50 protein-coding genes (2 of these 50 running past the window's edge) are annotated in these 57,671 nt (G+C 57.5%); 26 read left to right on the forward strand and 24 right to left on the reverse strand.

Translation table 11 applies throughout. The features are described from left to right. Both egtB and egtD read left to right on the forward strand, forming a co-directional pair. Nucleotides 1–594, forward strand: the end of a protein-coding gene (gene egtB / locus RBB47_RS08375; protein WP_305985316.1) for an ergothioneine biosynthesis protein EgtB. Its footprint begins 672 nt before the window's first position; 594 of the gene's 1,266 nt are visible here — the last part of the coding sequence; its start codon lies beyond the left edge, outside the window; it ends in the stop codon at nucleotides 592–594. After that, a complete protein-coding gene (egtD, locus tag RBB47_RS08380) occupies nucleotides 591–1,544 on the forward strand; it encodes an L-histidine N(alpha)-methyltransferase (RefSeq protein WP_305985317.1) in 954 nt (317 codons plus the stop codon). The genes egtB and egtD overlap by 4 nt, the downstream gene beginning before the upstream one ends. Here egtD and RBB47_RS08385 read toward each other — a convergent pair. Beyond that, nucleotides 1,541–2,419, reverse strand: coding sequence for a LysR family transcriptional regulator (locus RBB47_RS08385; protein WP_305985318.1), 879 nt, complete (start codon nucleotides 2,417–2,419; stop codon nucleotides 1,541–1,543). The two genes, egtD and RBB47_RS08385, sit on opposite strands and share 4 nt — an antisense overlap. Before the next feature lie 115 nt (nucleotides 2,420–2,534). On the opposite strand from RBB47_RS08385, the gene RBB47_RS08390 reads away from it, so the two are divergent. Then, nucleotides 2,535–4,022: an NADP-dependent isocitrate dehydrogenase gene (locus RBB47_RS08390; protein ID WP_305985319.1), complete on the forward strand. Its 1,488-nt coding sequence runs from the start codon at nucleotides 2,535–2,537 to the stop codon at nucleotides 4,020–4,022. Nucleotides 4,023–4,083: 61 nt separating this feature from the next. On the opposite strand, the gene RBB47_RS08395 is transcribed toward RBB47_RS08390, so the two are convergent. Together RBB47_RS08395 and RBB47_RS08400 are read right to left on the reverse strand one after the other, a co-directional pair. Continuing rightward, nucleotides 4,084–4,710 carry a LysE family translocator gene (locus RBB47_RS08395; protein ID WP_305985320.1) on the reverse strand — a complete coding sequence of 209 codons (627 nt, stop codon included), beginning with the start codon at nucleotides 4,708–4,710 and terminating at the stop codon, nucleotides 4,084–4,086. An 86-nt stretch (nucleotides 4,711–4,796) separates the two neighbouring features. Beyond that, nucleotides 4,797–7,196 (reverse strand): FAD-dependent oxidoreductase, encoded by a 2,400-nt coding sequence (locus RBB47_RS08400; RefSeq protein WP_305985321.1) that lies wholly within the window; start codon nucleotides 7,194–7,196, stop codon nucleotides 4,797–4,799. A gap of 92 nt (nucleotides 7,197–7,288) precedes the next feature. On the opposite strand from RBB47_RS08400, the gene RBB47_RS08405 reads away from it, so the two are divergent. From RBB47_RS08405 to RBB47_RS08430, 6 genes are all read left to right on the forward strand, one after another. Next, a complete protein-coding gene (locus tag RBB47_RS08405; protein WP_305985322.1) occupies nucleotides 7,289–8,158 on the forward strand; it encodes a MurR/RpiR family transcriptional regulator in 870 nt (289 codons plus the stop codon). Nucleotides 8,159–8,211: 53 nt separating this feature from the next. Beyond that, a complete protein-coding gene (locus RBB47_RS08410; RefSeq protein ID WP_371932758.1) occupies nucleotides 8,212–9,177 on the forward strand; it encodes a TAXI family TRAP transporter solute-binding subunit in 966 nt (321 codons plus the stop codon). An 82-nt stretch (nucleotides 9,178–9,259) separates the two neighbouring features. Then, nucleotides 9,260–11,875, forward strand: coding sequence for a TRAP transporter permease (locus tag RBB47_RS08415; RefSeq protein ID WP_305985323.1), 2,616 nt, complete (start codon nucleotides 9,260–9,262; stop codon nucleotides 11,873–11,875). A gap of 14 nt (nucleotides 11,876–11,889) precedes the next feature. Continuing rightward, nucleotides 11,890–12,318, forward strand: a complete 429-nt coding sequence (locus RBB47_RS08420) for a universal stress protein (protein ID WP_305985324.1) — start codon at nucleotides 11,890–11,892, stop codon at nucleotides 12,316–12,318. A gap of 424 nt (nucleotides 12,319–12,742) precedes the next feature. Continuing rightward, on the forward strand, nucleotides 12,743–15,115 hold the full coding sequence (locus RBB47_RS08425; RefSeq protein WP_305985325.1) for a bifunctional diguanylate cyclase/phosphodiesterase: 2,373 nt from the start codon (nucleotides 12,743–12,745) through the stop codon (nucleotides 15,113–15,115). Between the two features lie 57 nt (nucleotides 15,116–15,172). Further along, nucleotides 15,173–15,955, forward strand: a complete 783-nt coding sequence (locus tag RBB47_RS08430) for an ABC transporter substrate-binding protein (RefSeq protein ID WP_305985326.1) — start codon at nucleotides 15,173–15,175, stop codon at nucleotides 15,953–15,955. Between the two features lie 22 nt (nucleotides 15,956–15,977). Here RBB47_RS08430 and RBB47_RS08435 read toward each other — a convergent pair whose 3' ends face one another. Then, nucleotides 15,978–16,889, reverse strand: coding sequence for a LysR family transcriptional regulator (locus tag RBB47_RS08435; protein WP_305985327.1), 912 nt, complete (start codon nucleotides 16,887–16,889; stop codon nucleotides 15,978–15,980). Between the two features lie 96 nt (nucleotides 16,890–16,985). On the opposite strand from RBB47_RS08435, the gene RBB47_RS08440 reads away from it, so the two are divergent. Further along, nucleotides 16,986–18,245: a Xaa-Pro peptidase family protein gene (locus tag RBB47_RS08440; RefSeq protein WP_305985328.1), complete on the forward strand. Its 1,260-nt coding sequence runs from the start codon at nucleotides 16,986–16,988 to the stop codon at nucleotides 18,243–18,245. Here RBB47_RS08440 and RBB47_RS08445 read toward each other — a convergent pair. Together RBB47_RS08445 and RBB47_RS08450 are read right to left on the reverse strand one after the other, a co-directional pair. Continuing rightward, nucleotides 18,242–18,835, reverse strand: a complete 594-nt coding sequence (locus tag RBB47_RS08445; protein ID WP_305985400.1) for a hypothetical protein — start codon at nucleotides 18,833–18,835, stop codon at nucleotides 18,242–18,244. The two genes, RBB47_RS08440 and RBB47_RS08445, sit on opposite strands and share 4 nt — an antisense overlap. A gap of 78 nt (nucleotides 18,836–18,913) precedes the next feature. Then, entirely contained in the window at nucleotides 18,914–20,314 is a 1,401-nt protein-coding gene (locus RBB47_RS08450) for a selenium-binding protein SBP56-related protein (RefSeq protein ID WP_305985329.1), read from the reverse strand. A gap of 419 nt (nucleotides 20,315–20,733) precedes the next feature. On the opposite strand from RBB47_RS08450, the gene yghU reads away from it, so the two are divergent. Then, on the forward strand, nucleotides 20,734–21,606 hold the full coding sequence (gene yghU / locus RBB47_RS08455; protein ID WP_305985330.1) for a glutathione-dependent disulfide-bond oxidoreductase: 873 nt from the start codon (nucleotides 20,734–20,736) through the stop codon (nucleotides 21,604–21,606). A gap of 105 nt (nucleotides 21,607–21,711) precedes the next feature. Here the strand turns inward: yghU and RBB47_RS08460 are convergent, their stop codons facing one another. Beyond that, nucleotides 21,712–22,350, reverse strand: coding sequence for an isochorismatase family protein (locus tag RBB47_RS08460; RefSeq protein ID WP_305985331.1), 639 nt, complete (start codon nucleotides 22,348–22,350; stop codon nucleotides 21,712–21,714). Between the two features lie 523 nt (nucleotides 22,351–22,873). Here RBB47_RS08460 and RBB47_RS08465 point away from each other — a divergent pair. The 4 genes from RBB47_RS08465 (at nucleotide 22,874) to RBB47_RS08480 (ending at nucleotide 28,840) form a co-directional block, all read left to right on the forward strand. Further along, the gene (locus tag RBB47_RS08465) at nucleotides 22,874–24,457 is read left to right on the forward strand and encodes a Re/Si-specific NAD(P)(+) transhydrogenase subunit alpha (RefSeq protein WP_305985332.1); all 1,584 of its coding nucleotides are present in this window, start codon (nucleotides 22,874–22,876) and stop codon (nucleotides 24,455–24,457) included. Nucleotides 24,458–24,469: 12 nt separating this feature from the next. Then, the gene (locus RBB47_RS08470) at nucleotides 24,470–25,903 is read left to right on the forward strand and encodes an NAD(P)(+) transhydrogenase (Re/Si-specific) subunit beta (protein ID WP_305985333.1); all 1,434 of its coding nucleotides are present in this window, start codon (nucleotides 24,470–24,472) and stop codon (nucleotides 25,901–25,903) included. A 235-nt stretch (nucleotides 25,904–26,138) separates the two neighbouring features. Further along, on the forward strand, nucleotides 26,139–27,881 hold the full coding sequence (locus tag RBB47_RS08475) for a calcium-binding protein (protein ID WP_305985334.1): 1,743 nt from the start codon (nucleotides 26,139–26,141) through the stop codon (nucleotides 27,879–27,881). Nucleotides 27,882–28,240: 359 nt separating this feature from the next. Continuing rightward, entirely contained in the window at nucleotides 28,241–28,840 is a 600-nt protein-coding gene (locus RBB47_RS08480; RefSeq protein WP_305985335.1) for an RNA polymerase sigma factor, read from the forward strand. Between the two features lie 75 nt (nucleotides 28,841–28,915). On the opposite strand, the gene RBB47_RS08485 is transcribed toward RBB47_RS08480, so the two are convergent. From RBB47_RS08485 to RBB47_RS08505, 5 genes are all read right to left on the reverse strand, one after another. Further along, the gene (locus tag RBB47_RS08485) at nucleotides 28,916–29,914 is read right to left on the reverse strand and encodes an ABC transporter ATP-binding protein (protein WP_305985336.1); all 999 of its coding nucleotides are present in this window, start codon (nucleotides 29,912–29,914) and stop codon (nucleotides 28,916–28,918) included. Beyond that, on the reverse strand, nucleotides 29,911–30,945 hold the full coding sequence (locus tag RBB47_RS08490) for a Gfo/Idh/MocA family protein (RefSeq protein WP_305985337.1): 1,035 nt from the start codon (nucleotides 30,943–30,945) through the stop codon (nucleotides 29,911–29,913). The genes RBB47_RS08485 and RBB47_RS08490 overlap by 4 nt, the downstream gene beginning before the upstream one ends. Then, entirely contained in the window at nucleotides 30,942–31,781 is an 840-nt protein-coding gene (locus tag RBB47_RS08495; RefSeq protein ID WP_305985338.1) for a carbohydrate ABC transporter permease, read from the reverse strand. The genes RBB47_RS08490 and RBB47_RS08495 overlap by 4 nt, the downstream gene beginning before the upstream one ends. A 12-nt stretch (nucleotides 31,782–31,793) precedes the next feature. Further along, nucleotides 31,794–32,708 carry a carbohydrate ABC transporter permease gene (locus tag RBB47_RS08500; protein WP_305985339.1) on the reverse strand — a complete coding sequence of 305 codons (915 nt, stop codon included), beginning with the start codon at nucleotides 32,706–32,708 and terminating at the stop codon, nucleotides 31,794–31,796. A 68-nt stretch (nucleotides 32,709–32,776) separates the two neighbouring features. Continuing rightward, on the reverse strand, nucleotides 32,777–34,030 hold the full coding sequence (locus RBB47_RS08505; protein ID WP_305985340.1) for an ABC transporter substrate-binding protein: 1,254 nt from the start codon (nucleotides 34,028–34,030) through the stop codon (nucleotides 32,777–32,779). A gap of 438 nt (nucleotides 34,031–34,468) precedes the next feature. On the opposite strand from RBB47_RS08505, the gene RBB47_RS08510 reads away from it, so the two are divergent. Beyond that, nucleotides 34,469–35,122, forward strand: coding sequence for an NADPH-dependent FMN reductase (locus tag RBB47_RS08510; RefSeq protein WP_305985341.1), 654 nt, complete (start codon nucleotides 34,469–34,471; stop codon nucleotides 35,120–35,122). A gap of 29 nt (nucleotides 35,123–35,151) precedes the next feature. Here RBB47_RS08510 and RBB47_RS08515 read toward each other — a convergent pair whose 3' ends face one another. From RBB47_RS08515 to RBB47_RS08540, 6 genes are all read right to left on the reverse strand, one after another. Then, the gene (locus tag RBB47_RS08515; protein ID WP_305985342.1) at nucleotides 35,152–36,495 is read right to left on the reverse strand and encodes a nucleotide sugar dehydrogenase; all 1,344 of its coding nucleotides are present in this window, start codon (nucleotides 36,493–36,495) and stop codon (nucleotides 35,152–35,154) included. 91 nt (nucleotides 36,496–36,586) lie between these two features. Next, nucleotides 36,587–37,456 (reverse strand): glucose-1-phosphate thymidylyltransferase RfbA, encoded by an 870-nt coding sequence (gene rfbA, locus RBB47_RS08520; RefSeq protein ID WP_305985343.1) that lies wholly within the window; start codon nucleotides 37,454–37,456, stop codon nucleotides 36,587–36,589. Next, complete coding sequence (rfbD, locus tag RBB47_RS08525; RefSeq protein ID WP_305985344.1) at nucleotides 37,453–38,301, reverse strand: dTDP-4-dehydrorhamnose reductase; 849 nt, start codon at nucleotides 38,299–38,301, stop codon at nucleotides 37,453–37,455. The genes rfbA and rfbD overlap by 4 nt, the downstream gene beginning before the upstream one ends. After that, nucleotides 38,298–39,353 (reverse strand): dTDP-glucose 4,6-dehydratase, encoded by a 1,056-nt coding sequence (rfbB, locus tag RBB47_RS08530; RefSeq protein WP_305985345.1) that lies wholly within the window; start codon nucleotides 39,351–39,353, stop codon nucleotides 38,298–38,300. The genes rfbD and rfbB overlap by 4 nt, the downstream gene beginning before the upstream one ends. Next, nucleotides 39,353–39,913 (reverse strand): dTDP-4-dehydrorhamnose 3,5-epimerase, encoded by a 561-nt coding sequence (rfbC, locus tag RBB47_RS08535; RefSeq protein WP_305985346.1) that lies wholly within the window; start codon nucleotides 39,911–39,913, stop codon nucleotides 39,353–39,355. Before rfbC ends, rfbB begins: the two co-directional genes overlap by 1 nt. A gap of 347 nt (nucleotides 39,914–40,260) precedes the next feature. Then, nucleotides 40,261–41,031 (reverse strand): dienelactone hydrolase family protein, encoded by a 771-nt coding sequence (locus RBB47_RS08540; protein ID WP_305985347.1) that lies wholly within the window; start codon nucleotides 41,029–41,031, stop codon nucleotides 40,261–40,263. A 182-nt stretch (nucleotides 41,032–41,213) separates the two neighbouring features. Here RBB47_RS08540 and uxuA point away from each other — a divergent pair, with 182 nt between their 5' ends. From uxuA to RBB47_RS08590, 10 genes are all read left to right on the forward strand, one after another. Further along, nucleotides 41,214–42,419, forward strand: coding sequence for a mannonate dehydratase (gene uxuA, locus RBB47_RS08545; RefSeq protein WP_305985348.1), 1,206 nt, complete (start codon nucleotides 41,214–41,216; stop codon nucleotides 42,417–42,419). Beyond that, nucleotides 42,409–43,113, forward strand: coding sequence for a GntR family transcriptional regulator (locus RBB47_RS08550; RefSeq protein WP_305985349.1), 705 nt, complete (start codon nucleotides 42,409–42,411; stop codon nucleotides 43,111–43,113). Before uxuA ends, RBB47_RS08550 begins: the two co-directional genes overlap by 11 nt. Nucleotides 43,114–43,156: 43 nt before the next feature. Then, nucleotides 43,157–44,437 carry an ABC transporter substrate-binding protein gene (locus RBB47_RS08555; RefSeq protein ID WP_305985350.1) on the forward strand — a complete coding sequence of 427 codons (1,281 nt, stop codon included), beginning with the start codon at nucleotides 43,157–43,159 and terminating at the stop codon, nucleotides 44,435–44,437. Between the two features lie 67 nt (nucleotides 44,438–44,504). Next, on the forward strand, nucleotides 44,505–45,521 hold the full coding sequence (locus tag RBB47_RS08560; RefSeq protein WP_305985351.1) for a carbohydrate ABC transporter permease: 1,017 nt from the start codon (nucleotides 44,505–44,507) through the stop codon (nucleotides 45,519–45,521). Continuing rightward, nucleotides 45,514–46,587 carry a carbohydrate ABC transporter permease gene (locus tag RBB47_RS08565; protein ID WP_305985352.1) on the forward strand — a complete coding sequence of 358 codons (1,074 nt, stop codon included), beginning with the start codon at nucleotides 45,514–45,516 and terminating at the stop codon, nucleotides 46,585–46,587. Before RBB47_RS08560 ends, RBB47_RS08565 begins: the two co-directional genes overlap by 8 nt. Further along, nucleotides 46,588–47,595 (forward strand): NAD(P)-dependent oxidoreductase, encoded by a 1,008-nt coding sequence (locus tag RBB47_RS08570; RefSeq protein WP_305985353.1) that lies wholly within the window; start codon nucleotides 46,588–46,590, stop codon nucleotides 47,593–47,595. It abuts the gene before it with no gap. Between the two features lie 15 nt (nucleotides 47,596–47,610). Then, the gene (locus RBB47_RS08575; protein ID WP_305985354.1) at nucleotides 47,611–48,702 is read left to right on the forward strand and encodes an ABC transporter ATP-binding protein; all 1,092 of its coding nucleotides are present in this window, start codon (nucleotides 47,611–47,613) and stop codon (nucleotides 48,700–48,702) included. After that, a complete protein-coding gene (locus tag RBB47_RS08580) occupies nucleotides 48,699–49,727 on the forward strand; it encodes a Gfo/Idh/MocA family protein (protein ID WP_305985355.1) in 1,029 nt (342 codons plus the stop codon). Before RBB47_RS08575 ends, RBB47_RS08580 begins: the two co-directional genes overlap by 4 nt. Before the next feature lie 10 nt (nucleotides 49,728–49,737). Further along, a complete protein-coding gene (locus RBB47_RS08585) occupies nucleotides 49,738–50,757 on the forward strand; it encodes a Gfo/Idh/MocA family protein (protein WP_305985356.1) in 1,020 nt (339 codons plus the stop codon). Continuing rightward, the gene (locus tag RBB47_RS08590; protein WP_305985357.1) at nucleotides 50,754–51,821 is read left to right on the forward strand and encodes a Gfo/Idh/MocA family protein; all 1,068 of its coding nucleotides are present in this window, start codon (nucleotides 50,754–50,756) and stop codon (nucleotides 51,819–51,821) included. The genes RBB47_RS08585 and RBB47_RS08590 overlap by 4 nt, the downstream gene beginning before the upstream one ends. Nucleotides 51,822–51,919: 98 nt before the next feature. Here RBB47_RS08590 and RBB47_RS08595 read toward each other — a convergent pair whose 3' ends face one another. The 6 genes from RBB47_RS08595 to RBB47_RS08620 all read right to left on the reverse strand — a co-directional run. Next, nucleotides 51,920–52,156, reverse strand: coding sequence for a hypothetical protein (locus tag RBB47_RS08595; protein WP_305985358.1), 237 nt, complete (start codon nucleotides 52,154–52,156; stop codon nucleotides 51,920–51,922). A 56-nt stretch (nucleotides 52,157–52,212) separates the two neighbouring features. Then, complete coding sequence (locus RBB47_RS08600; protein WP_305985359.1) at nucleotides 52,213–53,169, reverse strand: hypothetical protein; 957 nt, start codon at nucleotides 53,167–53,169, stop codon at nucleotides 52,213–52,215. A gap of 526 nt (nucleotides 53,170–53,695) precedes the next feature. Beyond that, the gene (locus RBB47_RS08605) at nucleotides 53,696–54,376 is read right to left on the reverse strand and encodes an SGNH/GDSL hydrolase family protein (RefSeq protein ID WP_305985360.1); all 681 of its coding nucleotides are present in this window, start codon (nucleotides 54,374–54,376) and stop codon (nucleotides 53,696–53,698) included. 27 nt (nucleotides 54,377–54,403) lie between these two features. Then, nucleotides 54,404–55,360, reverse strand: a complete 957-nt coding sequence (locus RBB47_RS08610; RefSeq protein WP_305985361.1) for an ABC transporter permease — start codon at nucleotides 55,358–55,360, stop codon at nucleotides 54,404–54,406. Nucleotides 55,361–55,362: 2 nt separating this feature from the next. Then, the gene (locus tag RBB47_RS08615) at nucleotides 55,363–56,352 is read right to left on the reverse strand and encodes an ABC transporter permease (RefSeq protein WP_371932762.1); all 990 of its coding nucleotides are present in this window, start codon (nucleotides 56,350–56,352) and stop codon (nucleotides 55,363–55,365) included. A 7-nt stretch (nucleotides 56,353–56,359) separates the two neighbouring features. After that, nucleotides 56,360–57,671 carry the 3' portion of a sugar ABC transporter ATP-binding protein gene (locus RBB47_RS08620; protein ID WP_305985363.1) on the reverse strand. The gene runs 182 nt beyond the window's last position, so 1,312 of the gene's 1,494 nt are visible here — the last part of the coding sequence; its start codon lies off the right edge, out of view; the stop codon is at nucleotides 56,360–56,362.

Consider the following 57,671-nt stretch of genomic DNA (forward strand, 5'->3'; position numbering starts at 1 on the left):
GCAGGCCGACCCGTCACCAATGGTGAGTGGATCGCTTTCATGGAGGACGGGGGCTACGATACCCAGACGCTCTGGCTTATGGAAGGCTGGACAGTGCGTGAAACCAATGGCTGGGACACGCCGCTATACTGGTGGCGGCAGGACGACCAGTGGTGGACGTACACGCTCCAGGGCCCACGCCCTGTCGACCTTTCTGCCCCGGTCGTTCATGTCAGCTACTACGAGGCAGACGCCTTCGCTCGTTGGGCCGGCCACCGACTGCCGACGGAAGTGGAATGGGAAGCGGCAGCAGAGCTTACCGAAGTCAGCGGCAATTTCATGGAAGCCGGGTCCCTTCTTCCACTTGGCCGCGAACCAACCCTGTGGGGCGATGTCTGGCAGTGGACCAGCAGCGCCTTTTCGCCCTACCCGGGCTTTCGCCCGCCTGACGGGGCCATCGGCGAATACAACGGCAAGTTCATGGTGAACCAGATGGTGCTGCGCGGCGGGTCCTGCGCAACCCCGAAGCTTCAGATGCGTTCTTCTTATCGAACCTTCTTCTATCCACATCAGCGCTGGCAGATGCTGGGGCTCAGACTGGCGGCAGATCAATGACCAAACACGTTCCTCCTGATCCCAAGGACAAAGCCTTCCTGTCTGACATTCTCGCAGGTCTGAAGGCGCCGCAAAAAACAATCTCCAGCAAATGGCTCTATGACGATGTCGGGTCGCATCTGTTTGAGGCAATTACGGAACTAGACGCCTATTATCCGACCCGTATCGAGCTCGGCATCCTGCGGGCGAATGTGCGCAACTATACCCGGCTTCCCGGAGCGCGCGGCGCCCTGGTTGAACTCGGGAGCGGTTCAAGCCGCAAGACCAATCTGCTGCTGGATGCGTTTGCAGACCTTTCCGTCTATATGCCGATCGATATTTCCGGCAACCACCTGAAAGAGGCAGCCGAGCGTGTCCGCCGCGCTTACCCGTCGCTTGCCGTCATCCCGGTTGCCGCCGACTTCACCCAACCCCTCGGGCAGTTGCCGCTTTTGCCCGAGCTTCCGGTTCTCGTGTTCTTTCCAGGCTCGACGATCGGAAACTTTGAGCGGGATGAGGCCGCGGCGCTCTTGAGCAATATCCGTCTCGCCATGCCAGGCGCCACGATGATTGTTGGTGTCGACAGGCCAAAGGAAGAGGACGTGCTGCTGGAAGCTTATGACGATCCGGCGGGCGTGACCGCGGCCTTCAATCTCAATCTGCTGCAGCGGATCAATCGCCGCCTCGGCGCGGATTTCAGTCTGAATTCCTTTGCCCATAGGGCTGTTTGGAATGCAGGTGAAAGCCGTATCGAGATGCACCTGGAAAGTCTGGCGGACCAGTCAGTTCAGGTGGAGGGAGAGACGATCGTTTTCAGAAAAGGCGAAACAGTCCACACCGAGAACTCGCACAAATACGACGAGGATGCCTTTTCCGGGATCGCGGATCAGGGCGGCTGGCAAGTCATCGACCGGCACTTTGACGACCGGAACTGGTTTTCTGTCTATACGCTGCAAGCCGGAAACGGTTAGGACAACCCCGCAAGGTCCCTGTTCGCTTCCTCTTCGAACGCTGCTTCAAGGACGTCGGCCAGGCGCCGGGCGGCAAGTCCGGCGTCGGAAGCGGTGGCGAGCAGGACCTCGGTGTTGTCCAGAAACGGCATGCGCTGCCCATTGTCGGTAAAGAGGTCGGCCGGAGCCATGTGGCTTGGCAAGACCGCCACGCCCAGCCTGGCACGAACAGCCGCAAGCGTTCCGGCCAGCGAACTGCAGACGTAAGCAGCGCGCGGCTCGAAACCTTCGCTGCGAATCGCTTCAAAAGCCCGTTTTCTGTAGACGCAAGGCTCCGGACTGACCGCCAGCGGCAAGCCGGACTTCGGACTGAACAGGCTCTCGTCCGCCGCGACCCAAAGCAGCGGCTCGTCCCAAACACGCTGTCCGCCGATCGCCGCCGCGGGTTCGCGCTTGAGCAGCACCACATCCAGAGCGCCTGACCGGAACTTTTCAAGAAGGTTCAGCGTCAGGTCGCAGGTCACTTCCAGACTGGCTCCCGGATAGGCTTCTGCGTAATCCGCCAACGCTTTCGGCAAATAGCTGGTGGCAATGTCTTCCGGCGTTCCGAGCCGGACCAGCCCTGAAACCTCGTGACCGCGGAATGCGGAAAGTGCCTCGTTGTTGAGCTCCAGGATTCGCTGTGCGTAGTCCAGAAACCTGGTACCGGCAGGTGTCAGAACGACATTTCGCGCGGTTCGGCGTAACAGCCGTTCGCCAACCAGATCCTCCAGTTTTCGGATCTGCAACGAGACGGCAGATTGGCTTCTGAAGAGGCTCTCGGCAGCTTTTGTAAAACTGCCGGTGCGGCTCGTCAGAACGAAGGCCTTCAGCAACGCGGGGTCGATCGTGTCCATGAGTTCACCATTATGAGTTTTCTCAATCCAAATACTGAAAATTATTAATTTCCGCAATTCGATCAAGCCCCCTACATCAGGCGCGAACACCGATACGACCCTTCAGGAGAAAAACATGAACGTTCACAGTACCCAGGCCGCCTATTCGATTGCGCCAGCCAAGACCGCTCAGGTCGCCGTTGCCTATGGCGACGGGATCGGTCCGGAGATCATGAGTGCGGCCTTGCGCTGTCTGCATGCGGCAGGTGCGGAGATGGATCTGCAGGAGGTCGTGCTCGGTGAGAAGGTGTATGAAGCCGGACACACGTCCGGGATCATGCCGGAAAGCTGGAATGTGCTGCGATCGGCCGGTGTTCTGTTCAAGGGCCCGATCACGACACCTCAGGGCGGCGGTTACAAATCGCTGAACGTGACGATCCGGAAGTCGCTCGGGCTGTTCGCAAATATTCGCCCCTGTGCGGCGCTGACGCCCTTCATTGCCTCAAATCATCCGGGTATGGATGTGGTCATCTTCAGGGAAAACGAGGAAGACCTTTACGCAGGTATTGAGCACAGGCAAACGGACGAGGTCTTCCAGTGCCTGAAGCTTGTCTCCGTACCCGGAACGGAAAGGATCATCCGGCACGCCTTTGAATATGCCCGGTCAAACGGGCGCAAGAAGGTGTCCTGTTTTTCCAAGGACAACATCATGAAACTGACCGACGGTCTGTTTCACAGGATGTTCGACAAGATTTCGGCCGAGTATCCGGAAATTGCCGCCGATCACTGGATCATCGATATCGGTGCCGCAAAGCTTGCTTCCAATCCCGAGATGTTCGACGTGATCGTGACGACCAATCTCTACGGTGACATCATTTCGGATATTGCGGCAGAAATCAGCGGGTCCGTCGGGATCGCACCGTCCGCCAATATCGGCGAAAGCTTTGCCATGTTCGAGGCAATCCACGGATCGGCGCCTGCGATTGCCGGTCAGGGCATCGCCAACCCTTCCGGTCTGATCCTCGCCGGTGCCCAGATGCTCATTCACGTTGGTCAGCAAAGCGCTGCCAGCAGGCTTCAAAATGCCTGGTTGAGGACGATCGAAAGCGGCATCCACACGCCCGACATCTACTCGCCCGATCAAAGCAGGGCAAAAGTGGGAACGGAAGAGTTCGCCGATGCCATCATCGACAACATGGACCAGCTCCCGAAACTGCTGCGCCCGGTCTCCGTTCAAAGTCGTCAGACACCGCTGAAGGTCTCCACACCGGTACGCCCGGTCCCAGCCCATAGGCGGCTTGTCGGTGTAGACCTCTTTGTCCGGGACACAGTCATAGATCCGAATGATCTGGCAGTAAGGCTTATAGCCGCGACACAGCAGTGCACCGGGAAACTCACAATGATCACCAACCGGGGCGTCAAGGTTTGGCCGGCTGGTTTGCCGGAAACCTTCAAGACCGACCATTGGCGGTGCCGCTACGAGCACGATGAGGGTCAAATGACACAAAAGGACGTCGCGGACCTGATCATGGCCTTGAGCAACCGGGAGATCGAGGTGATCAAAACCGAAAACCTTTACACCTTCGACGGCATTCCGGGCTATTCGCTCGGCCAGGGTCAATAACCTTCCTGCGCGGCTTGCGCCGGGTTCATGAACCGCTCCGGAACCCTTAAACCGGAGCGGTCTACCTTTCTGCGATCGCCAAGCGCAGTGCGAGTGCGCCAAAGACCGTGCCAGCGACACGATTGAGCCAGACCTGTGCTCTGGGCGAGCGGCGCAAAAACGTGCCGAGCACCCCACCACCGAGCGCAACGCAACCAAAAACAAGAATGGTCGCGACTATGAAAAGGCCGCCGAAGAGCAGTATCTGAACCGGCACGGAGCCCCTTGCCGGATCGGCGAATTGCGGCAAGAAAGCCAGGAAAAAGATCGCAATCTTCGGGTTGGTCACGTTCATTACAATCCCGCGCCGGTAAAGCGCCTGGACAGAAAGTGCAGGTCCATCGTCGTCAGGCAAATCGGCACTGCCGGCGCGAAAGGCCTGATAGGCCAGGTAAAGCAGATAAGCTGCCCCGATCAGCTTGAGCAACGTGAACGCAAGCGCGGATGTCTCGAAGATCGCAGCAACGCCAAGCGCAACAGCCACCGTATGTACGATCAAACCAGTGCACAGACCTATCGTGACGACCAGACCGGCAAAGCGCCCGTAGAGCGCTGACTGGGTAAGGACGAAAACATTGTCCGGCCCCGGTGCAAGGCCGAGCGCAACTGCGGCAACAAAAAAGACACTCAGGACATCAAACGGAATCACGACGCACCCTCCAAAGTCTTCAAGGACGAATGAACGGTGCGCCGCAACAGGTCAAGCCCGCGGGATATGAGGGCCGGAGTATCGTCTCACGACGGGCGCATGCGTGCACCGTCCGGGTCAAACAGCGGACCGTTGGTGACAACCGCCCTGGAAAGATCACCAGCGATGTCGACATCGACAACGGCGCCCGTTGCCAAAGGCTTCTCGACATGTGCGAGCGCAATAGGCTTGCCAACGCGATAGCCGTAGGCGCATGTCGACGTCTGACCGACGACGTCGCCGTCAATAAGCAAGGGTTCGTGACCAAGCGGAACGGCGTCCGCATCCTCGAAGCTGAGAGACACAACTTTCGAGACGGCACCTGCACTCTTGCGTGCGGCAACCGCTTCTGCGCCAAGGAACCCGCCCGCCTTGCGGGTCATGGCGTCCAGGCCGACGTCAACGGGAGTCATGTCACTGTCCAGCTCATGCCCCATTGCGCAAAACCCTTTTTCGACGCGCATCGACGTCTGGGCAAAAAGACCGGCAGGTGTCGCCCCCGCCTCGGTCAGAGCCTTGTAGATGTCCGATGCATTTTCTGACCGGCAGGTGATTTCCCAGCCAGCCTCGCCGACATAAGACAACCTTGCAGCACGCACATGATGACCCGCTATATGGGCTTCACCATGTTTGAAGTAGCCGATCCCGTTGAGCTCCGGCGCGCCTACTTCGCCCGCAATGCGCTCGCTTTCCGGCCCCATCAGCCCCAAGACCGCATACTCTTCGGTGCTGTCGGTGAGCGTCACGTCGAAGCCATCTGCGTGCCTTCCAAGCCAGGCAAGGTCCTTCTTGATGGCATTGGTGCCGACAAAGAGACGATAATGGGTCTCAGTGATGCGCTGGACAGTGATGTCGCTCTCGTAAGTGCCGCGATCGTTCAGGATTGCGGTGTAGATTACCGACCCGGGCGTGCGGCCAACATAACCGGCACAGATTTTCAAAAGAAAGGCTTCGGCGTCAGGTCCCTCGACCTCGATCTTGCCGAAGGGCGATGCGTCGAAAATCGCTGCGGTTTCATTTGCTGCCCGCACCTCGGCCTGAACGTTCTCAAACCAGTCAGGCTTGCCAAATTTCAAAACCGGCTCTTCGGTCTTGCCGAAGTAGAGCGGACGCTCCCAACCGTAAAACTGGCCGAAATGAGCTCCGGCGGCGCGGTATTCTGTGTCGAGCGGCAACTTGCGCAGGTTCCGGCCCGTCTTGAATTGTTTGCCCGGAAAGGCAATGTCGTAATGCGTCCCCAGGACCTCAGGTGCACGCTCCATGAGGTGGTCAACCGAGTTGAAGACCGGCGCAAACCGCTTCGCGTCAGCCTCGCCGAGATCATAGGCCGGCGCGCCGTGAATGATCGTGTGAGCAAGGTTCATCCCTGCGCCGCCGCCGGCCGCCACCCCGACCGAATTCATGCCGCAGCCCAGGAAGAGCCCGCGCGTCTCGGCAGTCTCGCCGAGCATGAAGGTTCCGTCCGGCGTGAAGCTTTCCGGACCGTTCAGCAGCATTTTGACTTCCGCGGTCTCCAGTGCCGGCAGGCGATGAAGGGCGTTCATCATCATCGGCTCGAAGTGATCCCAGTCTTCCGGAAGCAGGCCGAACTCGAAAGTCTCCGTCAGAACGCCGGGTGCGATCGGTTTGCCCATCGGTTCGAAGCAGCCGACCAGCAAGCCGCCGCTGTCGTCGCGGATGTAAAGATGATTGTCATGGTCACTGAGGGTCGGCGTATTGCCCACGATGCCCTCGACGGGCTTGGTCAGAAGGTAGAAATGCTCGCAGGCGAGCAACGGCACTTCGGCAGCGGCCATAGCGCCCACTTCGCGCGACCAGAGACCCGTGCACAGCGCGATCGCATCACACATGACGGTGCCTTTGCTGGTCTCCACGCCTTTCACCCTGCCGTTTTCGGTCAGGATGCCGGTGACCCCGGCCTTTTCGATGAATTTAGCCCCAAGCGCCTTGGCGCGCTTGATCAGCGCGGCGCACACGTCGGACGGGCTGACCCGGCCGTCATCCGGCGACCAGACGGCTCCCAGGACATCCTCGTCGTTCATCAGCGGCCAGCGTTCCTTGGCCTCCCCGGCGCTAATGGACGTCGCAGGAATTCCGTAGGCTCTGGCAAGCGCCTCCTGCCGCTTGATGTGCGTCAGGCGGTCTTCGTTGGTCGCGATCGAAAGCGAGCCCTTCTGGATCCATCCGACCGCCTGCCCGGTTTCCTTTTCGAGTTGGCTGTAAAGCTCGACGGAGTACTGGATCATGCGCGTCAGATTACGGGAATGGCGAAGGGCACGAACCTGGGCAGCGGAGTGCCAGGTGGTGCCGGACGTCAATTGGTTGCGCTCCAGCAAGATTGCGTCGGTCACGCCCATCTTGGCGAGATGATAGAGGGTTGAACAGCCCATGATCCCCCCGCCGATTACGACGACGGGAGCATGCGTGGGAAGGGAATGAAAGGACATCGGGGGACTTCCACGTCAGCGACAAAAACTGCGGCACCGAAACATTTGTTTCAGGGTTTGACAAGATAAAAAACAAATGAAACAGTAAACAAATGGAAACTAATTCGCCGCCCCAGATCCGGACTGCTATTTCGGCCAGCTATGCTGAACTGAGCGAGACACTGCGTATAGCAGCAGACTATATCGCTAAAAATCAAGTGGAAATCGCGACGAGAAGCCTGAGATCGGTGGCATCTGCAAGCGGCGTATCCCCGGCAAGTTACACGAGGCTTGCCCGTGCAATCGGATATTCTGACTATGAAGCGCTTCGCGAACAGGCACGATCTGAGCTGAGCAAGCGCGAAGAAGACAGTTTTCAGGACAAGGCGCGGCGCCTTCGATCCGACGCCGACCTGCCCTTGCTGCCGCGGCAGGTCGCTGCCTGTATCGACAATATTCAAAGTCTGATCGACGACATCGACCCGGAACTTCTGGAACAGGTCGTCGACCGTCTGGCCAGTTCCCGCAAGATCGTTGTTATCGGCGCGTTGGCCTCTGCCGGGTTCACCGACTATTTCGCCTATCTGGCAAAGTGGTTCGATGATCGCTGGATGGTTGCCGGCCGAAACGGAACGGCGCTCGGCACCGCCCTTTCCGGGCTTGGGCCGCAGGATACGGTGCTGATCATCTCCAAACATCCCTACGCGCACCGGTCTGTGCGCGCGGCCATGGTTGCCGCGGCAAGCGGTGCAAAAGTCATCGTACTGACCGACAGCCATGCTTTTCCGGGATTGCAGTATGCTGACTTTCACTTCATACAACGCACTGAAAGTCCAAACTTTTTTTCGTCTTACGCAGCCACGCTGGTCCTCATAGAAACGATAACAGGCATGCTGGTTGCGCGAGCCGGGTCCGAAGCGGAAGCCCGGATCCAGGAGGTCGAGAAACATAATCGTTTGCTCGATGAGTTTGAAAATGTCTAGGGTGGAGATCCACGCTGGACAAAAGAAGTTTAACAAGAGGGAAGCCTAGTCAAATGATGATGAAAATGAACCTTGCAGGCGCCGTTTTGGCGTCAAGCATCGCATTCACCGGCGCAGCGTCCGCAGAAGAGTTCATAACCATCGGTACCGGTGGTGTGACGGGCGTTTATTATCCGACCGGTGGCGCTATCTGCCGTCTCGTCAACAAAGGCCGCAAGGACCACGGCATTCGCTGCTCGGTCGAATCCACTGGCGGTTCCGTCTACAACACCCGCACCATTCGCCAAGGCGAGCTGGACTTCGGCGTGGTTCAGTCGGACGTTCAGGCAGCAGGTCTTGCCGGAACAGGCGCGTTCGCCGACGACGGAGCTTACCCGGAACTGCGCGCGATCTTCTCCGTGCATCCCGAGCCGATGCATGTCATGGCGCGCGCCGATGCCGGCATCAACTCGCCTGAAGACCTGAAAGGCAAGAAGGTCAATATCGGTAACCCGGGTTCCGGCACACGCGTTCTCGCAGAGACGCTGATGCAGTACACCGGCCTGACCGCAGACGATTTCTCGCTCGCCGCTGAGCTGAAGTCCTCCGAACAGGCTGCCGCGCTTTGCGACGGCAAGCTGGACGCGGCAATCTGGGCCGCCGGTCTGCCGAACGGTTCTTCCCAGGAAGCAACGTCTACCTGCGACATCAAGATCGTCCCGCTTGCCGGTGAGCCGATCGAAAAACTGCTGGCAGACAACTCCGCCTATGCTGCTGCCACAATTCCGGGCGGCATGTATCCGGGCAACGCGGACGACATTCCGTCCTGGGGTCCGAAGGCAACCATCGTGACCTCTGCCAACACGTCTGACGACGTCGTTTACGCGCTCGTTTCTGCAGTCTTCGAAAACTTCGACGACTTCAAGAAACTGCACCCGGCCTTTGGCCGCCTGGTGGAAGGCGAAATGATCAAGGATGGTCTGACCGCCGACCTGCACCCGGGCGCGGTGAAGTACTACAAGGAAAAAGGCTGGATGTAATCGGCCGCTGAACTTCCCTGCAGCCCGGATTTCCGGGCTGCAGGTCCATTAAGCTACTAAAAATTTGCGGGTTGGGGACAGCATGACCGATAAATCGGCAGAAACCGCGTCAAATGACCTTGACGACATTGTAGCGGAGGCCGACACCGGCGCCCGCGCACCCAAGGACAGTTTTTCAAGAAACGTTCTTTGGTATGTGCCTCTGATCTGGTCCGTCTACCAGCTCTGGATCGCCTCACCCCTTCCCTACCTGATCGGCGTTGGCGTTCTCAACGACACGCAGACACGTGCGATCCATCTCGGTTTTGCAGTCTTTCTGGCGTTTGTCGCCTTCCCGGCCTTCAAGAACAGCCCCCGTCATTACATTCCGAAGCTGACATGGGCGACTGCGATCGTCGCCGCGATCGCGTGTTCCTATCTCTGGTGGGACTATAGGGGCGTTGCCGACCGTACCGGCATCCCCAACACCATGGACCTCATCATGGCCGGGATCGGCCTGGTACTGTTGCTGGAAGCAGCGCGGCGGTCGCTCGGCTTCCCGCTGATGGGCGTTGCCCTGTTCTTCATGGCCTATGTCTTCTTTGGGTCCTGGGACGGTCTGCCGGACGTTGTGCGCTGGAAAGGCGCGTCCTTCGAAAAGGCGATGAGCCATCTGATGTTGACCACCGAAGGCGTTTACGGCGTCGCGCTCGGTGTCTCCTCCGGCTTCGTCTTCCTTTTCGTCTTGTTCGGAGCGTTGCTCAACCAGGCCGGCGCGGGCAACTACTTCCTGCAACTGGCCTTCGCGGCACTCGGCCACTTGCGCGGCGGGCCGGCAAAGGCCGCCGTCATCGCCTCAGCGGCGACCGGCCTCATTTCCGGTTCCTCGATCGCCAACGTCGTGACAACCGGCACCTTCACCATTCCTCTCATGAAGAAGGTCGGTTTCTCCCCGACAAAAGCCGGCGCGATCGAAGTGTCGTCCTCGATCAACGGCGTCCTGACACCGCCCGTCATGGGCGCGGTCGCCTTCCTCATGACCGAATATGTCGGCATTTCCTACGTGGAAGTCGTCAAGACGGCCATCGTCCCGGCCGCGATCTCCTACATCGCACTTGTCTACATCGTGCACCTTGAAGCGCTGAAAAGCGGTATGAAGGGCACCTCCACCATGAACAATGTCACGTTCCTGCTGGGCGCGATCTTCATCATCGCAATTTCGATCGTTATTGGTGGCGGCACGCTGTTCATTCTTGGCTATATCGTCGACCTTTTCGATGCCACGCTCGGAGGTGCATCGACACCCGCCCTGATCTGTCTGCTCGGTGTCGCCTACATCGCTGCGGTCTGGTACGCCTCGAAGGGTCCGGATCTCAACACCGATCTCGACACGATGCAGCATCTGCCGCCCGTCGGCGTGATCTTCAAAACCGGCATCCATTACCTGCTGCCGATCCTGCTGCTCATGTACCTCCTGATGATTGAGCGGAAATCTCCGGGCCTGTCCGCATTCTGGTCAGCCATCCTGATGCTCATCATCCTGATGACCCAGAACCCACTGAAGGCCTTCTTCCGGGGCGAAGGGGAAACGGCCCGCCACATCAAGGAAGGCTGGAACGATCTCACGGAAGGCCTTGTCATGGGCGCCCGCAACATGATCGGTCTTGCGGCTGCCATGGGTGTCGCCGGTATCATCGTCGGTTCCGTGACGCTTACCGGTGTCGGCCAGGTGATGGCGGAATTCGTCGAATTCCTGTCTGGTGGCAATCTGCTCGCCATGCTGTTCTTCGTTGCGCTGATCTCGATCATCCTGGGCATGGGCCTTCCGACAACAGCCAACTATATCGTCGTCTCCTCGCTGATGGCGGGCGTTGTTGTTGAACTCGGTGCGCAGGCCGGTCTGATCGTGCCGCTTGTCGCGGTTCACATGTTCGTCTTCTATTTCGGGATCATGGCGGACGTGACGCCACCTGTGGGGCTGGCGAGTTTTGCCGCCGCGGCCATATCCAAAGGTGATCCTCTGAAGACCGGCTTCCAGGCCTTTTTCTATTCGATCCGTACCGCCTTGCTGCCGTTCCTGTTCATCTTCAACACGGACCTTCTGTTGATCGACGTGGGACCTGTCCAGGCAGTCTTCGTCTTCATTGTGGCGCTCATAGCCATGCTGCTCTTCGCGGCAGGGACGATGAACTACTTCATCGTGAAATCGAGGCTCTGGGAGAGTGCGGTGCTCCTTCTGATCGCATTTACGCTCTTCCGACCAGGTTTCTTCCTGAACATGGTGGCGCCAGAGTTTGAAACGCGACCGGCTGACCAGGTCTACCAGATGGCGCAGGACGCGCCCGACGGAACCTCGCTTCAGGTCCGCCTGACCGGCGAAAACCTGGAAGGCAATCAGATCGACGCGAAGTACCTGTTGCCACTCGGGCCCAAGGGCGCCGACGGTGAAACGCGCCTCCTGGACAATGCAGGCGTCGCCTTCCGCGACGAGGGCGGCACACTGTTCGTCGATGATCTAGCCTTCGGCGGTCCGGCAGAAAACCTCGGCATCGATTTCGACTGGGAGCTGAAAGAACTTGAAGTGGCCGCAGAACGGCCGCCGAAAGAGCTCTTCTACCTCCCTGCCCTGCTTGTGCTCGGTATCGTCGTGCTTCTGCAAAGACGCAGACTGTCGCGCGCAGAAGCGAGTGAATCAGATCCGGCCTCCGCGGCAGCCTGAAGGGAGCAAGCGACATGAAAAAGAACGTTCTCGCGGCAATCGATCTGACGCATCTGCACGACCAGAAGCACATTCTGGAAGAAGCGAAACGCTTTGTTGATCAGGATGGCGGCGTCCTGAATGTCATGACCGTCCTGCCTCCCCTCGGAGGCGCATGGGTTGCGACATGGTTCAAGGACGATGCGGAAGAAACCATGTTGCAGGAAGCTGACAAGACGCTCCACGCCTTCGTCACTGACACGCTTGGCACCGACAAACAGGCCCGGCACATCGTCAGTCACGGAACCGTCTATGAGGAAATCCTCGAAATGGCCGAGCGGCTTTCGATCGATCTGATCGTGATGGGCGCGCACAGACCAGAACTCAGCGACTACCTGCTCGGCCCGAACGCGGCCCGCGTGGCCCGGCATTCCAAGTGCTCGGTCTATATCGTTCGAGAATAATTCCGGCGCCCCGGTGCGGCGACAGCCGATGGCGTACCGGGGCTGGTACTTTCGCCTGATCCGCCTTCGTTTCTCAAAGCAGTCCTTCCGTGTTGAAGCGCTGAATGCTGCTCATTCAGGTGATCATCAAAGCCGGACAAGGAGCACATCCTTGACTGTGATCTAAACCAATATAACTGGCGGATTTGAAATTGATCTCAGCGTCTTCACGTTTAGGCGGCGCTTCAAGGGCGTATTAACGCAGCGAATCAAGCTATATCTACAAGTGTTTCTCTTCGAATAATAAAAGTTGTAGCTACGATAAGTTAAACAATCTCCAGTAGCTTGGCTCGCATGGGAAGCAGTATGTGGATCGCAACCGGGGTAATTTTACTCCATGCTGAGGCTTGTTAAGACATCAACGCAGAGGAAGTTCCTCGCAATTATGTTTGCGGCGCTGATCGCCGTGAACGGCCCTTTGCTGATCACGTTTTTTATCGTCACCAAGAACACGCTCGAGCGCGAAATGATCGCGAAAAAACGGGTCCTGCTCGATGCGAACAGCAAGGCGCTCAGCAAGGTCCTGTGGGATTTCGACTACGAAAACCTCAGAAAATGGGCCGGTGCCATCGCGAATGACCGCGATATCTTCACCATTGAAATCCTGGACGACAACGGCAAAAGCCTCGCTCTCATTTCCAAGAGCGACGATAGAAACTTGCCCAACAGCGAAGAAACGCTGTTTTCAAAGGAAATCACGCACACAGTCGACGGTACGGAACACGTCGTCGGCACGCTGCGCATCCGGTTCATATCCGACCGCATAAGCAACGCCGCCATGCGTGAGGTCGGAAAGTCGGCGATCCTGTTTATCGTGTCGACAATTTCGGTTCTTGTCGCCGCCCTGCTCGCCAACCGGTTCATGATTTCAAGGCCCCTGTCGCGCCTGAATGCGGCGATCGAGGCGACGCAACGATCGGGCATCCGCAAAAGGGTCGACTGGACCTCTTCCGACGAACTTGGCCGCGTCACAAGTGCCTTCAACGACATGCAGGAAAGCCTTGACCAGGACGAAGCGAAGCTGATCAAGGCGAACAAACGGCTTGCCTTTCTCTACAACAACACACCGGTGATGCTCTATTCGATCGATCGCGAGGACCGCATCATAAAAGTGTCCGACTACTGGCTCCATGCGACCGGGTATTTTCGCAAGGACGTCATCGGGCGCAAATTCAGCGAATTCATCCAGTGCGATTTCCAGGACGATTACCTGACCAACCGCGCCATGCTTTCCAATGGCAAGAATGAAACCCTGGAATTCACGTCCGTTTTCCAAAAGGCAGATGGAACGCGGCTCGATGTGCTGATTACCGAAGCCAAGGATTTTGATGACAGCTCGAGCGGACGGCGATCGCTTTCCGTCATGACCGACATCAGCAAGCTGAAAGCCGCCGAGGCCGAAATTCTCCGCCAGGCCCGAACCGACTTCCTGACCGGGTTGCTGAACCGGGAGGGGTTCGCTGACCGATTGAATGCCGCGATCGAAAGTGCTGACGATTCAGCCGACATTGCCGTGCTGTTTTTTGATCTGGACCGCTTCAAATGGGTCAACGACAACCTCGGTCACTTCGCAGGTGACCGCGTTTTGCAATCTGTCACGCGTGAAATCGGACACTTGCTTGAGGAAGACGACTGTTTCGGCCGCTTCGGCGGCGACGAGTTCGCCATCATGCTGAACTGTGAGTCAGCCAAGAAACGCGCGGTGGAACTCGCCACGAAAATCAATCGTACCTTGAACCGGCCGATCGATCTCGGCGGGCGGACGCTTCAGACTTCCGCAAGCGTCGGCATTTCGTTTTATCCGGAGAACGCCTCCAGCGCCGAGGAACTGCTCAAGGCCTCCGACGTTGCGATGTACCGGCAGAAAAACAGCGGCAGGAACGGTTTTTGCGTCTTCAACGAACAATTCGGGCGGGAGGCAGCCCAGCAGCTCGAAGTTAAGGAGAACATATCCGAAGCGCTGGAGAACGGGTGGTTCAAACTGCATTTCCAGCCCATTGTCGACCTGAAAAGCAGGTCTACGATCGGATTTGAGGGACTGCTTCGGCTGGACCATCCCGAAAAGGGTGTCCTCCCACCGCTTGAGTACATTCGCGCTGCCGAACAAACCGGCGGCATTCTGGAGATCGGGGACCTCGTCCTTGACCTCGGCCTGGAAGCTCTTGAGAGAATGCAGTCGTCAAGCAAGTGGCGTTCGACCTACGTCGCCCTTAATTTCTCGGCCGCTCAATTCCTGCCCGACCTTCCGGTCAAGCTGGCGCAAAAACTGGCTGCACGCGCCGTCGATCCGGAAAGCCTGGTTCTCGAAATCACCGAGACGACCTTAATGCAGAACAGCATGGGGCTCGATGGCCTGATCGAAGATATCAGGGGCCTTGGCTGCAGCTTTGCGCTTGATGATTTCGGAACAGGCTTTTCTTCGCTCAGCTACATGAACCGTTTTCCGGTCGACACCGTCAAGATCGACAGGTCCTTTATAAAGGGCCTGGACGATGCGTCCGGAAGTGAGCGAAACCACAAGACCAGTGCTCTGATTGAAGCCATCGTCGGCCTCTCTCGGAAACTCAACCTGAACGTTATTGCCGAAGGCATCGAGTGCGAGGCACAATTGGATCGCCTGATCGATATCGGCGTTGAAACCGGACAGGGCTTCCTGTTCGGCAAGGCACAGCCTCTTGATGCGTTCCTTGCCTTGCAGCCACAAGATCGGCCTGAAATAGTGCCAGTAACGGATTTGAAACTGAGTAACACCGGGTAAAGTTGGGTCTTCATGAGAAAATGACCCGGATCGACCTAGCTGAATGGGGGTCAACCGATGCGAAATTTGACAAGACGAACCGTCGTCGCCGGACTTGCCGCCTTCACGTCTCTTCCCTTGATCCGGTCATCCCGTGCTGATAGCGAACTTCAGTCGCTCATGGTCATGACTGAGGAATATCCGCCCTTCAATTATGAGGACGGTACCGGCCTGAATGGCATCAGCGTTGAGATCATCGAAGAAATCTTCAAACGAACGAATTCGGGACACAGCCGCGAGGACATCGCCTTGCTGCCCTGGGCGCGCGGATACAATCTCACGCTTCAACGGCCCGGACATGCGCTCTTTTCAACAACGCGAACCCAGGACCGCGAAGACCTGTTCAAATGGGTGGGCCCGTTCGTTCCGACCGTGATCGGCCTGATCGCGAAAAAGAGCAAGAACCTGCAAATCAAGACTGTTCATGATCTGGCCAACATCCGGATCGGTGTCGTCAAGGATGATGTCGGGCAACTCTTGTTGCGCGCACAGGGTGTTCCGGACGACCGCATCGAGCCGGTCCTCTCGAACGAACAGAATTTCCGCAAGCTCATGGCAGGCCGCGTCGACGCGATTTCCTACGAAACCAAGGTGACACGCTGGGGACTGCAGCAGCGCGGCGCTGACATTGATGATTATGAAACCGTCTATGAACTTGATCGCGGGGAGCTTTACCTTGCGCTTCACCACGAGACGTCCGATGAAGTCGTCGAGGCGCTGCAGGATGCCTTCAACTCAATGGTTCAAGACGGCACGCACGAAATGATCCTGAAACGCTACGGAATTACCTCCGTCACGTGAACGACGACAAAGCCTGTTCACGTCAGGAACCGCTTGGGTCTGACTGGCTGCGGCTGTTTAAAAGGACATTCTTGAGCCGCTCCGTTTCCTCGCTCGACGGTCGCGATTGCGACGATGCAATGTAGTATCCCTTGCCGGTCGAAAGTGTCCGCGTGTCCATTGCGACAAGCGATCCCGACGCCAATTCGTCCTGTAGCAGGGGAAGCGCTCCAAGGGCGATTCCCTGACCTTTCAACGCCCTGCCGATTGTCTGATTGTAGCTTGCGCAATCAATGATCGGTCTTTCAAGAAACTCGGACCAGCCGGACCTCTGGATCCACACCTGCCAGTCGGTCCAGTTCGGAGCCATTCTCGCGAAATTCAAAAGTGCGGGTGCCTCGCCCTTTCGGGCTGTCTGTGTGGCCTCGATCACGTCTGCTGTTCCGACCGGGACGATCTCTTCTTCAAAGAGGAGATCCGCGTTCCAACCCGGAAACCTGCTTTCGCCGTGCAGAATGACGAGATCGTGCTGCGGGTTGAGCAGATCACCCAGTTCGTCCGCGGTGATCAGGTTGAACAGGCAGGCCTCGTCAGAAAGAGCAAAGTCCCGCAACCTCGGTTGCAGCCAGAACGTTGCAAGCGCCGTGACGGACGCTATGCGCACGACGGGGTGAGACGGAACCTTGATCGTGCGCAGCGCCTGATCAAGGTAATCCAGCGTCATGCCTGTCTTTTCCGCCAGGTATTCCCCGGCATCGGTCGGCACCAGCTTGCGACCCTTTCTTTCAAACAGGTCCAGACCGAGCCAGTCTTCCAGTTGCCGGATGCGTTTGCTCACGGCCGCTTGCGTCACGAAAAGCTCGTCCGCCGCCTCTGTGAAATTCAGGTGCCTTGAGGCGGCCTCGAAAAAGACCAGCGTATCCAGTGGCGGCAATGATTTACGATAGCTTTGCATTCCCTCAGGTTATCAACACGCCTGAGTTTTTCCAGACTTTTCCTAGACAATCACAGTCACCAATATTCCTTTCCGTGGGATTGAGGAGAACACACGATGGCAGAACTCGACTGGCACGCGGACCGGAGTGACCTTGACGGTCTGGCGCAACTGGACCGCTCACCGGACGACGACGGCATCGACCATGTTGCGGTTCGTGCCTATCGGCAATCGCGCGTACGCCAGAAAATGGAGGAATACGGTGTCGACGCGGTCATCCTTTCGGATCCGGTCAACATCCGCTATGCCACCGGCACGCGGAACATGCAGGTTTTTTCCATGCGCAACGCACCGTCGCGCTATCTGCTCCTGACACAGGACCGTTCGATCCTTTTCGAATTCACCGGATGCCTGCACTTGGCCGACGGCTTTGAAACCGTCGATGAAGTTCGGCCTGCGAAGACCGCGAGCTTCGTTGCAGCGGGCCCGATGATCGCCGAACGCGAACGTCTCTGGGGCGCGGAAATGGCCGACCTGATCCACGAACTGACGGGCAACAAGCACGCGACCGTCGGCTTGGAACGGCTGAACGCAGGTTCAAAATTTGCTCTCAAGGACGCCGGTCTCAAGATTGTCGATGCCCAGCAACCGGTTGAAATGGCGCGCGCGATCAAGTCGCCGGAGGAAATGAAATGCGTGATCGCTTCCCTGCGTGCCACCGAGATCGGGGTCGGCAAGTTGCGCGAGGCAATCCGGCCTGGACTGACCGAAGCTGAACTTTGGTCCGTGCTGCACAAGTCCGTCATCGAGCAAAATGGCGACTATGTCGAAACACGTTTGCTCAATGCAGGTGAGCGGACAAATCCCTGGTTTCAAGAAACCTCAGCAAGCGTTATTGGCGCAAACGATCTGATCGCGCTCGATACGGATGTCGTCGGCTGTCACGGCTATTATGCGGATTTCTCACGCACCTTTCATGCCGGCCCGGATCAGCCCAGTGCAGCTCAAAGGGAGCTTTACAAGGTCGCCTACGAACAGGTGCACCACAATATGGATATCCTCTTTCCGGGCATGACCTTTCGCGAATATGCCGACAAGGCGTGGGACATTCCGGAAAAATTCTACGCCAACCGGTACTATCTCTCTGCACACGGTGTCGGCATGACGGGTGAGTATCCCTACCTCTATCACCACGGCGACTTCCCGGACGCCGGCTATGACGGTGTCCTGGAGCCCGGCATGACCCTCTGCGTGGAGAGTTTTATCGGCGCGGACGGCGGCCGCGAGGGGGTGAAGCTTGAGCAGCAGGTCTTGATCACCGCAAACGGGATCGAGCTCTTATCCAAATTCCCGTTTGAGGATGAATTGCTGGCTTAGACAATGTCACTCCCATGCGAAAAAAACAGGGCGAACGCACCAACCAGGATCAGGCTCACCGCCCAAACCCTGTCCAGATTGAACCAGGCCTTTTGCAAAAACGACAAACCGAGCCAGGAATAGACACCAAAGGCCAGCAACCCGCCGGCTACCGCCATGGCAAGCGTATGAACTGCTGCGACCAATAACGCCATGCGGATGTCGGCCGCCATGAGCGTGCCCGCTGCCAAATGACCCGGATCGCTCTGGATCGAGCAAATGCCGAGGTAGATTGGAACAAGCATCAAGCCGGCACCGTGGGCGATCGCGACCAGAAAAGACCAGATCCCGAGTTTGGCCGGAGAGATCCGTGCCAGGAACCTGGGGTGCCGGTTGGTAACAAGCAGATAGATCCCAAGCCCTATAACCAGGAGTGCTGCAAATATGCGGATCTCCCGCTCCAGGCTGACCAGAGCAATCATCGCTGAAAAGGGCAACAGGATCGCAAGCATGGCCAGCATGTGTCCGGCCGCCAGCGACAGCAATGCGCGCGGCAAAGCCTGCGTGCGCTGCTCCATCAGCGCAGCAGACACGGCAAGCGGCCAACCCATGCCGGGATTGAGGCCGTGATAGAGACCGGACCCGATGACGGCCAGCCAAAGGGCCGTCACGCTCGCGCTGTCCAAGATCTAGACCGAGGGATAGCAGAAACTGTCTGTCGAGCAGTCACCGCCTTCGAGCCTGATCTGATGGGAGCGGTAGCCATCTGGAAACTCGACCCAGAAATCCTTGTCCAGCTCCAGGCCACCACCAGCCCCTGCCCTTGCCATAACCATGGCGGCACCTCTTTCTCCCGGATAGAACTGATCGTCCCAGGTCGAATAGAGTGAATTGGTCCAGTAGACCCGCTGCCCGTCACGGCTGATCTCGACCATTTGCGGTCCGTAGCCGAAGTCCTGGCCATTGGGGTGCTTGGTCTTCTTGACGATGCCACCGATTTCAACCTTGCCGGCAAGCTTCGGGTTCATGGGGTCGGAGACATCGTACTGATGCATTTCGCCCGTGCCCCAGCAAGCGACATAAAGAAACTTGTCATCGAGGCTAAGATCGATGTCGGTGACCAGTGGAGGCACGGCCGAAAACCCCTTCAGAAGTTCCGGCAGGTCATCCGGATCAGCGGGCTGCGGATCGATGGTGACCGTTTTCTTGGCTTCAAACGTCCCGTCATCGTTACGCCACCACGTGAAAATCGCCCCTTGAAGATTGGTCGTATCCACGACGACCCCGCAGAAACCATATTGTTTCGCTGGATCGTGCGCGGGTCGAACCTCAAGCGCCATCTGATGGTTTTCGCCAAGATCGATGGTTTGAGTGTTCTTGCGTGCACGCAAGTCCCAGAAATGCAGACTGTGGCCATATTTGTTGGACAAGAGATCTTCGGGAACAAGCCCGTTTTCGAACTGCGGCGGCAGCGCCCATTCAGACGAGACCATGTAGTCGCGCGGCAGGTTCCACCAGAAATCGTAGTGTTTGTCCTGTATACCCCTGTCCATCTCGTAGCGGCCGAGAATTTCGAAGGTCTCGCAATCCATGATGAAAATGCCGGGAGGCCCGTCAGTGCCGTCTTCCCCTCCCCCTCCAAGGGTCGAGACGTAAATTCCTTCCGGTCCGCAGTGGATCGTGTGCGGGCGTGAGTAGCCGGTCTTGGCGAACACCTCTTCCGGTTCGATGATCTTGTGGATCTTCGCCTGCAGGGGTTCCTTGACGTCGACAACGTATATGCGCGAAGACCGGATGCCGGGAATGATCAGATAACGGCGTTCCAGAAAAGCGTGCCCGCTCAAGGGTGACAGCGCAGAGGAGCAGGCGTTCCAACCGAAATGATGGAACTCATCGCCCTTGTTCGGCATCATGACCTTGTGCACGATCTTTCCGTAGTCGGCACTGTCGGGATCGACATTCACAACGGCAAGCCCGTCCGGCTGACTAAAGTCCGGACTTAGCATCAAGGTGAAGGCCAGCTTCTCAACCGGCGCTTCCATTGCCATTTGCGCCGTTGGATAAAAACTCGGATCTGGTCTTAAGTTCATGTCGTCCTCCCTGAATTGCGACATTTACCAAGACGGGACACTTGCCTTTTTTGTTTTTTCGTTCCCGCGAATTCCTTTTCTTGCCAATGCCCCCCGCGTCCCAGCCTTTGAAAGAGCGGATCTTGCCGGGGTTCAAGCTGCTTTGGCGGTTAGAATGCCCGACCAACAGGGACTGGTCGAGAGCAAAAAAAACTACAAACTTTGCCCGAGAGCCAAAAAACATCCAAGAAAACGGCTCTTCTCAGATTCTGATACTTCAAATCGGATCGTGAGGACAAAAAAATATCCAGGGCGTCAGCATGCCCTAGGAAAACATCACGGAACGTCCTATTTAATCGTAACATTGCGATGAGTTCGGTCATACGCACCGGTTCGCTCGTCGCCCGCTGCAATCCAATCCGCACCGGAGAGCTTTCCTGATGAGCGAGACCTTGACCTACACCCCACCGAATGTCTGGACCTGGGAGCAGCCGAATGGCGGCGAGTTTGCCAGCATCAACCGGCCGGTGTCCGGCGCGACGCACGAAAAAGATCTGCCGGTCGGTGATCATCCGCTGCAGCTCTATTCCCTTGCGACCCCGAACGGCGTCAAGGTGACGATCATGCTGGAGGAGCTCCTTGCCCTCGGGCACAAGGAAGCCGAATACAATGCCTGGCTGGTTCGCATTAATGAGGGCGACCAGTTCTCGAGCGGTTTTGTCGGAGCCAACCCCAACTCCAAGATCCCGGCGCTTGTCGACCACAGCACAGAGCCCACCACCAGGGTGTTCGAATCCGGTTCGATCCTTCTTTATCTCGCCGAAAAATTCGACGCCTTCCTGCCGAAGGACCCGGCCGCACGGACCGAAACGCTGAACTGGCTGTTCTGGCAAATGGGCTCAGCACCCTATCTCGGCGGCGGTTTCGGCCATTTCTACAAGTATGCGCCGGAAAAGTTCAAATACCCGATCGACCGCTTCACCATGGAAACCAAACGGCAGTTGGATGTGCTTGAAAAAGCACTGGCTGAACGCCCGTATATTGCCGGAGACGAGTACACGATCGCCGACATGGCAATCTTCCCCTGGTATGGCGGTGTTGTTCTGGGACGTCTTTACGACGCCGCGGAGTTCCTGGCCGTCGACGACTACAAGAACGTCAAGGCCTGGGCCGAGAAGATCGATGCCCGCCCGGCGGTCGTACGCGGCCGCAAGGTCAACAAGGTCTGGGGCGAGGAACACGAACAGTTTCCGGAGCGCCATAGTGCAGACGACCTGGAGCCGAAGCCGGCGGTTGAATCAGCTGCGGAATAATCCCGGCGGCACCCCGCACATGGGCTTTCCTGCCTGTGTGCGGGTGCTTGTCAAACAGGATATTGAGCTTCTGCGCCGGCAACGCTTTCCGGATTTTCCGGAAGATCAGGCGTTCAAAGATGAGAGCCGCGCGGCCAGTTCTTCTGCGGTCATCAGGTCAGCGCACTTTTGTTCCATATCGAACAGATTGGCCTGATGAGGCGCGATTGCGCGGTCGCCAACGCAATCCGAAACGACAATCGTTTTAAAGTTGTTGCTCATTGAATCAACCGCTGTTGCCCGCACACAGCCTGACGTCGTGCAACCCGTGACAATCAACGTATCGATTTGCCTACCGACCAACCAGCCGAGCAAACCGGTTCCGAAAAACGCGGAAGGTTGTGTTTTGCGGACGATATAGTCGCCGGCCTCAGGCGTCAGCTCATCCACGATCTGGCTGGAGTCCGAATGCTCGGTCAATGTGGCCAGTTTTGGTGACTTGAGGCAAAAGACGCCCGTGTCCGAACCGTCTTCCGCATAAACCACACGTGTATAGGCTATGGGCACCTTGGCACCACGCAGGTGTGGCAACAGGTTCGCCGTGTTTTCAATCGCTGCACCGATATTGCCGCCGCCAAACTGCTGCGGATCGGCAAAACCGTTTATGAAGTCGACAAGAACAGCTGCGGGTCTCTGTCCAAACCCACTTTTGCCGCCATATCCCTGACGCTTATAGATCTCCAGATCGTTCGACGCGCTGCTCACGAAACCACCATCAACTCAGAGCCTGGCCTTTCGGCGCATGAGAAAAATATGCGGCCGTGACATCCGGAAAGCAACCACCGCGCGCCTGGACTTGAAATCCGACCGCGACAGTGTTTTTGAGGATCGAAGCACAGAGTGACGAAGCATTGTCCTGCGGCCACAGGTCGCTGCTTTTTTTGCATACGCGTACCCGGTGTTCAAATACGGCAAAATTGATGTTGCTCAGAATAAAATACTAGAGCAGCGCAAATTGTGAGTATTCCGGCTAAGCAATTGGCCTGAGCGAAAGACTCCGATGCTCTTCATTCGCGTTTTTGCAAACTTTCCGATTAACCGCGAGCGGCAGTTATGTGCGGATTTACCCTCCAGATCACCGTCAAACACGACTTGTCATAAGTAAAATTTTCGTCTCTATATGCGGGCAAGCATTCAAAGTCCGGGGCGGCGGCGGCGAATTCCTTTGTCTCTCCCTGCGGGCTCTCTTTCTTTAGGCCACGTCCTGGTCACCATCTTGGAGCGACATATGTCAGAAGCCCTTAAGATAGGCACACCAAAGGAAACGTTCTCCGGAGAGAACAGGGTCGCCATGACCCCGGAATCTGCAAAACAACTGCAAAAACTCGGATACAGCTGCCTCGTTCAAAGCGGCGCCGGCAAGGCTGCCGGATTTTCGGATGAGGATTACAAGGCAGCTGGTGTCGAGATCGTCAAAACCGCGCCCAGTCTCTGGAAGCAGTCCGATATCGTTGCGAAGGTCCGCCAACCCGACGAGAAGGAAATGGGCTACCTGACAGAAGGTAAAACCCTGATTTCGCTCTTCAATCCGGGCGGAAATGAAAAGGGCCTGGAAGAGGCCAAGGAAAAGGGCGCCAACGTCATCGCCATGGAAATGGTGCCGCGGATTTCCCGCGCCCAGAAGATGGACGCTCTGTCGTCCATGGCAAATATCGCCGGCTATCGTGCGGTGATCGAGGCGGGCAACAATTTCGGGCGTTTCTTCACCGGACAGATCACGGCAGCCGGCAAGGTGCCGCCGGCCAAGGTTCTGGTGGTCGGTGCGGGCGTCGCCGGTCTGGCGGCCATCGGAACGTCGACCTCCCTCGGCGCCATCACTTACGCCTTCGACGTGCGCCCCGAAGTTGCTGAACAGGTCGAGTCCATGGGCGCTGAATTCGTCTATCTCGACTTCGAAGAAGAGCAGACCGACGGCGCGGCTACGGGTGGCTATGCAAGTGTTTCGTCGCCGGAGTTCCGTGAAGCGCAGCTTGCAAAGTTCCGGGAGCTTGCTCCCGACATCGACATCGTGATCACGACCGCGCTTATTCCGAACCGTCCGGCGCCCAAGCTGTGGCTGGAAGACATGGTCAAGGCCATGAAACCGGGTTCGGTCATCGTCGACCTTGCGGCAGAACGCGGCGGCAACGTGGAAGGAACGGTCGCCGACAAGAAAGTTGTCACCGACAACGGCGTTACGATCATCGGCTACACGGACTTCCCTTCGCGTATGGCGGCGCAATCGTCAACGCTCTATGCGACAAACATCCGTCACATGATGACGGATCTGACGCCGGAAAAAGACGGTCATCTGGTCCATAATATGGAAGACGACGTCATTCGCGGTGCGACAGTTACCTATGATCACGAAATCACCTTCCCGCCGCCGCCTCCAAAGGTTCAAGCGATCGCGGCGAAATCCAAGGAAAAACCGAAGGAGCTGACGCCGGAAGAAAAACGCGCGCAGGAAATCGAGGCCTTCAAAGCCCAGACCAAACAACAGGTGACCCTGCTTACGGTCGGTGGTCTCCTGATGCTGCTGGTCGGTCTGGTCGCACCGGCAAGTTTCCTTCAGCACTTCATCGTCTTCGTGCTGGCCATTTTCGTTGGCTTCCAGGTGATCTGGAACGTCAGCCACTCGCTGCACACACCCCTGATGGCAATTACGAACGCGATTTCCTCAATCATCATCGTTGGTGCCCTGTTACAGATCGGTTCGGGATCGTACCTGATCATCCTGCTCGCGGGCCTTTCCATCTTCATGGCCGGAATCAACATATTCGGCGGTTTCCTCGTCACACGGCGCATGCTCGCCATGTTCCAGAAGTCCTAAGGAGGCCGACCCATGGAATTCGGTTTTACCACTGCCGTCTATGTGGTTGCGGCGATCCTGTTCATCCTCTCGCTTGGCGGCTTGTCGGGTGAGGAAAGCGCGAAGCGTGCGGTCTATTACGGCATTGTCGGCATGGCGCTCGCCGTTGTAGCAACCCTGATCGGCCCGGGCTCAGGCCTTTGGCTCCTGTCCCTCATCCTCATCGCTGCAGGCGGTGTGATCGGTTACTTCGTTGCCCAGCGCGTCCAGATGACCGAAATGCCGCAGCTTGTGGCGGCCATGCACTCGCTGGTCGGTCTGGCTGCCGTCTTTGTCGGTTTCAATGCCTATATCGAACTCGGCCGCGTCCTGGCCATGGGTGAGGAGGAACGCAAGGCGCTGGAAGGTTTTGCCGCCATCCTTGCGAAGAAGACGAGCGCGGAACAGGTCATCCTGAAAGTCGAAGTCTTCCTCGGTGTGTTCATCGGTGCAGTCACTTTCACAGGCTCTGTCGTCGCCTTCGGCAAGCTGGCCGGAAAGATCACGTCCAAGGCAGAAAAACTGCCCGGCGGACATGCGCTCAATGCCGGCGCTGCGATCCTGTCCTTTATCCTGCTGATCCTGTTCATGAGCGGTGCCGGCATCTGGACCCTCATCCTGATGACGTTGCTGGCCTTCTTCATCGGCTATCACCTGATCATGGGCATTGGCGGCGCGGACATGCCGGTCGTCGTCTCGATGCTGAACAGTTATTCGGGTTGGGCGGCAGCGGCCATCGGTTTCTCGCTCGGCAACGACCTCCTGATCGTTGTTGGCGCGCTCGTCGGCTCGTCCGGTGCGATCCTGTCCTACATCATGTGTAAGGCCATGAACCGCTCGTTTATCTCCGTCATTCTCGGCGGCTTCGGCAACACGGCCGGTCCGGCCATGGAAGTTGAAGGTGAACAGATCGCGATCGATGCGGACGGTGTTGCTGCTGCGCTCGATGATGCGGACAATGTCATTATCGTTCCAGGATACGGCATGGCCGTTGCCCAGGCGCAGCAGTCGGTCAGCGAGTTGACCAAGCGGCTCAGAGCCAAGGGCAAGAATGTCCGCTTTGCGATCCACCCGGTCGCAGGACGCCTCCCCGGCCACATGAACGTTCTGCTCGCAGAAGCGAAAGTTCCCTACGACATCGTCCTGGAGATGGATGAGATCAACGAGGACTTCCCGGAGACCGACGTCGCAATCGTCATCGGCTCCAACGACATCGTCAATCCAGCGGCCCAGGAAGACCCGAACTCGCCGATCGCCGGCATGCCGGTCCTGGAAGTCTGGAAGGCGAAACAGGTGTTCGTGTCCAAACGCGGTCAGGGTACGGGCTACTCCGGCATCGAGAACCCGCTGTTCTACAAGGAGAACACGCGCATGTATTACGGCGATGCCAAGGCCAGCCTCGACAAGCTGCTCACCATGATTGAGTAGAGTTTCAGACAGAGTGCTTTAAAAGCCGCCCGGGAATTTCCGGGCGGTTTTTTTGTGCCTAATCCGAAAAAACGAAACGGCGCAATATTTTTTTTGAACCTTTTCCTGCCGCGTTGGCACCAAGAGGTACCCGTATCAGCGGGAACACCAGCGCGCGACCTTTTACAGTTTCGATCGAAACCGCCGTTACCGGCGGGCGCAGATGGTGTGTGTTTCAACAGACAGGAGATCTGCAATGAGCTTCCTTTATTCCTTTCTCAATTTCTTCCGGCCGCAGCTGATCAACGGCTCAGATCAGGGTGAGCTTCTCTTCGGGGGCTTCGCCTCCGATTTCATTTTCGGTAATGGCGGCAATGACAAGATATTCGGCGGCTTTGGCAATGACTTTCTTTTCGGCGGTCACGGCAATGACAAGATCTTTGGCGGCTTCGGCCACGATCTCATGTTCGGCGGCAAGGGTAATGACAAGATCTCCGGCGGCTTCGGCAATGACTTTGCCTTCGGTGGAATTGGAAATGACAAGATTTCGGGCGGCCACGGCAACGACGACCTGAATGGCGGAGACGGCGAAGACACCCTGCGCGGCGGCAAAGGCGACGATCGCCTCGTCGGCAACAAGGGCAACGACCGGATGTTCGGCGGCGCCGGCGACGATCTTCTGGTCTGGAACAATGGCGACGGATCCGATCTCATGAACGGCGGCCGCGGCTATGATCGCGTCCAGGTGAACTTCGACACCGATCTCGTCAATGACGATCTCCAGAACAAGGATGTCGCCGAGTTCTCTGTAACGCCTTACGGCATCCAGTTCGCGCGGGTTGAACTGAACGACCAGAACATCAACGGTCTGTTCCAGCTCGACATTCGCAAGACCGAGGTTCTGGAGACCAATTTCGGCGGGGGCGACGACACCGCGCAGATCGTTGACACGGTTCTTCAGGAAATCAAACTCGACCTCGATGGTGGCGACGGCATCGACACTCTGGACCTGTCCAGAGCCGCCGAAGCCGTCAATGTCGACCTTGCTGCGGGCACCGTTGAGGATTCCAAGGCGGTCAACTTCGAGAATGTCATTGGCACGGAGTTCGATGACAAGATCGCCGGCGATGATCAGGACAATGTCATTTCCGGACTTGGCGGCGTCGACACGATCTACGGCCGCGGGGGCAACGACATCCTTGTCGCCAACAAGGGCAATGATTTCGTTTTCGGAGAAGACGGTGACGACTTGCTTGTGTGGAACAATGGCGACGGTTCGGACCTGATGGACGGGGGTGCCGACTATGACCGGGTTCAGGTGAACTTCAATACCGACCTCGTCAACGACGATCTGCAGAACAAGGACGTCGCGGAGTTTTCCGTGACCCCGGATGGTGTGCAATTCGCGCGTGTCGAATTGAACGACCAGGCCGTCAACGGCCTGTTCCAACTCGACATCCGTGACACGGAAGCCCTTGAGACCAACTTCGGAGGCGGCGATGACATCGCGCAGATCGTCGACACGGTTCTTGAGGAAATCAAACTCGACCTGGATGGCGGCGACGGCATTGACACCCTGGATCTGTCCAGAGCTTCCGAAGGCGTCAACGTCGATCTGAGTGCCGGTACACTGGGCAACGGCTCCACTGCCGTCAATTTCGAGAATGTCACAGGGACCGACTTCAACGACGTCATCTCGGGTGACGATCAGGACAACGTGATCCAAAGCGGCTCAGGTTTCGACATTCTGTCCGGCGGTGCCGGGGCCGATACGTTCGTTTTCGCGCAGGACGATACGGGGGTCAAAATCATCACCGACTTCGAAGTCGGCGTTGACAGCCTTCTTTTCGTTACCGAAGCCGGCCTGACCGCCGCCGACCTGGTGGATCAGCTGACACAGATCGGCGACGATGTGCAGCTTGATGTCAATGGCAAGCTTCTGACGTTCGAGAACGCATTGGTCGAAGACTTCAGCGCGAACGCCTTCCTTTTTGCCTAGCAGTTGCATTGCCAAGGCTCCTCATGCATCCCGCCGGTCCTTCAGGCCGGCGGGATTTTTCTGCCCCATCGCCGCCTCCCGCTGCACAACAACCGCCTACGGCTCCCAGCCGGGTGCGCCATCGGGAAAGGATTCTCAAACGAGAGCTGTTTGAACGCCAAATTTGTGCATATGAGCAAAGAAGCATCCGTTGGTTGTGACGCCCGTCATAAGTCTTTGCCCCGACAAGCCTTCACCTTGAGAGCAGGTTCTGCGGAAGACCGTGGAACGCCGGATCTTTAAACCACAGGAACCCGTGAGCGCCGGTGCTTTGTGCCGCCGGTGAACGCTCGTTCCATGCTTGAGGCTCGATAGCTTTGATGGGAAACACCGTTTCTTTTGAAAATGACAGCGCGCGCGCTGACCGTCCGGATGATGTTCAGCTTCTGACGGCCGTGACGAATGGCGACGAACGGGCGTTCAAGACAATTCATCAAAGACATTTCGTGAAGCTAGCGTCATTCGCGCACCGATTGACCGGCGACCACGCGGCGGCGGAGGAAGTCGCCAATGACACTTTTCTGGTGATTTGGCGATCGTCCGCAAGCTTTCAAAAGCGGTCGAAGGTATCGACCTGGATGTTCGGTATCGCTTACCGGATCGCGAAGAAAAAGCGGCAGAAACTTGCCCGGCACAAATTGGATCTCGATATCGACACCTGCGCGATCAGCGACACGCGAGACATGGCCGCACGTGCGATCCAAAGGCGCGATATTCTCAAGGCGCTTGAACAATTGAAGCCGGAACTGCGGGCGGTCATAGAGCTCACCTATTTCCAGGGCTACATTTATTCCGAAATTGCCGAAATGCTTGAATGTCCGGTGGGAACAGTCAAAACGCGGATTTTGAGAGCCAGACAGCAACTGAGACATCTTCTCTGCGAAGACCCCGCACAGCCACCCTTGCGTCGCGCAGCCTGATGCAAACTGTCTGGCCCGATTGTGATCTTTCATGGACCGCCCAGGCGCTTCTGCCGGACCGGGAATCAGCGTTCTTTAGGCGCTCAAGCGGTCTCCAGATGCGTCGAAGTAGTAGGACTTTCCTTCGGAAATCGCGAAGTTGAGCTCCCTGCCCGGCTCGATGGCATGTTGACCGAACAGTCGCGCCGTGAGCTGGTTCCCTTTGACCATTGCAATGACATTGGTGTCGCCGCCAAGCTCCTCGACATGCTCCACAGTTGCACTCAGTTCGCCGTTCTCTGACAGAAACAGGTCTTCCGGACGCACCCCAAGGGTCCGCTCGTCACCTTCCCTAACGAGGCCGGCTGGCAAGAAATTCATGGCCGGTGACCCGAGAAAGCCGGCAACGAACCGGTTGACCGGGTTGTTGTAAAGCTCCATCGGACTGCCGATCTGCTCGACGCGGCCGTCTCTCAAGACAACGATCTTGTCTGCGAGGGTCATGGCCTCGGACTGGTCGTGCGTGACGTAAATCATCGAGGCTTCCAGCTGACGGTGCAGCTTCGCGATCTCGAGCCTCGTGTTCATTCTGAGCGCTGCGTCCAGATTGGACAACGGCTCGTCAAACAGGAACAGCTTCGGGTGGCGCACGATCGCCCTGCCAATCGCGACCCTCTGGCGCTGGCCGCCCGAAAGCTCTGACGGATAACGATCGAGATACTCCTCGAGATTGAGCATGCGGGTGGCTTCGGTGATGCGCTGCTCGATAACGTCCTTGCTTTGCCGCTCCTGTTTCAGCGCGAGCGACATGTTGCCCCTGACGTTCAAATGCGGGTAGAGCGCATAACTTTGAAACACCATGGCAATGCCGCGCTTGGAAGGCGGCGTGAGATTGACGTGTTCGCCGCCAATGTGCACATCGCCCGACGTCACGTCCTCAAGACCTGCGATCACGCGAAGCAATGTCGACTTCCCGCACCCCGATGGTCCGACGAAAACGACAAACTCACCGTCTTCGACCTCGAGATTGACGTCCTTGAGAACATGAACGGGGCCGAAGGACTTGTTGACGTTTTGCAGAGTGAGCGCCGTCATGGCGTTGGCTCCTTTAGTGAGACCGGCTGGCCGGTGCGGACGCTCTCGTCGGCTGCAAGGCAGATCGCCAACGAGCGGACCGCATCCTGCATGTGACGGGAGAGATCGATATTTTCGGAAATGGCGCGCAGCATATATGCCTGTTCGGCGTCGCAGAGTTCCTGGTGCCCGGGCTCATCCGGCAGATCAATGCTGGTGTCACCGCCCGGCCGATGCACCAGAAGGCCACCGACCTTAGTATGCCCATCGACATCGGCGGATGCGCCCTTGTTGCCCTCCACGATGGAGACCGACCCGGCCGGTGAGACGACATCCTTCACGAAAAAAGCCGTCTCGGACATCATCGGGCCCCAACCAGCCTCATACCAGCCGACGGATCCGTCGTCGAAAAACACCTGGAAATGACCGTAATTATACATGTCCGGCGCGATATCGTCGGAGAGCCGCAGCCCCATGCCGCTGACCTTGACCGGATTGGCGTCCGTTATCTGGCACCAGACATCAACATAATGAACACCGCAGTCGACGATTGGAGCCGTCGTCTCCATCAGCGCCTTGTGGGTTTCCCATTCGGCTCCCGAACTTTGCTGGTTGAGGTTCATGCGAAAGACATAGGGCCCGCCGAGCGCGCGCGCTTCCTCGATCAGCCTCACCCAGGACGGGTGGTGACGCAGGATGTAGCCGACCACCAGCTTCCTGTTCGTTTCCTCAGCGCAGGCGACGACGCGTCTTGCATCTTCAACAGACGTTGCAAGCGGTTTTTCGACAAAGACGTGCGCCCCGGCATACATGGCAGCGATCGCGTAGTCTGCGTGGCTGTCGGAATAGGTGGCAATCACCACCAGGTCCGGCGAAGTCTTTTCCAAGGCGACTTCGTAACTGGTGAACACGGGGTACGCGGCAAGCTCCGCATGTTCAACGCTGCCCGACCGGTTGACGAGGCCGACGATCTCGGACGCTTCGTGCCGGTGGTGTGCCAAAGCATGGGAGAGCCCCATATTTCCAAGTCCGGCTATCAAAACCCGGGTCATTTGACGGCTCCTGAGGTTATGCCGCGGATGAGCTGACGCGAGAAGATCACGTAAAGAATGAGGACAGGCAGAATGGCCATGCTGAGTGCGGACAGCACCGCATTCCAGTCGGTTACAAACTGACCGATAAAGACCTGGCTGCCGAGTGTCAGCGTCTTGGTTTCCTCGGCCGGTGCAAGGATCAGCGGAAACCAGAGGTCGTTCCAGATCGGGATCATGTTGAAGACGGCAACCGTCGCCATGGCAGGACGGACCAGAGGCAGCACCAGACGGAAAAAGATGGTGTATTCCGACAAGCCATCGATCCGGCCTGCGTTTTTGAGGTCTTCAGAGACCTGGCGCATGAATTCGCTCAATATGAAGACGGCGAGCGGCAAACCCTGCGCCGTATAGACCAGGATCAGCGCCGTCAGCGTATTGACCAGACCGGTCGCGACCATCATTTCCAGAATGGCGACAGTCCCGATCCGGATCGGGATCATGATGCCGAGCGCCAGATAGAGCCCCATGAGCATGTTGCCCCGGAACCGGTATTCGCTGATCGCGAAAGCCGCCATTGCACCAAAGAGCAGGATGAAGAACAGCGAGGCGACGGTGACGATCATGGAATTCTGGAAGTAGAGGAAGAAATCTCCCTGTTTCATGACCGTCTGGTAGCCAATCATCGAAAAGCTTTCAGCGTCCGGCAAAGCGAGCGGCTCGCGGAAGATTGCTCTTCGCGATTTGAAGCTGTTGATCAGGATCACGAAAACCGGAAACAGGGCAATCAGCGTGTAAAGGATCAGCGCGCCGTGCATCGCGGCGGTGTTGAGTGGGTTGGTGCGGGCCTTGTTCATCACTCCCTCCCCTTAGAGCTGATATCTGCGCATCCGGGTCTGGATGCCGAAGAGATAGATGCACACACCGATCAGGATGATCGCGAACATGGCACTGGCAATCGCAGAGCCCATGTAGGGGTCGCCAAGCTGAAGCTGAAACCCGAAGAAAGTGCGGTACATGAAGGTACCCAGAATATCGGTTGAGAAATCCGGTCCTGCCAAGGCGCCCTGCGCCGTATAGATCAGGTCGAAGGCGTTGAAATTGCCGACGAATGTCAGGATCGAAATGATGCCGATAGAGGGCAGGATCAGCGGCAGCTTGATTTTCCAGAAGGCCGACATCCCGGTAATGCCGTCGATTTCTCCGGCCTCGAGAATTTCTTCAGGAATGGACAGCAGCGCCGCATAGATCAGCATCATCGGTATGCCGACAAACTGCCAGACCGAAATCAGGGACAGGGTCGTCAGTGCGTATTCTTCCTTGCCCAGCCAGGGTGCAAACAGCGATTTCAAACCAACAGCGTTCAAGAGGTCGGGCGCGATGCCCCAGATCGGTGACAGGATGAGTTTCCAGGCAAAACCGACAATCACGAAGGAAAGGATCGTGGGAATGAAAATGGCCGAGCGGTAGAAGGCTGCGAAGCGCAGCCGCGGATGGCTCAGGATGGCTGCCAGCGCGATCCCGATCGGGTTCTGAACCAGCATGTGGATCAGGAAAAACCAGAAGTTATTGCCCAGAGCGTTCCAGAACTGATCGGCCCAGATCGGGTCGCCGAAAAGGGTTGTGAAGTTCTGCAATCCGACAAACACGCGCTCCTGATCGATCTTGCTGTAAAGAGCAAGTCGCAGCGTGTTGAAAAGCGGGAAGATCATGACCGCCGTGTAGACAAGGACCGCTGGGGCCAGGAACACGACGATGTGCCAGCGAAAGCGAGGCTTGCTCATCCGAAGCTCCGGTCAAAGGGTCCCGGACAAGACAAAGCTCGTCCGGGAAGTATGCGAATGTGCGAGGATTACTTGTGCGGCTCGTACCAGCTCGCAAGGCCATCCTGAAGTTTCTGGCCAAGCGCCTCAGGTGTTTCCGTCCCCTTGATGGCGGCAACAGAAGCACCCCAGGTTTCATTCTCCAGGTTCGGCGTGCCACGCGACAGGATCTGGTAAGTGGACCGGATCGTGCTTTCACATTCGTCGCGCCAGCCGACAAATTCCTTGGCCAACGGATCTTCCAGATCAACCGGTGTCTTGGAGAGCGGGAAGAAGCCCGGCAAGGCATTGCCGAAGATCGAGGCGAATTCCGGAGAGGCAACCCAGGCCAGGAATGTCTTGGCGGCTTCCGGATGCTCGGTCTTGGCGTTCATGCCGATACCGATATCGGTGTGGTCGGAAATGTAGCAGGTGTCACCGGCATTGCGGACCGGCGGCTTGAAAGCACCCATTTCGAAATCGGCCTGCGTGTTGAAGCCGGAGATTTCCCAGCTGCCGGCAGGATAGATCGCCGCCCGGCCGAGTGTGAACAGGTTCTGGCTGTCCGGATATGTCTGGGCTTCATATCCGTCACCGAGATACGGGCCCCATTTGGCCAGTGTTACGAAAGGAGCAACCCACTGTTCATCGGTCAGTTTCTGCTCGCCCTTAATCAGGGCGTTGCGGCCTTCCTCACCTTTCCAGTAGTTGGGGCCGATGTTGTTGTAGCCCATCGTGGCCGCTTCCCACTGGTCATTGGTGCCCATCGCCATCGGGATGTAGCTGCCGTCTTCCTTGAACTTGTCCAGAACGGCGAAAAACTCTTCTTCGGTGGTCGGGACTTCCACGCCGAGTTCGTTGAACGCGTCCTTGTTGTAGATGAAGCCGTGGATCACGGATGCCATCGGAACACAGAAGCTGGCAGACCCGTCATCTGACTGCCATGCCGCCTTGGCCACATCGGAAAAGTTGCCCATCGCTTCCATGTCGTCCAAGTCGACCAGATGACCGGCTTCAAACAGGGCAAGAGATGCGTCGAACGGGCGGCAGGTGATCAGATCGCCTGCGGATCCAGCGTCAAGTTTGGAATTCAGGGCGGCATTGTATTCGGTCGGTGCAGACGGCGAAAACTTCACCTTGATGCCCGGATGAGATGCCTCGAAAGCCGGAATGATTTTTTCCTGCCAGAGAGCCAGATCGTCATTCCGCCAACTTTCAATCGTCAGCGTGACGTCTTCGGCATACGCACTGCTGGTAACCAGAGCGGTGCTGACCATTGCCAAGGATAAAAACTTACGTGTCATTGCGCTGTTCCCTGTATTCACTCGGTTTGTGTCGTTTTTCGTTTAATCCAGTCCGACGAGAGAATGCCCCTTCCCCCGGTTTCCACGTTCCGCGCCGCGGAGCTGCAATACACTTTGACCGCGCTCTCTTCGCGGGGCCAGTTTTTTGCAGCCAAAGCATTTCCGTCAGCCTCTCAAAATATAATACCTATTTAATACCATTTGTCGACCGTTAAGTTGCAAAATGAGAATTTCAATGCTTTCCATGCCCTTACCGGGTATATTTGGGGTGATTTGGAAGCTCCAGGGTGTTCCCAAGTAGCCAATGGCATTGTAAAGGTATTACGTGATTTTGGCTCGAATTGGCAGAAATCCGACGCGAAGCAGACATGCAAACCTGTCATGTTCTGAGCACCGGCCTTGCTTTCAAAAGCCGCCCACCCTGGCATGGGGAGCCTTATGAAGTTTCTGGTTTTCATTGGTTCGGAACGAGACAGCACACCGCCACGTCCAGCGCGGCTTGGTAAGCGCGTGGCCGCAGCCTGCGTTGACAGGCTACGCACCCAAGGTGCCGAACCCATTCTGGTCGATCCACTGAAGATCCACCTCCCGAGCCCGTTCAAGCCGCATTTTTCCTACGCTCGCGGTAAGGCTCCGGAGCAGCTTGAAGCGCTCGCGAACCAAATTGCCTCCGCCGACGGCTACGTGATGGTGAGCCCGGAATACAATCATTCCATGTCGCCGACGCTGGCTCATCTGCTCAACCATTTCGGCAGTTCGCTCTTTTCCTACAAACCGAGCGCAATCGTGACCTATTCCGCCGGCCAATGGGGCGGTGCCAGAGCTGCCGTGAACATGCGCACATTCCTGGCTGAGCTCGGATGCCTGCCGGTGTCTGCCATGATCCACGTGCCCAAGGCGCAAGAGGTCCTCGACGAAGACGGAACCTATCTCGACGCCGTCGATGCCGCGCAATGGGACGGATACCTGGACCGAACACTGCACCAGCTGGTTTGGTGGGCGGACGCGGCGCAACATCAGCGTTTGTCTGGCGAGGCCAAGCAACCGGATGCCTTTACCAAGGCACCGTCGCAACGAAACGCACCGTCTTAGGCGATCGCCTCGAAACCAGGTTACGGACCCTATGCTTTTGTTACCAGATCCATCGGCAGGCCGCGCGAAGCGATGGCGTTGCGGGTGTCGACAACAGGGAGTCCCAAACGGATCAGACCTTCATAGTCGATGACATCGTGATCCGTCGAAATCAGGACAGCGTCATAGTCTTCGGCGGTCACATCCTCAAAGCGCGTTGCCTTTCGATTGAGCAGGTGCGGGAATTCCCGCATCTTCGGGATCGTTTCGATATGCGGATCCAGAAAATCAACTTCAGCGCCAGCCTGCAACATCATGTCCAGAAGCACCACCGACGGGCTTTCGCGCATATCCGGGACATTCTTTTTGTAGCTGATGCCGACGAGCAGAATTCTGGATTTGGAAAGCCCCTTCCCGCACTGCCGGTCCAGCACTTCGCGTAATTTTGCAATGACATAGTGCGGCATGTTCACGTTGATCTCACCCGCCAGCTCAATGAATCGGGTGGCGTGTCCATACTCCCTGGCCTTCCAGGTCAGATAGAAGGGGTCAATCGGAATACAGTGCCCACCGAGCCCGGGGCCGGGATAGAACGGCATGAAACCGAACGGTTTGGTCGCCGCTCCTTCGATCACTTCCCAGACGTCGATGCCCATGGCGTCGTAGATCACCTTCATCTCGTTAACGAGGGCAATATTCACCGCGCGAAAGATGTTCTCGGTAATCTTGACGGCTTCTGCAGTTTTCGCGGTTGAGACAGGCACTACCTTGTCGACGACTTTCTCGTAGAAGGCGACCGCCAGCCTGCGCGCGGTTTCGGTATCGGCACCGACGATTTTCGGGATGGAATGCGTGCGAAAGGACTTGTTGCCCGGATCCTCACGCTCCGGACTGAAGGCGACCCAGAAGTCCTTGTCCGGCAGAAGCCCGGAGCTTGCCAGGATTGGCGTGAGAATTTCTTCTGTGGTGCCTGGAAAGGTCGTGGATTCGAGCGCGACCAGAGTGCCCGAACGCATGTGAGCGGCAATGGCTCTGGCGGTGTTTTCGACATAGCTCAAATCCGGGTCACGGTGGCGCGTCAGGGGCGTTGGCACGCATATGACGACAACATCGCAGTCTGCAAGCTTGGAAAAATCGGCTGCCCAGGAGAGCGAACCAACCTGTCCGGCTTCGGCAAGCATGTCATCCGACACCGCAGCGATATAGCTCTCGCCTTGATCCAGTTGCCGGATCTTGTCTGCATCGATGTCAAAGCCAGTCACGTTAAAACCTTGAAGCGCCGCCGTTGCAGCAAGCGGCAGCCCTACATAGCCAAGGCCGACAACACCGACCCGGGCTGTCTTGTCTTCCAGCAATGCCAGAAGCCTGTCAGCCATTGTAACTTCAAGTTCCATTTCAATAGTCCACCCGGATCAGAAGCGCTGGCATTACCCGCCCCAAGAAGAGTTATCGCCGTTGAACATCGTTTGGAGCACCGGGGACAGGCTAAACAAGTGATTCAAGATACTTTCCATACTGCGTTTTCCCGAAGACGCGCGAGAGTTCAAGCAGTTTTTCCTGGTCAATCCAGCCGTTGTTGAATGCAATCTCTTCCGGACACCCCGATTGCATGCCCTGCCGGACGGAGAGCGTCCGAACGAAGTTGCCGGCATCCAGGAGCGATTGGTGCGTTCCGGTGTCGAGCCACGCAAACCCCCGACCCATTTTTTCAACGTTCAGTTTTCCCTCTTGGAGGTACATTTCCAGAAGGCTCACGATCTCAAGTTCACCACGGGCTGACGGCCTTATGTGTTTCGCGCGCTCCGGGGCGTCCCCATCCAGAAAATAAAGTCCCGTGACCGCAAAGTTCGACGGCGGCACCTTTGGTTTTTCGATGATTTCTTCCGCGACACCGTCGTCGTTGAACTTCACAACGCCGTATCGCTCGGGATCGGCGACATGGTATCCGAAAACCGTCCCGCCCATCATCCGACGGTCCGCGGCGATCAGCAATTCCGGCAATCCGTGACCGAAGAAGATGTTGTCTCCCAGCACCATTGTGGAGGCAGCGCCCTTCAGAAAGTCGTCCGCCAGAAGGTAGGCTTGCGCAAGTCCGTCCGGCGAAGGCTGCACAATATACTCAAACCGCATGCCCCATTGGCTGCCATCGCTGAGCAGGCGCCTGAAAAGCGGTTGGTCTTCCGGTGTTGTGATGAACGCCACTTCGCGTATGCCGGCCAGCATCAGAACCGACAGCGGATAGTAGATCATAGGCTTGTCATAGACCGGTATCAGCTGCTTGGAGACCGCTATGGTCAGCGGATAAAGCCTGGTACCGGAGCCACCGGCAAGAACGATACCCTTGCGCTCAGTCATGAAATCACACCCAGTTTCTTCAAGGCATCCGAAACACCTTCCCTCCAGTCGGGGCGCTCAAGGCCGAACGCGGCCAGCGAACTGCAGTTCAGGCGGGAGTTTGCGGGCCGTTTCGCGGGTGTCGGATAGTCGGAGGTTGGTATATCCGTAATGCGGATTTCGCGGCCGGCTTGCCGGAAGATTTCGCGCGCGAAGTCTGCCCAGTTCACGTCCGGCGCTCCGGCGAAATGGTAGGTCCCCGACTTTGTTGGTTCGCGCTGGAGCGCCTCCAGGATTCTGACCGCTGCAAAAGCAATCGATGCAGCAGGTGTCGGACCGCCGATCTGGTCCGCGACGATCGTCAGTTCGCGATGCGTTTCCGACAGGCGCAGCATGGTTTTCAGGAAATTTGAGCCGTGGGCGGAAAACACCCAGCTCGTCCGCAAGATCGCATGAATTGCGCCTGATTTGCGCACGCCCTGTTCCCCAAGCAGTTTCGTCCGCCCATAGGCGCCAAGTGGTCCAACTGGCGCATCGGGCAAAAAGGCCTCGTCACCGTGGCCGTCGAACACGTAGTCGGTTGAAAGCTGTATGATTGGAATGCCAGATGCGGCCGCGGCGTGCGCCATCGCCGCCGGTGCGTCTGCATTGATCCTCCGGGCGGCGTCTTGATCATCTTCAGCCTTGTCGACGGCAGTATAGGCAGCCGCATTGATAATGCCGGCGGGCGCAATCTTTCGAATGGTTTCGCTGATGCCGCCGGCCCGGGCAAGGTCCAGCCGGTCCCGCCCCAAAAAGACTGCGTCCGGCAACACCTCCTTGAGTTCCGTGGCAACCTGTCCGGCAGACCCGAAGACGAGGATCATGGTTTTGCGCCTGCACCGATCCCGAGCCGTTGACCGACGCCGCTCCGGTCTTGAAGCGCCCGCCACCAGGTCTCGTTGTCGAGATACCATTGAACGGTTCGTTCCAATCCCTCCTCGAGACTGACGCTCGGCCGCCACCCAAGCTCATCGCGAATGCGCGCCGGATCGATCGCGTAGCGCAGATCGTGCCCCGGTCGATCTTTAACGAAGGTGATCTGCCTTTCATATGAAGCGCCGGCCAATGGTCGTTTCCGATCGAGAATTGCGCAGACTTCTCTGACAAGATCGATGTTCCGACACTCGTTTTCGCCGCCGATGTTGTATTTGCGGCCGAGGATGCCCTTTTGCAAAACCAGCAAGAGCGCGTCGGCATGATCTTCAACATACAACCAGTCCCGCACATTCTCACCCGCACCGTAGACGGGGATCGACTGGCCCGCGAGTGCGTTCAAGATGATCACAGGGATTAGTTTTTCGGGAAAATGATAGGGGCCATAGTTGTTGGAGCAGTTCGTCACTAGGACGGGCAGCCCATAGGTTTCAAACCATGCCCTCACGAGGTGATCCGAGGCCGCCTTGGAAGCCGAATACGGGCTGCGCGGATCATAGGGGGTGTCTTCGGTGAAGTGCCCCGTTTCCCCCAAAGAGCCATAGACTTCATCAGTTGAAACATGGAGGAAGCGAAAGCTTTCGGGCCGGTTGCGCCCTTGCCAATATCGTCGCGACGCTTCCAGAAGGTTGAAGGTACCGCTGATGTTGGTTTCGATGAACTCTGCCGGACCGTCGATGGACCGGTCGACATGACTTTCCGCTGCCAGATGGAGAACTGCATCAGGACGATGGTCTGCAAATATCCGCTCCAATGCGCCCCGGTCGCGAATGTCGGCGTGCTCGAAGGCGTAGAGCGGGTCGTCCGCAACGGGAGCCACGTTATCGAGGCACGCCGCGTAGGTCAGAGCGTCCACGTTTATGACGCCAAAACCTTCTTTGACCGCGCGCCGGACAACAGCGGACCCGATGAAACCCGCACCGCCCGTTACCAGAATTTTCATCAACGACCCCGAAACTCGAATGGAGTGGCAAAGTCCGCGAAGTCTATCGCCTTCGCGTCCTTTTCGGACAGAACTGTTTCGGCACCTGTTTGTGGCCAGGAGATTCCGCAGCTGTCCCAGCGAACAGCGCCTTCACAATCCGGTGCGTAGTATGCGGAGCATTTATATTCAACTTCGCAGTTATCTTCGAGGGTTATGAAGCCGTGGAGAAAACCTTCCGGAATGAAGAGTTGGTGCCTGTTCCCGTTGCCCAGCTCGACCCCCAACCAGTTGCCATAGGTCGGCGCTCCGCGGCGGATATCGACAGTCACATCGAAAATGCTGCCACGTGTACATCTCACCAGTTTGGCCTGGGCATGCGGCGGAGCCTGAAAATGCAGTCCGCGAACCGTGCCCTTTTGCTTGCTCAAAGAGTGATTGTCCTGAACAAACTGCGTGCCGATACCGCTTTCGGAAAATGCCCGCCCGTTCCAAGTCTCGGAGAACGTGCCCCGCTCATCCTCAAACAGCCTCGGCGTGATCAGAAGGACGCCCGGCAGGCTTGTTTCTTCGACAATCATTTGACCCCCAACCAAAGATACGTATCGCCTTTTGCCCCTGTCCCCCCCGACCGAAAAGGCGGTCATTCGGGTGACGGTATACGGCAATGCGGACTTGGGCTGAAAGTGACGAAAACAATTTGGCTCAAATAGGACCCCTGCCCCTTCAATTGCATTCCATTCAAGGGACCGGTTCGAGCGACCCGAAACAACAATCCTGACTTGTGAGGCTTGGATATATCTTCACTATCCCTGAAACGAAATGATAACTTTTATAATTAAATTCAATATTTTAGCTCTAATCTGATTCCGCAATCAGTTGTTGAAATCAAGTTGCTCTTGAAGGTAAGAACAGCCCGCGCGGACACTCAAAGAGGCGCCAGGAAGTGTTTCAGCGCCGATCGCATTGCGGGCGTTTCCGCGTGTCCACCAGATGGTTCGATCACGGTTTCCAGCCGTTCCGGACAATCGCCATAGGCTTTCGCGACAGGCGCCAACGCCACTTCGAATGCCGCCTTGGGGGTCAGCGGATCGTCAAGGCCGACCCCGATGAGCTGCGGCCGTGGCGCGACGAGTGCGGCTACATCACCCATGTCGTGCTCGGACAGCAATCCGGGGACTGTCATGTAGTGCCCGTGCAGATCATGCGCACCGGTCTTGAGCAATTCCCCGATGCTTGCGAATGCACAAAGATGGGCACAGCGTGCGACGCGCTCTTCCAGCGCGGCAAACCAGTAGGACAGAGTTGCACCCATTGAGATCCCGAACGTGGCAATGCGGTCGGGCGCTATCCCGTGGAGTGCCGACAATGCCGAAAAACCTCGTCCAAAGTCATCCAGCATAAGGCCAAGAAGCGGCCTGCCGTTCCATTGTGCCTTCTTGCTCAGAGCCGATTCCGTTCCCTCGGACTGACGTTTTCCGAAACCCGGCATCTCCGGGCAGAGCACAGTGTGTCCCTGCTTCGCAAGCCAGAGGCCAACCGGCGGCTGCAACAGGCTCGGACGTCCGTCCGTGACTTCGGCCATGCCGATCTCATAACGGTTTCCGTGGGCATGCGCATAAAGAATTCCAGTGCCTGTCCGGTTTGAGCTTGGCGGCAGCAAAAGACGGGCCGGAATGGTGCTCTCTTCAGATTTCACAATTCCTTCAAAGCATTGGACGTCGCCGACTATCCACCGCCGTTCATCAAACCATTCGCCGGAACGTTTGATCTGACAGCCCGTCAGCTCGAGCAGCCTCTGTTTGCTCAATCCCATTGCTCGAAGGATTCCTTGCCAAATCGTTACTGGTATACTAGAACATCAATCGGGAGGAAAAGCTAGTGCGGCAGACGTGGCGATGGTTCGGTCCACATGACACAGTTTCCCTGTCGGATATCCGGCAGGCCGGTGCTGTTGGTGTCGTCACCGCCTTGCATCACCTAGAGGCAGGTGTGGCTTGGGACACTGCTTCAATAAGGAAACGTCAGCGCGAAGTAACGGACGGGGACAACGGCCTTTCATGGGATGTTGTTGAAAGCCTGCCGGTGTCGGAGGAAATCAAGTCCCAGTCCGGAGATTGGAAATCACACCTTACCGCCTACCGGGATTCGCTTGAAGCGCTCGCGCAGGCCGGAATCCAAACTGTCTGTTACAACTTCATGCCGGTGCTTGACTGGACGCGCACGGATCTGAATGCCCGCATGCATCATGGCGGTACAGCCATGGCTTTCGACGTGATCGACTTTGCCGCGTTCGACCTGTTCATCCTCAAGCGGGAGGATGCAGAAACGGACTGGTCGAATGGGGTGAAAACAGAGGCTCGTCAAGCCTACGACCATATGGATGACAACCGCCGCAGGCAGCTTGCGGGAAATGTCACCATGGGTTTGCCCGGCGCGGCGGCGGGCTGGACGCTTCCACAACTACGCGAACAGCTTGCGCGGTACAAAGGCATTGATCAGGACCGGCTGCGCCGCAATCACATCGACTTCCTTGAAGCCGTTGCCCCGCTTGCCGAAACGCTCGGCTTGCGCCTGTGCTGCCATCCCGACGATCCCCCTTTTCCGCTGCTTGGATTACCGCGCGTTCAGTCGACAGCGGAGGATTACCGTTCCCTCTTTGCTGCGGTCGACAGTCCCGCAGTCGGCATGACGTTCTGCTCCGGTTCGCTGGGGTCACGCGCCGACAATGATTGCGTTGCAATCGCGCGCGAGTTTGCACCCAAGATTTTCTTCGCTCATTTGCGAAACGTCCGGCGCACGTCCGAAACCGTTCCAAACTCGTTTTTCGAAGACGAGCATCTGGCAGGGCAAACCGACATGGTCTCGGTGATCGAAGCGCTCCTGGGGGAGGAAACCAGACGCCGCCGCCAAGGCCGTGCGGATCACGAAATTCCGATGCGGCCCGACCACGGGCAGGCCATCCTGAGCGATTTAGGTATGGACGGACAGCCCGGATACCCGGCCGTTGGCAGATTGAAGGGTCTGGCTGAATTGCGAGGCGTCATGACTGCGCTGGAAATGAAGAGGGAGCGGCATGAACTCTGAAACGCTCAGCGCGGAAAACCTCTTTTCGGGGTGGCGTGTCAATTCTTCCCAACCGATTGCGCCGCAGGCCTACGAATATCTCCGGCAGTGTATCGTCGACAACCGTCTGCCCCCCGGCGCTTCGATCAGCGAGGCCGTTTTGGCGGCCCAGATGAATATTAGCCGCACGCCTCTCCGGGCAGCCCTGCAACAGCTGGCAGGCGAAGGCCTGATCGTCACGCGGCCACAGGTTGGCTCGGTGGTCGCATCCCAGGACACCGATCGGCTAGAAGAAGCGGTTTTCATGCGGTCTGCGCTTGAGGAAGCGGTGGTGCGCCGCCTGGCGGAAAAGGGCCTCGACAACCGAGACGTGGAAAAGTCATTTGCAATCCAGAAGCTGGCGGCAGACGCGGACGATTACGCGACATTCTTCCGCGAAGATGAACAATTCCACGCGCGGTTGGCGGAGCTGGCGGGTGTTCCGAACACCTGGCGCCTTGTTCACTCGGTGAAGGGACATGTCGATCGGCAACGTTACCTCATGATGGCAGGCATACCTTACCGCTCCATGCGTGCCTACAACGATCACCTGGAAATTGTCCGCCGCATTCTTGCGGGGGATGGAGATGGGGCCGCTCAGGCCATGCGCATGCATGTGCACTCGGTTCTGGAACTGGTACCGGAAAATGGTGCCTTGCTGCAAAAGCAAGCTTGAGAGCTTGTTGATGACGGCTGATTAACGGTCGGGAGGAGTACCAATGACCTATCGAATGAAATCATTGTTGGGAACCAGCATCTTGTCGCTGGCCCTCATGACCAGCAGCGCAATGGCGGAAACCGAGTTGCGCATGACCTGGTACGACGACGGTAATGAGAGCGCAGCCATGCAGGCTCTGCTCGACAAGTTCGAGCAGCAGAACCCGGACGTCTCCGTCACTCTGGACGTTGTTCCCTACAAGGCAATCATTGAAAGCCTGCCCGTGCAACTGGCGGCCGGCGACGGACCGGATCTGGCCCGCGTGACCGATCTGGGCGGCCTGTCCAAATACTACCTCGACATGACGCCGCACCTGGAAAACACGGAATACTGGCGCGAAAGCTTCGGTCCGTTCCTCAAATGGCTGTCCCCTGAAGGGGATGCCATTTCCGGCTTCATGACGCAGCTGAGCGTGACCGGCCCTTACGTGAACAAGACCTTGTTCGAACAGGCCGGTGTTGAAATGCCAGGCGAAGGAGCAACATGGGACGACTGGGCGACTGCCGTCAACGAGGTCGCTTCCAAGCTGGATATTCCGATCCCGATGGCATGGGACAGGTCCGGTCACCGCGTGTCGGGCCCTGCAATCGCGCAAGGTGCGAAAATGTTCGATGCCGACGGCAATCCGGCCTTGGTCGATGACGGCCTGAAGGCGATGGCGACAAAGCTCTATGACTGGCACCAGGACGGAACCATGGCCAAGGAGCTCTGGGGCTCGGTTTCCGGTTCGACCTATCTCGGCGCAAACGAGGATTTCGCTAACGCGCAGGTCGTCATGTACATGTCGGGCTCCTGGCAGATCCCGCAGTTCGCGGACAAGATAGGCGATGCGTTTGATTGGTGGGCAGTTCCCGCCCCTTGCGGACCGGCAGCCTGCACCGGCATGCCCGGTGGCGCAGCGCTTGTTGCGATAAAGGACACGGAGCATCCTGAGGAAGTTTCCAAGTTGATGGAATTCCTTGCCCAGGAAGAAAATCTTGCTGAATTCTACGGCAAGAACCTCTTCATCCCAGGACATCTTGGCCTGGCTGAGGGTGGTGTCGAATTCGCGTCCGAAGATCCGCGCGCAATCCATGCACTTGAGACTTTTGCCGGCGCTGTACCAAGCATCTCGCCAGTTGCCTTCGATCTGCAGGGTTACGCGAACAACCGTGTGATGTTCAACGCCCTGATTTCACGTCTTGGCGAGGCCATTGTCGGCGAGTTGACGCTGGACCAGGCCTTTGAGCGCATGACCCAGGACGTCGAGAAGCAGCTTGCCGAGAAGGAACGCGGCAACTAAGCGACTGCCTTTATCCCGGCCGCAAGGCCGGGATATCTCTTTCCTGGCGCGTTTTGCGAGTTAGATCATGTCTTCCGACACAAAGATGACGCTGTCTGAACGGCTTCAGACGGTCGCCGGCTGGCCGCTGCAGATGTTTTTCAGAATTCTCGATGTTCCGTTTCGAGCAATTCAGAAACTCGGCGGCATCGGGCCGATGCCCTATGTTTTCCTGCTACCGAACCTTGCCTTTTTCGGGTTGTTTGTTGTCGTTCCGCTGTTCATCAATTTCGGCTTCTCGCTGACAGGCGGCACCAATCTCTTCCCGCAAGACCGTGTCTATGTCGGAACGGAACAATATGAGTTTCTTTTCAATTGCGAGAACTATGCGGACACGACGACTTGCCAGGAAGACCGGTTCTGGAAGGGATTGTTCAACACGGCCATCTTCGTGTTTTTCCAGGTTGCCTTTCTTGTCCTGTTTTCGCTGATCACAGCCCTTGTCCTGAACCGCAAGATCAGGGCGCGCGGCTTTTTCCGGGCCGTTTTTTTCTTCCCTGTCCTCTTGTCACCGGTCGTGGTTGCACTGATCTGGAAGTGGATCCTGCTGCGCGACGGCATCCTGAACGCGTTTCTCGTGTCGCTTGGCTTCGACAAGATCCTGTTCTTCGTTTCGCCGGAATGGGCGATGTTCTGGGCGATCTTTGTGTCAATCTGGGCACATATGGGATTTTACACGCTCATCCTGCTTGCTGGCCTGCAGGCCATTCCCCCGGATCTTTATGAAGCCGCGGAAATGGACGGTACCTCCAAGGAGCGTGTGTTCTGGCGAATAACACTGCCGCTTCTTTGGCCGAACATGCTTGTCGTCATCGTGCTGGCGCTGATCAAGGGCGTGCAGATATTCGACGAGGTTTACGTCCTGACCGGCGGTGGGCCCGGAACCGCGACGCAATTCATCGTGCAGTACATCTACAACACCGGCTTTACCAACCAGGTACAGAATTTCGGACTGGCATCTGCCGCTTCGGTCGTTCTCGGCGTGATGCTGTTCGCCCTGACAATGATGCAACTGGCTGCCACAAGGAGGCGCGACAATGGCTGATGCGACAGCAAACCGGGTCACGGTCGGCACCCTGCTCACAGCCCGGCGCGGCAATGGCAAGCTGCATTGGACCGATATCTTTACCTACCTTTATCTGGGGTTCGGCATATTGCTGATGTTCGGACCGGTCGTCTGGCTGGTCCTGTCTTCCTTTAAGACGCCAGCCGGACTGCTCGAATTCCCGCCAACCATGCTGCCGCTTGGTCAGATCAGTGTCGAAGTGGAAGGTTATGACGATCCCCTGCCCGTCTTCCGCGCAACGCTGGAGGACGGCACACAGAAAGACCTGGCACAGATCCGGCGCATCGGCATCGTCAGCCAGATGGTGGATCCGGCGAACCCCGAGAACACCTACAAGGTGCCCATCTCCGATCGCACGCCTGTGCGGGAGTTTCGGATTGCAACCGAAAACTATGTAGAACCTCTGCAGAGGTTTAACTTCGGGCGATACTTGTGGAACTCTGTCGTCGTAACAGTGGTTGCGACGGCGATCACGCTCCTGATCAACTCCATGGCCGCCTACGGCCTGTCGATCTACGAATTCAGGGGCCGAAACGCGATCATGCTGTTCGTGATCGGCACCTTGATGATCCCCATAACCGTGATCCTGGTGCCGGTCTATCTGGTGGTGACCTCGCTCGACATGGTCAATTCGCTTTGGGCCGTCATCTTGCCCGGCGCGGCAACGCCGACAGGTGTCTTTCTGCTGCGCCAGTATATGCTCACCCTGCCGCGAGACCTCATAGAAGCGGCGCGCATGGACAAGGCCAGTGAATGGCAGATCTATTGGCGCGTGGTCCTGCCGCTCGCCATGCCGGCCATTGCCGTTCTCGCCATTTTCTCGATCATGTGGCGCTGGAACGATTTCCTCTGGCCTCTGATCGTCCTGAACCGGTCCGAAGTCTACACGCTGCAACTCGGCCTGAACGCCTTCCAGGGAGAGCTCGACGTGCAGTGGCACTTCATTCTGGCCATGACAGTCGTAACGCTCATCCCGGTCGTGCTCATCTTTGCCTTCCTGCAAAGGTTCATCACCACGGGCATCGCAAACTCGGGAATGAAGTGAATGAAGCCGCTCATTTTTCTGGATCCATTCCCTCGCAACGAGATGATGGTCTATGACAAGGCGACGGAAGACGCGCTGAGCGATATGGGCCGGGTGGTGTCCCATTTCGGCAGCCGTGCACCCGACAGCATGGTTGAAGACATCCTCGGTGATGTTGAAGTTATCATCGGCCAGACGGCAATGCCGAAGGAACGGCTGGATCGCGCGCCGAAGCTGCGTGGCATCCTCAACGTCAAAGCCAACTGGGAACCCAACATCGACTATGCGGAAGCCCACGCGCGCGGTATCCGCGTTTTGTCGGCGGCCCCGTGCATGGCGCCGGCCGTTGCTGAGTTCTGTATCGGTCAAGCCATTATGCTGGCGCGCGGTCTGCACGTTTCCGACAGTCTTTTCCGGGATGGAAAGGAAGCCTACGGGATTGCCGGGAACGGCGAGGCCTACTCCCTTTATGACTCTGACGTTGCACTTGTCGGCTACGGCAATCTTGGCCGCGCGCTGGTTCCGCTCCTGCGCCCCTTCGGCTGCCGCATCCTGGTTCACGACCCCTGGCTTTCGAACGGATACCTGACGAGCGAAGGGGTTGAACCGGTCTCTTTGGAGGAAGCTCTTTCCAGACCGCAGTTTCTGTTCCTGCTGTCCGGCGTGACCACAGAAAACGAAGGTTTTCTGGACCGGGCGAAGCTTCAGACGATCCGCCAGGACGCGAGCGTCATCCTGGCGAGCCGCGCAGAAATCGTGACGTTTTCCGATTTTCTTGATCTTGCTGCCCAAGGCCGCTTCCGGGCGGCAGTCGACGTCTTCCCGGAAGAACCGGTCGCGGACGATGACCCTATCCGCAGGACACCCAATGTCCTGTTTTCCGCACACCTGGCAGGCGGCATTCAGCCGTCTTATGCGCGGATTCGTGAAGCCATGCTGGATGATGTTGGGCAGATCCTGAAAGGGCTCCCCCCGCTCAGGCTGCAACGCGCCGAACCAAGTCTCGCCGGTAAAATGCGCAGCCGGTAGGAAAAGGACAACAAGATGACCCAAATCGAACTGAAAGACGTGCGCAAATCCTACGGCGCGGTCGACGTGATCCACGGGATCAACCTGTCCGTGGACTCCGGCGAATTCGTCGTTTTCGTCGGGCCCTCGGGATGCGGCAAATCCACTCTTTTGCGCATCATCGCCGGACTTGAAGACATAACCAGCGGGGCGGTTGAAATCGACGCCTCGGTGGTCAACGGCATTCCAGCATCCGAACGCGGCCTTGCCATGGTGTTCCAGTCCTATGCGCTCTACCCGCACATGTCGGTCTACAAGAACATGGCGTTCGGTCTCGAAAACTCGAAAATGCCGAAGGCCGAAATCGACCAGCGCGTGCGCGAAGCCGCCGAGATGTTGCAGATCACCGATTATCTGGACCGACGTCCGAAGGCGTTGTCCGGCGGTCAACGCCAGCGCGTGGCCATCGGGCGCGCGATCGTGCGCGATCCCAGGGCTTTCCTGTTCGACGAACCCTTGTCGAACCTTGATGCGGAATTGCGCGTTGCCATGCGCAAGGAACTGGCTGCGCTGCACGCCAAGATTGGCGGCACGATGATCTATGTCACGCACGACCAGACGGAAGCGATGACGCTTGCCGACAAGATTGTCGTGCTTCAAGGCGGCGTGGTCGAGCAGGTGGGCAAACCACTCGACCTTTACAACAATCCGCAAAATGCTTTCGTGGCCGGCTTTATCGGGTCGCCGCGCATGAACCTTTTGAAAACAACAGCCGAGGCAGACGGAGACGGAATTGCTCTGACTGCAGGAAATATGCGCGTCGCCCTACCCGCGGTTTCCGGCATCAGTCCCGGCGACACCGTGACCTGCGGCATTCGCCCGGAGCACATCGCGATCTCGGACGACACCGGGTTGGACGACATCACTGCAAAGGTCTTCCTGTCCGAACAACTGGGCGGCGAAACCTACCTTTATTGCGAAGCAGACAGCATCGATAACCTGACCATTCATCAGCCCGGACAATTGCCGGTCAATAATGGCGAAGTGCTGAAGCTACGCTTTGATCGGGCGCAGATGCACCTGTTTGATGCTGACGGCAAGGTGATCACCAATGGGGTGTCGTCTTGAAAAAACTCGGTTTGGCCGTCATCGGCTGCGGTATGGGTGCAAAGCCCCATGCGGCGGCACTCAAAGACCTTTCGGGCACGATCGACGTAAAAGGCGTTTACGCACGCAGCGAAGCAACCAGGACTGCCTTTGCCGCGGAACACGGCTTTGCCGTTTCAAACAGCCTGGAAGAACTTGCCCGTGATCCCTCGGTCGATGCCGCGCTGATCCTGACACCTCCCAACGCGCGGGAAGACATCGTTCGCCTGTTTGCCGGGAGCGGCAAACATGTCCTGAGCGAAAAGCCGCTGGAACGCAATCTTGAGGCAGCCCGGCGTATCGTCGGAATTTGCGAAGAGAACAACGTCAGTCTCGGAATTGTCTTCCAGCATCGATTTCGTCAGGCGAGCGAAAGACTGGCCGCCACGCTTGCTAAGGGCGACCTGGGTGAGATCCGCGTTGTGCGCGTCGAAGTGCCGTGGTGGCGGGATCAAAGTTACTATGATGAGCCCGGGCGCGGCACCTATGCCCGCGATGGCGGCGGCGTCCTGATTTCGCAAGCGATCCATACGCTCGATCTGATGCTGTCCCTGACGGGCCCCGTCGCCTCCGTTCAGGCCCTCGCCGCAACAACAGCCTTCCACAAGATGGAGGCGGAAGACTTCGTTGCCGGCGGTTTGCGGTTTGCCTCAGGCGCTGTTGGCTCGCTGTTTGCGACGACGGCTGCGTATCCCGGCGATGCGGAATCCATTCGCCTCGATTGCGAGAAGGGAAGCGCGCTTCTGAAATCAGGGACGCTCACCATCGATTGGCGCTCCGGCGAACAAACCGTCGTCGGCGAAACTGCGGCAACTGGAGGCGGCGCGGATCCCATGGCCTTTACCCATGAGTGGCACCGCGATCTGATCGCGGATTTCGCCGATGCAGCACTAACCGGACGCGCACCCCGCGTGACCGGGAGAGATGCCCTGCAGACACATTCCCTCATTGCCGCACTGGAACGCTCGTCGGCGGAAGGCGCGCGCGTTCCGGTCGCTCACCCTTAAGGAAGAAACAATGAAACCCCTCACACTCGGCGTGGTGGGCATCGACCACCGCCATATCTTTGGTCAACTTTCGGGCATGATGGAGCACGGGTGCACTTGCAAGGGCTGGTGGACCGACGGAAATCCTCAGCCCGTCGAAGGCTTTTTGAAACGCTTTCCGGATGTGCCAAGGGTTGCTGACCGGCAGTCGCTTCTGGACGATCCGGAGATCGACATGATCCTGATCGCCGACATTCCGGCGCGCCGGGCCGACCGGGCCATGGAAGCAATGCGGGCCGGCAAGGATGTCATGCTGGATAAACCCGGCTGCACAAGTCTTGACCAGCTTGCCGCGCTCAAGGCGTGCGTCGCTGAAACCGGCCGCATCTGGTCAATTGATTTTTCGGAACGTTTTGAAGTGCCCGCCGTTAGCAAGGCGGCAGAGCTGGTCAAGGTCGGGGCCATCGGTGAAGTTGTTCAAACGGTCGGCCTCGGTCCGCATCGGCTCAACCGTCCGACGCGGCCGGACTGGTTTTTCGACGACAAGATGTATGGCGGCATTCTTGCGGATATCGCTTCGCACCAGATTGACCAGTTTCTGTTTTTTGCCGATGCCCGCGATGCGGACATCGTAACTTCTTCTGTCGGCAACTTCGCCAATCCGGATGATCCGGGTCTTCAGGACTTCGGCGAAATCCTGCTGCGATCCGGCAACAAGCAGGGATACATCCGCGTTGACTGGTATACGCCCGACGGTCTTCCAACCTGGGGCGATGGCCGTCTCGTGATCACCGGCACCGAAGGACAGATCGAGTTGCGAAAATACGTCGATATCGCCGGTCGCGACGGCACCGATCACGTGTTTCTCGTCAACAAGGACCGCTGCGAGTACATCGACGCCTCCGGCGAAGACCTTCCCTATTTCGCGAACTTGATCAGCGACGTGAACAATCGAACGGAAACAGCAATGACGCAGGCTCATTGCTTCAAGGTCATGGAACTGGCCTTGAAGGCACAGGCCGGGGCAACCCGTCTGGGGTCGTTGCAGTGACTTATCGGGTTGCAGTTCTCGGAGCCGGGATCGGTATCAAGCACATCGACGGTCTGCTTCAATTGAGTGATCGCTTCGAGGTGCGCACCGTTTGCGACTTGAACGAGGAACTGGCTGAAAGCCAGGCGCTGCGAACAGGAGGGACGACTTCGACATCGATCGCCGAGGTCCTCGCCGATCCCGATATAGATATCGTCGACATCTGCCTTCCGCCGGTCATGCATGGGCCGGTCACGCTTGAGGCGCTGGCGGCGGGTAAGCACGTCATTGTCGAAAAACCGATGGCCGCATCACTCCAGGAGGCTGACCGTCTTGCCGAGGCCGAGCGCACGTCGGGGCGGCTCATTTTCCCAGTTTTCCAGTATCGGTATGGCCGTGGTCTTCACAAACTCCGCCGCCTGCAGGAGGCAGGTCTCGTCGGCGCACCTCGGGTTGCTTCCCTTGAAACCCACTGGAACCGGCAGTCGGACTACTACGCCAACCCGTGGCGTGGAACGTTCGCTCATGAACTGGGAGGCGCGGTTTTGAGCCATGCCATCCACATTCACGATCTGATCTCGCTCCACTTTGGACGTGTGACCGAGATCTCCGCGATGCTGAACACCTCGATCAACAAGATCGAAACGGAAGACTGCGCGGCGATCGCCATGCGCACCGAAACCGGAGCCCTTGTCACCTCTTCAATCACGCTTGGCGCAGCAGATGATACGTCCCGTCTGCGCATGGTGTTCGAGCACGTGACGGTGGAAAGCGGACAAGTGCCCTATGCGCCAGGCGAAGCCGAATGGCAGTTTTTGGCGCGCGATGAAGATCGCCAGGCAGAAATAGATGCCGTCCCAGGCGCTGCTGACCTGCCATTGGAAGGGTTCGCCGGATACTTTGAAGCGATTGCCGATCATCTTGACGGAAAAGCGAGCCATGCCGTGACCTTGTCCGCCGGCCGGGACTCGATCGAGCTGGCGACGGCCATTTATCACGCAGACCGGACCGGCAATCGGGTGCCCCTGCCCCTCGACCGTTCGTTGTCTGTCTGCAACGGCTTCAAGCCTTCGGAACACACATAGGCTTGGCCGCGTCACAACTCGCGACAAGCCAGCAGCACCGTTGTCGCATTTTTGTTAAGCCAATTCGAAGGGTCTCCGCCCTTTGAATTGGTGCGCCCTCAATCAAGAGTGAGAACGTCACCGTCGCCGGGTGGGCGGTTGTACGGCACCAGCAGTTTCTTCGCTCCGGTGGCATGGTCCGCTTGCTCAAACGGCCAGACATAAACATCACCCGTTCGCGGATCGGTGATTTGCCGCGCGGCATTGTGCGATGATGCTTTCAGGATCGCCTCGATCTGTTTCTCAGTCGGGTTCCGGACCGGAGTAAAGGGCGGCGACCGCTCGGGATCTGTCATGCCTTGTCGCTTCCGTGAAAGAGTAAGAAGTGCTTCCAGATTGGCAGCCCACAAGTTCAATCCAATGTCGCCTCGGCAGGAGGAAGAGCCGGGATCATCTCGTCCAGGATCGCTCCCGCCTCGTAGCCCAATAGATCGACTTCCATCCGCTTTGGATCCCCGAAGGCCCAGGCACCGACGATCCTCTGCATGCGGGTGTAACCGGCATAGTCGATCATTTTGTCCTTGCCATGGGTATCGACCGCGAAAAGCACCTGCCCGGCCGCCACCTTGTCGGGCATCACCCGCTGCAGGTAGAGCTGCACGACGTTGACTGCTCTGACATTGGGGCCGCCATGGGTCACCACATAGGTTCGGGCCCACGCGTCCGCATCCAGATCCTTGCGTGCCGCGGAGACCGCACGATGGAGCGAGTCGAGTTCGGTCCGTGCCGCATCGCGCATGTTGGCAGCCCAGAGCGGACGCATGTCGTTGATTGCTTGAGTGACCTCTGCCCGCGTCAGGTTTTCGTCCTTCAATGCCTTGTCGATGAAAGCACCCGCCATCGTGAGCATGTCCCGCTGTTTTGCGAGCGTGTCTTTCGGAAGGTCGAGCCCGTCGATCACCGCAAGAAAGCTGTCGATCTCACTCCTGATGGTCGTGAAATCCTTCGTCATCCTTGTCATTGCCGCGTCATCGTCAGGCCACGGCGTCACCGCCCCGATGATCCCAAGCAGGACATGTGAGACGGATTTGAGCTCGTTGTACCCCGGCCCGTCTCTGGGATAGGACTTCTCACCGTTCTCCGACACAACGGTGACGTTTCGCGCAATAATCATGACCGGCCGCGTCTTCGCGGTCAGTTCTGTTTGGCCGCGACGCAGAATTGAGAGCATTGCATGGTTGAAATCCTGCATCGCGGCTTCGGCTTTGCTCCGATCGGAAGACACCTCGCCTGAAGCTGCTGCAACCGGTGGTGAAACGGCCAGAAAAGAGCAGACAAAGGCGGCCCGCAGCATATCGAAATTCCCCATTTCCCCCTCCCGAGTTGTTGCTTTATGTCTTCAGGCCTCGCACCGTGGCGCTCCCTGGCTCAAGGGTCCCTGGTCGGTTCAAATCGACGTTTCCGAAACCGAAGTCAGTTCCTGAGACTCTTCGCCTCTGGCGAACGGGTCTCTCACGACAAAATCAGTGGGTCCTCGCTGTACGACATGGCCTAAAGAGTTTGTGGCGCAGAAACTCTGCCGAGCGCCTTCCGCTCTTAAGTGCAAGACCAAAGGAAACAATACCGTATTTGGCCCTGTCAACACAGCAGGATCGCGAACACAACGGGCACAGGGGTGCCCTTCTCCCTCGACCGCCCTCGGGCTATCAGCAGGGTTTTCGAACCGAAAAGAGAGCAGATTAATGCTGACGGGAATGGACTGTCCGGCTCGCCAAAAACCATTGAGCCGACGCGACGATGGCGGATGCTGACGCCAAAGGCACGAGACGACATGGGAAACCTTTCAATGCACCTCGTGTCGCGTCGCCAATTTGGCAATCTTGATCAAGAAGGTATCAAGCTGCTTTTGCCCCGAAGCCTTCGAAAATACGCAAAACCTTTTGCGCCACGGCTTTCCCGAGGTCGTGATTGTTTTCGGCGGTGAAGTGAATGCCGTCGCATCCGTCTGTCGAAATGAAATCGCCCGCATTCAGGAATTCAACTTTCATGAAGTCCGCCATGTTTCTGTATTGCAGCGCGAGCTCGGTCGACTTTTCATGAGCCCCGCCAAACATGCCCTGGAAATATGGGTGCGGCATCGGCGTCAGTGGTGGTGGCGCCACGACCAGGCATTTTGGCGCCGGATACGGTGTGCCGATTCCTCCGGCCGATGACAGGACCTGCCCGACAAGCTTCGCCATTCCATAGGCAATGTCATATGGCGTCCGATTGAAAAACGGTTTCGTGTCGTTCGTGCCCAACATGATGATCACCAGATCAAGCGGCAGATGGCTCGCAAGGGCGGAAGGCAGATAGACACTGCCGTTCAATCTTGGATCATTTGGGTCATCGGCGCTCGTCGTCCTTGCGCTCAAGCCTTCTTCGATCACCTGGTAGGCATCACCGAGATGCGCGGCCATGGCACCAGTCCAACGATCTTTGAAGGGGTAACGATATGTTGGCGCCCCCTCAACAACGGGAATCCATCCCCAGGTAAGGGAGTCGCCAAAGCACAATACCGACTTGGTCTCAGTCATGTTTCCTCCATTGAATTTGATGTTCGGCTATTTGGAGCCGGCGGTTTTCAGCCCGTAGAAGATCGCGGCCAACAGGATGATCGCCCCCTGAGCCACGAGCTTTCCAGGTTCATCGATGTTGAACGTGGTCATCACGACGAACAGCAGAGCAAAGGAGAGAACGCCGAAAAACGGCCCCCAAACGCCGCCCTCTCCCTTGCCGAAAACGACCCCTCCCAGGATCGTTGCCGCGACTGCAAGGATGGGAAGATCAAGCCCGATCCGGACACTTCCCATCACCAGTGATGACGTTTGAACGAAGGCGGCAATCCCTGCCATCAGCCCCGCCAGCGCATGTGCGAGGATCACGGTGCGTTCGACGGGAACGCCTGAAAACCGGGCAGCCGTTGGATTTTCTCCAACCGACATGACGTTGCGGCCGAACACAAACCGCTTGAGCAAAACCCACATCATGAGGCTGAGCACTATCCAGAACACAATCGGGGTCGGGATTGTCCAGAGTTTTGAATTGTAAATCTCGTTCAAGAACTTTGGTACGGCCCCGGGGGGTTTGCCGCTCGCCAGAAACTCAACCGCGCCGATGACAATGATGTTCATCGCAAGCGTTGCGATGACAGCCGAAACACGGCGAATGCCGACCATGTAACCGTTGATAAGGCCGATGCCGACACCGCTCGCGACCGCAAGCACGAAGTAAGTGACAAGGGACGCATCGTGAAAGAAGCTCGACGATATCAGGTAGTTGACGAGAATGATCACGCTCCCGCCCGACAGATCGATCGAGTTCACGCGCATAACGAGCAACTGTCCGAGAACCAGGATACCCAACGGCACGACTTGCCGAATGAAGATCCCCATGATGTTCGTATTCAGCATGTGCGGGCGGGCGATCCAAAGGACCAGCAGCAAAGCCACAAAAACGAAATAGGCCGGCGGGATACGTGACAGCCGTGCAAAGAGGGAGTTGTTCAGCATCGCGGCCATGATCAGAGCCCCATCTTTTTTCGAGACTGGAGGCCAACGACGAGAAGCAGGATGCCCCCCTTTATGGCCGTTTGAACGAATGGAGAAATGTTCGCAAGGTTCATTCCGTTTGCGAGCAGAGCCATCACAAGGGCGCCGATGATCGTACCGTGCAAACTGCCCACGCCGCCCGAGAGCTGCGTGCCGCCGATGGCAACCGCGGTTATGGCATCGAGCTCAAAATTCAGACCGACATTCGGGTCACCCGAGACGATCCGGCCGGCCAGGAACACGCCGGCAAGCGCTGCAAAACAGGAACAGGTGACGTAGGCCAGCAAGACGTTGCGTTTGTCGGCAACTCCGAAGTTATGCGCTGCATCTTCCGCACCTGACGCCCTGCCACCACCAATTGCAAACAAATGAAGGCCGAAGCGCGACCCATGGATAAGTTTCCACGCAATCACGAAAGTGAAGATGCCCCAGAAAACAGGAAGGGGTACTCCCAGGAATGCCCCATTTACCGATGCAATGACGATGTCCGGTATGTCCCCACCGGACACGGGCCGCAGAATGCGCGCGAACCCGAGGATTATGAACTGCATTGCGAGAGTGGCGATGATCGGATGCACATTCAGGCGGGTCACAACAAGACCGTTCGTCAGCCCGATCAAGGCAGCCAAAACAAAAACCCCGGGTATCGAAATGTAGGCTGGAGCACCCAGGGCCAGAATAGCTGTTGTGAAACTGATGACGGAACCGACCGATAGGTCCAGCCCACCGACGAGAACAACAACCATCATGCCGATCGCGGTGATGATCAGCGGCATTGCCTGCGCGATCAGATTGAGCAGATTGCCGGTCGACAAGAACTGCTCTGTGTAGACGCTCAACAGGCCCGCGATCAGGAAAAGAATGATTAGCGCCAGGAACCAGCGTCCCTGTCTGCTGTTTCGACCGGACAGAAGCGAACCAAAGCTTGTTTTCAAGCGCTCGCTTGCCTCGGCCGGTTTCATTTGATCGCTATGCACCAAGTGCGGCGTCCAGGATTTTGTGTTCTGTTGCATCTTTTGCTTGCATGTTGCTGACGACAGTGTTGCCGTGGATGACATAAATCCGGTCGCTCAGACCGATGAGTTCGATGGTTTCCCGCGAGAGAACCAGAACAGCGCCGCCTTCATCTGCGAAGTCGCGCAAGAGTTTGTAGATTTCGGATTTAGCGCCGATATCGACACCCCTTGTGGGCTCCTCGATCAGGAGCAGGTCCATGTTCGCCGCGAGATACCGGCCCAGAAGAACCTTTTGCTGATTGCCTCCCGATAGAGAGGTGACGGGCGCGTTTGGACTTGCCGCCTTGACATTCATGCTCGCCATCGTGTCGTGCACTTTGCCGCTGAAGCTCCGGGCCGGCTGGAGCTCGGAGACCTTGGAATGGAGCGCCATGGCAATGTTGTGACTGATCGACAGGCCTAAAAACAAACCCTCTTCCTTGCGGTCCTCCGGAACGAAGGCCGCACCGTAAGAGCGGAGGCGGCGAATTCCATTTGCCTCGTTCGCCGGCAGCGGGAGCTGGCGTCCCCGGATGGCAACGTGACCTGCGACGGGATGGAAGAGCCCGATCAGCGCGCGCAAAAACTTCTGCTGGCCCTGACCTTCCAGACCCGCCAGCGCGACGATTTCACCGCGATGCACAGCCAGTGAAAACGGACGCGAACCGGCGGCAATCTGAAAATCGGTGACTTCCAACAGCCGTTCGCCGAGATTTTCGCTTCGGTTGGGAAAAAGGTCTTCCAGCTCACGCCCGACCATCATTGCAATTAGGCGATCCGGGGACAGATCCGCGATATCTTCTGTTCCAATGACCTGTCCGTCTTTCAGGACGGTGACCGTATCGCAGATCTCGAAAATCTCATCCATGCGATGTGAAATATAGACGATGGCCTTGCCGGCATCCCTCAGTCGCCGGATGTGGCGATTCAGCACCTCCACGTCCGCTGCATTCAACGCCGCTGTTGGCTCATCCAGTATGAAGACGCTCGCATCGGCCTTGATGCCATGGGCGATTTCAACAAATTGGCGTTCGGCGATCGAAAGTTCAGAAACCAGGGACGAAGGGTCCAGTGTCAAGCCGAGTTCCTGCAGCGCACGCCGCGTCTCGGCGTTCATTTTGGCGTAATCCACGGTTCCGAGACGGGTCACGGGCTCACGTCCTAGAAACATGTTCTCAGAAATCGTCAGATTGGGAAGGAGGGACAACTCCTGAAAGACAGTTGAGATGCCGGCATCCAGGGCGTCCTTCGGATTTGCGAACGAGACCCTTGCGCCATCTTTATGG

The organism is Roseibium sp. MMSF_3544, from assembly GCF_030732845.1.
Classification (GTDB): Bacteria; Pseudomonadota; Alphaproteobacteria; order Rhizobiales; family Stappiaceae; genus Roseibium.

Excerpts from the sequence above, each read along its gene's own strand:
- RBB47_RS08500 (WP_305985339.1), bottom strand. The coding sequence starts at position 32,708 with ATGAGCAAGCCTCGCTTTCGCTGGCACATCGTCGTGTTCCTGGCCCCA.
- yghU (WP_305985330.1), top strand. The coding sequence starts at position 20,734 with ATGAGCGAGACCTTGACCTACACCCCACCGAATGTCTGGACCTGGGAG.
- RBB47_RS08585 (WP_305985356.1), top strand. The coding sequence starts at position 49,738 with ATGAAACCCCTCACACTCGGCGTGGTGGGCATCGACCACCGCCATATC.
- rfbB (WP_305985345.1), bottom strand. The coding sequence starts at position 39,353 with ATGAAAATTCTGGTAACGGGCGGTGCGGGTTTCATCGGGTCCGCTGTT.
- RBB47_RS08405 (WP_305985322.1), top strand. The coding sequence starts at position 7,289 with ATGGAAACTAATTCGCCGCCCCAGATCCGGACTGCTATTTCGGCCAGC.
- RBB47_RS08605 (WP_305985360.1), bottom strand. The coding sequence starts at position 54,376 with ATGACTGAGACCAAGTCGGTATTGTGCTTTGGCGACTCCCTTACCTGG.
- RBB47_RS08595 (WP_305985358.1), bottom strand. The coding sequence starts at position 52,156 with ATGACAGATCCCGAGCGGTCGCCGCCCTTTACTCCGGTCCGGAACCCG.
- RBB47_RS08485 (WP_305985336.1), bottom strand. The coding sequence starts at position 29,914 with ATGACGGCGCTCACTCTGCAAAACGTCAACAAGTCCTTCGGCCCCGTT.
- RBB47_RS08505 (WP_305985340.1), bottom strand. The coding sequence starts at position 34,030 with ATGACACGTAAGTTTTTATCCTTGGCAATGGTCAGCACCGCTCTGGTT.
- RBB47_RS08425 (WP_305985325.1), top strand. The coding sequence starts at position 12,743 with ATGTTTGCGGCGCTGATCGCCGTGAACGGCCCTTTGCTGATCACGTTT.
- RBB47_RS08555 (WP_305985350.1), top strand. The coding sequence starts at position 43,157 with ATGACCTATCGAATGAAATCATTGTTGGGAACCAGCATCTTGTCGCTG.
- RBB47_RS08610 (WP_305985361.1), bottom strand. The coding sequence starts at position 55,360 with ATGGCCGCGATGCTGAACAACTCCCTCTTTGCACGGCTGTCACGTATC.
- rfbD (WP_305985344.1), bottom strand. The coding sequence starts at position 38,301 with ATGATCCTCGTCTTCGGGTCTGCCGGACAGGTTGCCACGGAACTCAAG.
- RBB47_RS08495 (WP_305985338.1), bottom strand. The coding sequence starts at position 31,781 with ATGAACAAGGCCCGCACCAACCCACTCAACACCGCCGCGATGCACGGC.
- RBB47_RS08430 (WP_305985326.1), top strand. The coding sequence starts at position 15,173 with ATGCGAAATTTGACAAGACGAACCGTCGTCGCCGGACTTGCCGCCTTC.
- RBB47_RS08600 (WP_305985359.1), bottom strand. The coding sequence starts at position 53,169 with ATGGGGAATTTCGATATGCTGCGGGCCGCCTTTGTCTGCTCTTTTCTG.
- rfbA (WP_305985343.1), bottom strand. The coding sequence starts at position 37,456 with ATGACTGAGCGCAAGGGTATCGTTCTTGCCGGTGGCTCCGGTACCAGG.
- RBB47_RS08570 (WP_305985353.1), top strand. The coding sequence starts at position 46,588 with ATGAAGCCGCTCATTTTTCTGGATCCATTCCCTCGCAACGAGATGATG.
- RBB47_RS08575 (WP_305985354.1), top strand. The coding sequence starts at position 47,611 with ATGACCCAAATCGAACTGAAAGACGTGCGCAAATCCTACGGCGCGGTC.
- RBB47_RS08440 (WP_305985328.1), top strand. The coding sequence starts at position 16,986 with ATGGCAGAACTCGACTGGCACGCGGACCGGAGTGACCTTGACGGTCTG.
- RBB47_RS08475 (WP_305985334.1), top strand. The coding sequence starts at position 26,139 with ATGAGCTTCCTTTATTCCTTTCTCAATTTCTTCCGGCCGCAGCTGATC.
- egtD (WP_305985317.1), top strand. The coding sequence starts at position 591 with ATGACCAAACACGTTCCTCCTGATCCCAAGGACAAAGCCTTCCTGTCT.
- RBB47_RS08515 (WP_305985342.1), bottom strand. The coding sequence starts at position 36,495 with ATGGAACTTGAAGTTACAATGGCTGACAGGCTTCTGGCATTGCTGGAA.
- RBB47_RS08560 (WP_305985351.1), top strand. The coding sequence starts at position 44,505 with ATGTCTTCCGACACAAAGATGACGCTGTCTGAACGGCTTCAGACGGTC.
- RBB47_RS08435 (WP_305985327.1), bottom strand. The coding sequence starts at position 16,889 with ATGCAAAGCTATCGTAAATCATTGCCGCCACTGGATACGCTGGTCTTT.
- RBB47_RS08410 (WP_371932758.1), top strand. The coding sequence starts at position 8,212 with ATGATGATGAAAATGAACCTTGCAGGCGCCGTTTTGGCGTCAAGCATC.
- RBB47_RS08465 (WP_305985332.1), top strand. The coding sequence starts at position 22,874 with ATGTCAGAAGCCCTTAAGATAGGCACACCAAAGGAAACGTTCTCCGGA.
- RBB47_RS08615 (WP_371932762.1), bottom strand. The coding sequence starts at position 56,352 with ATGAAACCGGCCGAGGCAAGCGAGCGCTTGAAAACAAGCTTTGGTTCG.
- RBB47_RS08420 (WP_305985324.1), top strand. The coding sequence starts at position 11,890 with ATGAAAAAGAACGTTCTCGCGGCAATCGATCTGACGCATCTGCACGAC.
- RBB47_RS08385 (WP_305985318.1), bottom strand. The coding sequence starts at position 2,419 with ATGGACACGATCGACCCCGCGTTGCTGAAGGCCTTCGTTCTGACGAGC.
- RBB47_RS08450 (WP_305985329.1), bottom strand. The coding sequence starts at position 20,314 with ATGAACTTAAGACCAGATCCGAGTTTTTATCCAACGGCGCAAATGGCA.
- RBB47_RS08445 (WP_305985400.1), bottom strand. The coding sequence starts at position 18,835 with ATGGGTTGGCCGCTTGCCGTGTCTGCTGCGCTGATGGAGCAGCGCACG.
- RBB47_RS08510 (WP_305985341.1), top strand. The coding sequence starts at position 34,469 with ATGAAGTTTCTGGTTTTCATTGGTTCGGAACGAGACAGCACACCGCCA.
- RBB47_RS08390 (WP_305985319.1), top strand. The coding sequence starts at position 2,535 with ATGAACGTTCACAGTACCCAGGCCGCCTATTCGATTGCGCCAGCCAAG.
- RBB47_RS08490 (WP_305985337.1), bottom strand. The coding sequence starts at position 30,945 with ATGACCCGGGTTTTGATAGCCGGACTTGGAAATATGGGGCTCTCCCAT.
- RBB47_RS08400 (WP_305985321.1), bottom strand. The coding sequence starts at position 7,196 with ATGTCCTTTCATTCCCTTCCCACGCATGCTCCCGTCGTCGTAATCGGC.
- RBB47_RS08480 (WP_305985335.1), top strand. The coding sequence starts at position 28,241 with ATGGGAAACACCGTTTCTTTTGAAAATGACAGCGCGCGCGCTGACCGT.
- RBB47_RS08565 (WP_305985352.1), top strand. The coding sequence starts at position 45,514 with ATGGCTGATGCGACAGCAAACCGGGTCACGGTCGGCACCCTGCTCACA.
- RBB47_RS08415 (WP_305985323.1), top strand. The coding sequence starts at position 9,260 with ATGACCGATAAATCGGCAGAAACCGCGTCAAATGACCTTGACGACATT.
- rfbC (WP_305985346.1), bottom strand. The coding sequence starts at position 39,913 with ATGATTGTCGAAGAAACAAGCCTGCCGGGCGTCCTTCTGATCACGCCG.
- RBB47_RS08550 (WP_305985349.1), top strand. The coding sequence starts at position 42,409 with ATGAACTCTGAAACGCTCAGCGCGGAAAACCTCTTTTCGGGGTGGCGT.
- RBB47_RS08470 (WP_305985333.1), top strand. The coding sequence starts at position 24,470 with ATGGAATTCGGTTTTACCACTGCCGTCTATGTGGTTGCGGCGATCCTG.